This is a genomic window from Pseudomonas sp. NFACC04-2, assembly GCF_900119265.1.
In the GTDB taxonomy this organism is placed as follows: Bacteria; Pseudomonadota; Gammaproteobacteria; order Pseudomonadales; family Pseudomonadaceae; genus Aquipseudomonas; species Aquipseudomonas fluorescens_AA.
In genome coordinates this window covers 1-57,671 of the sequence record NZ_FPJC01000013.1, presented here as the reverse complement: position 1 = coordinate 57,671, position 57,671 = coordinate 1, and the positions used below count along the sequence as shown (strand labels likewise).

Sequence of the window (57,671 nt, the reverse complement as noted above, 5' to 3'; positions counted from 1 at the left end):
TCTCACGGAGCGTGTAAGAGATGACTTACATAGGCCGTCGATCGAAGTAACCAAGTTGTCATGGCAATTTAGCGAAACGGTCGCCTATTTGGATCCATCTTATAAAGGACAGGAGATAACGCACCATTACTATCCCCTACAAGGCCAAGGCTGCGCCCCTATAACGTGCTCACCCGAGCACACAAGCTTCTGATTTTGTGGGCTTTTGCCAGGGATCAGAGGTGAGAGATTTTTGCACGAGCGTTCTTGATTCACAGGGACTGGCTGCATAACAGGGCAGGTCATAACAACTAGGCCGCTTTGCGCACAACTTGAGTGCACTTATTTAGACACTCGGAACTTAAGTATGCCTGCACACGGCACTGTGGCGCCTGCATTCCACACTTCCGAGTGCTCGATGACCGCTGAACACTATTAACTCCGGCCATTTAATGGCGTGAAAACAGAGGTAAATGCGATGCGCATTAGCATATTTGGTTTGGGTTACGTCGGTGCAGTATGTGCCGGTTGCCTGTCTGCACGGGGCCATGATGTAGTTGGCGTGGATGTCGCCAAAGACAAAATCGACATGATCAACGCCGGTAAATCGCCGATCGTTGAACCTGGTCTTGGTGAGCTATTGGCGCAAGGCATTCAAACTGGCCGACTGCGCGGCACGACCAACTTCGCCGAGGCGATTCGCGATACTGACCTGTCGATGATCTGCGTCGGTACCCCGAGCAAAAAGAACGGCGACCTTGAACTGAACTACATCGAAGCGGTGTGCCGCGAGATTGGTTTTGTCCTGCGTGACAAGACCACCCGCCACACTATCGTAGTTCGCAGCACCGTATTGCCAGGCACCGTGGCAAACGTTGTGATCCCGATCCTGGAAGACTGCTCCGGCAAGAAAGCCGGCGTCGATTTCGGTGTCGCGGTCAACCCTGAGTTCCTGCGCGAAAGCACCGCGATCAAAGACTACGACCAGCCGCCGATGACCGTTATCGGTGAGTTCGACACCGCCTCCGGTGACGTCCTGCAGTCGCTGTATGAAGAACTCGATGCGCCGATCATCCGCAAGGACATCGCCGTCGCCGAGATGATCAAGTACACCTGCAACGTGTGGCACGCCACCAAGGTGACCTTCGCCAACGAGATCGGCAACATCGCCAAGGCCGTCGGCGTCGATGGTCGTGAAGTGATGGACGTGGTCTGCCAGGACAAGACCCTGAACCTGTCCCAGTACTACATGCGCCCAGGCTTCGCCTTCGGCGGCTCCTGCCTGCCCAAGGATGTTCGCGCCCTGACCTACCGCGCCGGTGCCCTGGACGTGGAAGCGCCGCTGCTCAACTCGCTGATGCGCAGCAACGAGTCCCAGGTGCAGAACGCCTTCGACATCGTTTCCAGCCACGACAAGCGCAAAGTCGCCCTGTTGGGCCTGAGCTTCAAGGCCGGCACCGACGACCTGCGTGAAAGCCCGCTGGTGGAATTGGCGGAAATGCTGATCGGCAAGGGTTTCGACCTGAAGATCTACGACAGCAACGTCGAATACGCCCGCGTCCACGGTGCGAACAAGGATTACATCGAGTCGAAGATTCCTCACGTCTCGTCCTTGCTCAACGCCGACTTCGACTCGGTGATCGACAGCTCCGACATCATCATCCTGGGTAACCGCGACGAGAAGTTCCGCGCGCTGACCGAAAACGTACCGGAAGGCAAGCAGGTCATCGACCTGGTCGGCTTCATGTCCAAGGCCACCAACCCGAGTGGCCGGACCGAAGGCATCTGCTGGTAAGTCTGTTTGCCGGCCGGGGCATGCCTCGGCCGGCCTTTCGCCTGCCTTAACCCATCGGGCCGCCCACAAGGCCCGCCCGAGATAGAGACGGATGCAGATTATGCACAGGCTAAAGAACGGCCTGCTTCAGGCCGCCGGTTGGCTGTTTTACTTGAGTTTATTGATGGGCATCGCCATGGCGCTGCCCACGTCCACGTTCGACTCCGAATCCAAGGATTTCATCTTCCTGATCGGCGCCGTGGGCATCTGGCGTTACTCCATGGGAGCAACGCATTTCGTGCGCGGCATGATCTTCCTGTACATCGTCTACCCACACCTGCGCCGCAAGGTCCGCAAGCTGGGCAAGGCGGCGGATCCGTCCCACGTGTACCTGATGGTCACCAGCTTCCGGATCGACGCGCTGACCACTGCTCAGGTGTATGGCTCGGTGATCCGCGAAGCCATCGACTGCGGGCTGCCCACCACCGTGGTCTGCTCCATCGTGGAAATGTCCGACGAATTGCTGGTCAAGAGTCTCTGGAGCCGTATGAACCCGCCTGAGCGGGTCAAGCTGGACTTCGTGCGTATCCCTGGCACCGGCAAGCGTGACGGCCTGGCCTACGGCTTCCGCGCTATCTCCCGCCACTTGCCGGACGACCGCGCCGTGGTCGCCGTGATCGATGGCGACACCGTGCTCGCCGAAGGCGTCGTGCGCAAGACCGTGCCGTGGTTCCAGCTGTTCGGCAACGTCGGCGGCCTGACCACCAACGAGTTCTGCGAAGTACGCGGCGGCTACATCATGAGCGAGTGGCACAAACTGCGCTTCGCCCAGCGGCACATCAACATGTGCTCCATGGCCTTGTCCAAGCGTGTGCTGACCATGACCGGGCGCATGTCGGTGTTCCGCGCCACCGTGGTCACCAACCCGGACTTCATCGCCGACGTGGAAAGCGACTCGCTGCAACACTGGCGCCTGGGCCGCTTCAAGTTCCTGACCGGTGACGACAAGTCGAGCTGGTTCAGCCTGATGCGCCTGGGCTACGACACGTTCTACGTGCCCGATGCGGCGATCAACACCGTCGAGCATCCGCCGGAGAAGAGCTTCATCAAGGCCAGCCGCAAGCTGATGTTTCGCTGGTACGGCAACAACCTGCGGCAGAACTCCCGGGCACTGGGTCTGGGCATGCGCCGTCTGGGCCTGTTCACCTCGGTGGTGCTGTTCGACCAGCGGGTATCGATGTGGACCTCGCTGCTGGGCCTGACCGTGGCACTGATCGCCAGCTTCAAGTACGGCACCGCGTTCATTCTGGTGTACCTGCTGTGGATCGGCATCACCCGGTTGCTGCTGACCCTGTTGCTGTCGTGCTCGGGACACAAGATCGGCCCTGCCTACCCGGCGATTCTCTATTACAACCAGATCGTCGGTGCCTTGGTGAAGATCTACGTGTTCTTCCGCCTCGACCAGCAGTCCTGGACCCGCCAGCCCACCTCACTGACCCGTGATCTCGCCAGCTTTCAACGTTGGTTCAACACTTGGTCGTCTCGGACCATGACCTTCTCCGCCGGCAGCATTTTTGTCGCCGTGCTGCTGACGATGGTCTGACCGGACTTGAATGAATTAACTAGGAAATCGCCCCTATGAACACCGCCGTGAATGTCAACGTAGTGCATGAATCCGAAGCCCAGCGCCAACATGCCCGGGTCAAAATCCCGGCCAAGCTGCGCTTCTTCGGCCCCGACCGTACGCCCATGGAAGTCAAGGTCCTGGACCTGTCCGCCGGTGGGCTGTGCTTCAACGCCGGCCAACTGCCGCTCAAGGTTGGCGAGACCTACAAGGCTCGCCTGCAGTTTGTGATCGACAACCTTGGCCTGGCCATGGACGTGGAATTGCAGATCCGTTCCTACGACCGCCAGACCGGCCGCACCGGTTGCCAGTTCCAGAACCTGGAGCCACGGGACATCTCGACACTGCGTCACATCATCACCTCGCACCTGGCCGGCGACATCGTCGGTGTCGGTGACGTGCTGGCGACCCTGCAGCGCGACAACTTCACCAAGGCCCGCAAGCAGAAAGACGAAAACGGTGGCATGAGTGCCATGGGTCGCCTGCGCGCCGTGACCTTCAGCCTGGGGGTCTTCGTCGTTGGCCTGGCGGCGTTCGGCTTCATCTTCAAGTCGGTGTACGGCATGTACTTCGTCAGCCACGCCCAGGCCGGCCTGGTGAACGTACCGGGCATGGCCATCACCATGCCGCGCGACGGCACCGTGCAGAGCCTGGTCAAGGCCGACGGCGTGGCCGCCAAGGGCGCCCCGCTGGCGACCTTCAGCACCAGCATGCTCGACGTGCTCAAGGGTCACCTGGACGACAACCAGTTGCAGCCGGCCAAGGTCGAGGAGCTGTTTGGCAAGCAAATGACTGGCACCCTGACCTCCCCGTGCGACTGCATCGTGGCCCAGCAACTGGTCGCCAACGGCCAGTACGCCAGCAAGGGCGACGTGATCTTCCAACTGGTCCCACGGGGCACCGAAGCCAACGTCGAAGCGCGCTTCTCCTATCGCCAGTTCGGCGACGTGCGCCCAGGTACCCCGGTCAGCTTCCAGGTCGCCGGCGAAGACACCACCCGTACCGGCAAGATCGTCAGCAGCACCAGCCTGAAAAGTGCCGACCTGTCCTCCGATATCCGTGTGCTGATCCAACCTGACGAACCCCTGGACAGCGCGCTGGCCGGCCGTCCGGTAGAAGTCACCAGCGACCGTGGTCCGAACCTGAACTGGCTGATCGACAAAGCCATGGCCGTCGGTATTTAAGTCGAGGATATGCCCGTGACCATTATAAAAATCCTGAACAGCCCACAGACCCTGTGGGAGCGAGCTTGCTCGCGAAAGGATCCACGCGGTCAGGATGGTATGCCGCAAGCTCGTTCACCCATGGGAACACTGTGTGCCCTGGCCTTGGCCGTCAGCCTGGCCGGTTGCGCCGGCCTGCCCGACCAGCGCCTGGCCAATGAAGCGCTCAAGCGCGGCGATACGGCGCTGGCGCAGCAGAACTATCAGCAACTGGCCGACCTGGGTTACAGCGAGGCCCAGGTGGGCCTGGCCGACATCCAGGTGGACAGCCGCGACCCCGAGCAGATGAAAAAAGCCGAGGCGACTTACCGCGCCGCGGCCGATATCTCGCCACGGGCCCAGGCTCGCCTGGGTCGCCTGCTGGTGGCCAAGCCCGGTTCCACCGAAGCGGAAAAACACGAAGCCGAAGGCCTGTTGAAGAAAGCCTTCGCCAACGGAGAAGGTAACACCCTGATTCCGCTGGCGATGCTGTACCTGCAATATCCCCACAGCTTCCCGAACGTCAACGCCCAACAGCAGATCAGCCAATGGCGCAGCGCCGGCTACCCGGAAGCGGGCCTGGCGCAGATTCTGCTCTACCGTACCCAGGGCACCTACGACCAGCATCTGGATGAAGTCGAGAAGGTCTGCAAGGCCGCGCTGGCGACCACGGACATCTGCTACGTCGAACTGGCCACGGTCTATCAGAAACGCGGCCAGCCGGAACAGCAGGCCGCATTGCTCAAGCAGATGCAGGACGGTCACGCCCGTGGCGTCGTATCCGCCCAGCGCGTGGACAGCGTCGCCCGTGTCCTGGCCGATGCGAGCCTGGGCAAGACCGACGAAAAGACCGCCCAGTCGTTGCTCGAAGGCATCGCCCCAGGCTACCCCGCAGCCTGGGTCAGCCTGGCGCAACTGCTCTACGACTTCCCGGAACTGGGGGACGTCGACAAGATGATGCAGTACCTGGAAAACGGCCGCGCCGCCGACCAGCCTCGCGCCGAGCTGTTGTTGGGCAAGCTGTACTACGAAGGCAAGTGGGTCCCGGCCGATGCCAAGGCCGCCGAGGCGCATTTCCAGAAAGCCGTTGGCCGCGAAGTGGCTGCCGATTACTACCTCGGCCAGATCTATCGCCGCGGTTACCTGGGCCAGGTGTACTCGCAAAAAGCCCTGGACCACCTGCTCAAGGCCGCCCGCAACGGCCAGAACAGCGCCGACTTCGCCATTGCCCAGCTGTTCTCCCAGGGCAAGGGCACCAAGCCCAACCCGGTCAACGCTTATGTGTTCAGCCAGTTGGCCAAGGTGCAGAACACCCCGCAAGCCACCGAGCTTGCCCAAACCCTCGAAGCACAATTACCGCCGGAACAACTTGCACAAGCGCAACGCCTGCTACAACAAGAGCAGGCCATTCGCGGCGCAATGAGCCCCGATACGCTGGAACTGCAAGCCCTAAAAGAAGATGACGGCGAGGAACCTCTATGAAGCTTTTGAAGCTCAATCCTTTTGTGCAGGCTGGTATTGGCCTGTCGTTTGCCCTGCTGTGGTCCTGCCCGACCCTGGCGGCACTGACCGATAGCAAGAATTTCGGCCTGGAAGTGAAGATTACCGGCCAGTCCGAAGACGACCGTGACCTCGGCACCCAGAGCGGTGGCGACGTCAACGGTGTCGGCCTGGACCTGCGTCCCTGGGTCTACGGTGAAAGCGAAAGCGGTGCCTGGAGCGCCTACGCCATGGCCCAGGCCGTGACGTCCTCCGACATCATCGAGACCGACACCCTGCAGCAGTCCGATGGCAGCACCCAGCAAACCGACAGCGGCGATCGCGAAGCCAAGAAAAGCTACCTGGCCATGCGCGAGTTCTGGATCGGCTACCGCGGCCTGACCCCCTACCCGGGCGAGCAGTTGAAGTTCGGCCGCCAACGCCTGCGCAATGACGACGGCCAATGGCGCGACACCAACATCGAAGCCCTGAACTGGACCTTCGACACCACCTTGCTGCGGGCCAACCTCGGCATTGCCGAGCGATTCAGCGAATACCGCACCGACCTCAAGGAATTGTCCCCCAAGGACAAGGATCGTATGCACGTCTATGGCGACGTGGGTTACCAGTGGATGCCAGGCCAGTGGGCCGGTATCCGGGCCCACCACTCCCATGACAACGGCAGCCTCGACTACCCGACCCCGGGCGAGCCCACCGACACCCTGGACAAGACCCAGAACGGCGACTTGACCTGGCTCGGCCTGGAAGCCAACAGCGACGCCTACAACTGGCGCAACACCAACACCGTCAACTACTGGGCCAGCATCACCGGCATGAGCGGCGAGCGCGACACTGTCAACCCGCTCAACGCCGACGGCACGCGCCCGACAGAAGCCAAGCACAGCGACGATGTGGACGGCTGGGCCACTGACCTGGGTATCCGCTTGCGTCTCGACCCGCAATGGCAAGTGGGTGCGGCCTATGCCCGCGCCAGCGATGAGTACCAACAGAACGGCCTGCAAAGCAACCGCTCGAACTTCACCGGCACCCGCTCGCGGGTCCACCGTTTCGGCGAAGCGTTCCGGGGCGAAATGGCCAACACCCAGAGTGCCAGCCTGTTCGGTTCCTGGCAGCTGCGTGACGAATACGACGCCAGCCTGGTGTACCACAAATTCTGGCGCGTGGACGGCAACAAGCCGGTGGGCAGCAACGGCATCAACGCCGTGGAAAACAACACCGATGACGTGACCGGCGCCATCCTGTCCACCTCGACCCTGCCGCTGCGTGACGGCGACAAGGACCTGGGCCAGGAAGTCGACCTGGTCGTCACCAAGTACTTCAAGCAAGGCCTGCTGCCGGCCGCGCTGAGTCAGTCCATTGATGAGCCGTCGGCGCTGGTGCGCTTTCGTGGCGGCGTGTTCAAGCCAGGCGACGCCTACGGCAAAGAGGTCGATTCGTACATGCATCGCGCCTTTGTCGACGTGATCTGGCGCTTCTGATGCGAATGGCCATGGGAGTGCCCGATATGAACCGCTACCTCAGGAACAGCCAGGCGATGAAAGGTTCGATCAGCCTGTTGGTCGCAGCGACGCTGCTGGCCGGCTCGCCGGCGTTCGCCAACGTTGAACCGGTGGTCAAGCCGGGCAACGTGGTCAAGGAACTGCAACAAGCCAAGACCTACACCGTCAGCAGCGCGCCGACCGCACCGCTGGAGCTGGCCAAGCCGACCTTGCCCGACCTCACAGGCTATACGGCCGAAGCGGTCGCGGCCAAGATCGTGCGCGGCAAGCCCGGCAAAGTCAGCGTGCGCCGGATGATGCAGGAAAACGCCTTGAAGGACTTCATCGGCGGCGACAACAAGATGGCCGAGTGGGTGGTGCGTCAGCGCGGCATCCCTCAGGCCGTCTTCCTTGACGACGGCTACATGAACCTCAAGGACCTGGCCAAGAAGGTTCCCAAGTACATCATCGAAACTTCGCCAGGTGTGTACCTGGCGAAGATTCCGATCGTGGTCGGCCAGAAAGGCATCCTGGAAATCGACAAACAGACGCAGGAACTGCGCCTGTCCCAGGAGGGTGGCTCGTTCCTGGTCAACGATGGCCGGATGTTCATCCGCGACACCAAGGTCACCGGCTGGCGCGAAAAGGACAACGGCCCCGCCACGTTCCGCTCGCCCAAGGAATTCCGTCCGTTCCTGCTGGCCTGGGGTGGTACCGAGACCTACATCGTCAACACCAAGATGGCGAGTTTCGGCTACGCGAACAGTAAGTCGTACGGGGTGAGTATTTCCCAGTACACGCCGAACATGGCCAAGGTTCTCAAGCGTCCGGAACCGACCGGCTGGATTATCGGTTCCGAGTTCTCGGACATGTGGTACGGCTTCTACTGCTACGAAACCAACGATTTCGTGGTCAAGGGCAATACCTACAAAGACAACATCGTCTATGGCATCGACCCCCATGACCGTTCCCATCGGCTGATCATTGCCGACAACACCGTCTACGGGACCAAGAAGAAACACGGGATCATCATTTCCCGTGAGGTCAACGACAGCTTCATTTTCAACAACCGCAGCTACGACAACAAACTCTCGGGCCTGGTGATCGACCGTAATAGCGTGAACAACCTGATCGCCTACAACGAGATCTACAAGAACCACACCGACGGCATCACGCTTTACGAGAGTGGTGACAACCTGCTGTGGGGCAACAAAGTGATCAGCAACCGCCGCCACGGCATCCGGATTCGTAACAGCGTGAACATCCGCCTTTACGAAAACGTGTCCATGGCCAACGGCCTGACCGGTCTCTACGGTCACATCAAGGACCTGTCCGACACCGACCGGGACATCAAGCTCGACCCGTTCGACGCCCAGGTCTCGCTGATCGTGGTCGGTGGCGAACTGGCCGCCAACGGCAGTGGCCCGCTGTCCATCGACTCGCCCTTGAGCGTTGAGCTGTACCGCGTGTCCATGCTTGCGCCGACCAAATCCAGCGGCATCAGCTTCACGGGGATCCTTGGCGAACGCCAGGATGAAATTCTCGACCTGCTGGTGCGCCAGCAGAAAGCCGTGCTGATCGACCCTGTCGAACGCCAGACCGAAATGCGGGACTGAGGATGACCTTTATGAACCCACAAATGATCAAACTCCTGGGCCTGTCCGCCCTGACTGCCGGCATTCTCGCCGCTGCAAGCGGCGCGCGCGCCGATGAAATCAAGGCACCGAGCTTCACCGCCGAACCGTGCTGCAACCTGTGCCCCGCGGCCCATGACGCGAAGAACTACACCACGCGCTACCAGCAGAACTTCACCACACTGGTGCAGGCCCAGGGCGACTGGCTGTTCCGGACCCAGGAAGACCTGCGCACCGAGTTCAACACCACCCCCGCCGGCTACAAGCGCATGCAGCAGTTGCACGATGCGTTCAAGGCAAAAGGCGTCGAGTTGGTGATCGTCTACCAGCCGACCCGGGGCCTGGTGAACCGCAACAAGCTCAATCCGCAGGAAAAGGCTAGCTTCGACTATGAGAAGGCCCTGACCAACTACAAGACCATGCTCGGCCGTTTCGCCCAGATGGGTTATGTGGTGCCGGACCTGTCGCCGCTGACCAACGAGAACCTGCCCGAGACCCTGCCGGCCCACGATTTCTACTTCCGTGGCGACCAGCACTGGACACCGTATGGCGCCCAGCGCACGGCCAAGATCGTCGCCGAGAAGGTCAAGCAGATCCCAGCCTTCGCCGACATCCCCAAGCGTGAGTTCGAGACCAAGAAGTCCGGCCGCATGGGCAAGACCGGTACCCTGCACAACATGGCCGGGCAGCTGTGCGGCACCAGCTATGCGATCCAGTACATGGACCAGTTCACCACCGAACCCAAGGGCGAGGCTGGTGACGGCGACCTGTTCAGCGATTCCGGCAACCCGCAGATCACCCTCGTGGGCACCAGTCACAGCGGCAAGAACTACAACTTTGCCGGTTTCCTGGAAGAAGCCATCGGCGCCGACATCCTCAACGTCGCCTTCCCTGGCGGCGGTCTGGAAGGCGCGATGATCCAGTACTTGGGCAGCGAAGAGTTCCAGAAGAGCCCGCCGAAAATCCTCATCTGGGAATTCTCACCGCTGTATCGCCTGGACCAGGAAACCATCTACCGCCAGATGATGGCGCTGCTGGACAACAACGGTTGCGAAGGCAAGCCGGCACTCATGAGCAGCAAGACCGCGCTCAAGCCAGGCAAGAACGAACTGATGGTCAATAGCAAGAACATGGATCTGCGTAACAGCAGCCACCAGGTCGACATCCGCTTCGCCGACACCTCGGTGAAAACCTTGCAAGCCACCCTCTGGTACATGAATGGGCGCCACGAGGATATCAAGATCGAAAAACCGGATACCTCCGACACCGACGGACGTTTCGCCTTCCAATTGCGCACCGACGAGGACTGGGCTTCGCAGAACCTGCTAGCCGTTGAAGTCCAGGGCCCTGAAGCCGGTAAAGAACCACTGCAAATCGAAGCGAAAATCTGCAAACGCAACGCATCTCCGCAAGCCGGGCAACAAACGGCTCAAATCGGACAATGAGGTCTCGTCTCATGACCAGTACCACGCGCACCCGAACGTTGAAAACGCTGCTGGCGCCCTCCCTGCTGACCCTGGCGCTGTTCGCCGGGGCCACGCAGGCCGCGGCCCCGCTGCGCCCGCCACAGGGTTACTTCGCACCGATCGAAAAGGTCAAGGCCGGCGACGCTGCCAAAGGTTGCGACGCCACGCCGACGCCCTACACCGGTTCCCTGCAATTTCGCAGCAAATACGAGGGCTCCGACAAGGCCCGCTCGACGTTGAACGTGCAATCGGAAAAAGCCTTCCGCGACAGCACCGCCGACATCACCAAGATCGAGCGTGGCGTCAGCAAGCAAGTCATGCAGTTCATGCGTGACGGCCGTCCCGAGCAGCTGGAATGCACGCTGAACTGGCTGACCGCCTGGGCCCAGGCCGATGCGCTGATGTCCAAGGACTTCAACCACACCGGCAAGTCCATGCGCAAATGGGCGCTGGGCAGCATGGCTTCGGCCTATGTGCGCCTGAAATTCTCCGAGTCGCGCCCACTGGCCAACCACCAGGAGCAGGCGCAACTGATCGAAGGCTGGTTCAGCCGGATGGCCGATCAGGTGGTCAGCGACTGGGACAACCTGCCGCTGGACAAGACCAACAACCATTCCTACTGGGCCGCCTGGTCGGTGATGGCCACCTCCGTGGCAACCAACCGCCGTGACCTGTTCGACTGGGCTGTCAAGGAATACAAGGTCGGCGTCAACCAGGTCGATGCCGACGGTTTCCTGCCCAACGAACTCAAGCGCAAGCAACGGGCCCTGTCCTACCACAACTATGCCCTGCCGCCGTTGGCGATGATCGCCAGCTTCGCCCAGGTCAACGGTGTGGACCTGCGTCAGGAAAACAACGGCGCCCTCAAGCGACTGGGTGACCGAGTGCTGGCCGGGGTGAAAGACCCGGACATCTTCGAAGAGAAGAACGGCGAAGAGCAGGACATGAAAGACCTGAAGGTCGATTCGAAATTCGCCTGGCTCGAACCGTTCTGCAGCCTCTACACCTGCACCGAGGATGTGCTGGAGCGCAAGCATGAAATGCAACCGTTCAAGACCTTCCGCCTCGGCGGGGACTTGACCAAGGTGTACGACCCTTCGCGGGATAAAGGTGAGAAAGGAAGCTGACACCCTACTCTCTGCCTGGCAGGGAAACCCTGTGGGAGCGAGCTTGCTCGCGATAGCGGTCTGACATTCGCCATGGATGTCGACTGAAACACCGTCATCGCGAGCAAGCTCGCTCCCACAGGGAATGTGGTCTGTTTCGAATGCAATAGCCTCCCGGTTTTCATGGGGGGGTTTGGGGGGGCTCTGGCCCTTGACTGTTGATTCAACATGGAGAGATCGGGATGGTATTTTCATCCAACGTGTTCCTGTTCCTGTTCCTGCCGATCTTTCTCGGCTTGTACTACTTGAGCGGGCAACGCTATCGCAACCTGCTGCTGCTGATCGCCAGCTACGTGTTCTATGCCTGGTGGCGGGTGGACTTCCTCGCGCTGTTCGCCGGCGTGACCCTGTGGAACTACTGGATCGGCCTGAAAGTCGGTGCCGCCGGTGTGCGCACCAAACCGGCCCAGCGCTGGCTGTTGCTCGGCGTGGGCGTGGACTTGGCCATCCTGGGCTATTTCAAGTACGCCAACTTCGGCGTGGACAGCCTCAACGCCATCATCACCGGCTTCGGTCTCAACCCGTTCATCCTGACCCACGTGCTGTTGCCGATCGGGATCTCGTTCTACATCTTCGAGTCCATCAGCTACATCATCGACGTCTATCGCGGTGACACGCCGGCGACCCGCAACCTGATCGACTTCGCAGCGTTCGTGGCGATTTTCCCGCACCTGATCGCCGGCCCCGTGTTGCGTTTCCGCGACCTGGCCGACCAGTTCAACAACCGCACCCACACGCTGGACAAGTTCTCCGAAGGCTGCACCCGCTTCATGCAGGGCTTCATCAAGAAAGTGTTCATCGCCGACACCCTGGCGGTGGTGGCCGACCATTGCTTCGCCTTGCAGAACCCGACCACGGGCGATGCCTGGCTCGGCGCACTGGCCTACACCGCGCAGCTGTACTTCGACTTCTCCGGCTACAGCGACATGGCCATCGGCCTGGGCCTGATGATGGGTTTCCGTTTCATGGAAAACTTCAAGCAGCCCTACATCAGCCAGTCGATCACCGAGTTCTGGCGCCGCTGGCACATCAGCCTGTCGACCTGGCTGCGTGACTACCTCTACATCACCCTGGGCGGTAATCGCAAAGGCACGCTGATGACCTATCGCAACCTGTTCCTGACCATGCTGCTCGGTGGTCTGTGGCACGGTGCGAACATCACCTACGTGATCTGGGGTGCCTGGCACGGCATGTGGCTGGCCATCGAGAAAGCGGTGGGCATCAACACCACGCCACGCAGCATCAACCCGATCCGCTGGGCGCTGACCTTCCTGCTGGTGGTAATGGGCTGGGTGATCTTCCGGGCCGAGAACCTGCACGTGGCCGGTCGCATGTACGGCGCCATGTTCAGCTTCGGCGACTGGTCGCTGTCGGAACTGACCCGCGCCAACCTCACCGGCCTGCAGATCGCCACACTGGTGGTGGCCTACGTCACCCTCGCCTTCTTCGGCCTGCGGGACTTCTACACCAACCGTCCGCCGGTCAAGGCCAAGCCTGAGGTCACCACCGAGGCCGACGGCCCGGCCACTGCGCAACCGGGGATGATCAAGGCGGTACCGGGCGACAACCCGGCGTCGATCCACGAACCCGGCTACACCGTGGGTGTCGAAGCCCAGGTGCAACCGGCCTATTGGACCGTGGACTGGTCACGCTACGTGATGCGCACCCTGGTGTTGCTGCTGTTCATCGCTTCGATTCTCAAACTTTCGGCGCAAAGCTTCTCGCCGTTCCTTTACTTCCAGTTCTGAGGGATCTGAACATGACCCGCTCATTACGCATCTTTTACATCGCACTGTTCATGTCGATCCTGACAGCGCTGGGCCTGTGGTCGATGCGCAGCTTCTTCGGCTTCAGCACCAACCCCGACGCGACCGTGCTCAACGGGCGCTGGGCCAAGGCCGTGGAAACGCACTACGACGACGAGTTCCCGATCAAGCGCCTGGGCACCAACATCTGGGCCGCGCTGGACTACAAGCTGTTCAACGAAGGCCGCAAAGGCGTGGTCCTGGGCCGCGACCAGTGGCTGTACAGCGACGAAGAGTTCAACCCGATCGTCAACGAAGAGCTGAACCTGCAAGGCAACTACGCGCTGGTCGAAGGCGTGCGCCAGAAGCTCAAGGAACAAGGCATCACCCTGGTCATGGCGATCGTGCCGGCCAAGGCGCGGCTGTATCCGGAGCACCTGGGTGAAGTGAAGCCGTCCAGCATTCACACCAACCTCTACCAGGACTTCCACGCTCGCGTCGCGGCCGACAAGATCCTCGCCCCTGACCTGCTTGGCCCGCTGCAACAGGCCAAGCAGAACGGCCAGCAAGTGTTCCTGCGCACCGACACCCACTGGACCCCGGAAGGCGCCCAGGTCGCTGCCGAGAACCTGGCCAAGGCCATTGCCGAACGCGCGCCGCTCAACGGCGAGCCGCAGCGCTTCGTCACCGAGCCTGCAGAAAAAATCACCCACAAGGGCGACCTGCGCCAGTTCCTGCCGTTGGACCCGCTGTTCGAAAACCTGATGCCAGCCCAGGAGCCGCTGGTCAAGCGCAACACCCGCGAAGCCGACGACCAGCCGGCCGGCGACGACGCGCTGTTCGCCGATGCCCAGGTGCCCGTGGCCCTGATCGGCACCAGCTACAGCGCCAACCCTAACTGGAACTTCGTCGGTGCACTCAAGCAAGCCCTGCACAGCGACGTCGTGAACTACGCCGAAGACGGCCACGGCCCGATTCTGCCAATGCTCAGCTACCTCAAGAGCGATGCCTTCAAGAACAGCCCGCCACAGGTGCTGATCTGGGAGTTCCCTGAACGTTATCTGCCTGTAAACAACGAAATCGGCGACGCCGACCCACAGTGGGTCGCAGAGCTCAAGCAAGCCGGCGCTCGCCAACAGAACGTAGCCGCCAACACCCCATCCGAGACGCCCGAACGGGCGCAAAACTGAAAGAGAGGTCCACCATGACTTTCAACACTACTCCTCGCCGTCTCGCAGCTCGCTCCTTCAAGGCTGTTGCCCTCGTCGCCAGCATGAGCGCCCTCTCACTGTCCGCCTTTGCCGGTGACTCGGCCCTGTACGGCCCGGTCGCGCCAAAAGGCTCGAGCTTCGTGCGGGTCTATAACGCCGCCAACGCCGAAGTCAGCGCCACCGTCGGCAGCACCAACATCAGCGACGTAGCCCCCCTCGCCAGCAGCGACTTCAGCTTCATGCCCGGTGGCGACTACAGCGCCAAGGTTGGCAGCCAGACCGTGCCGGTGAAACTGGCCTCCGATCACTATTACACCCTGGTCAACAACGCCACTGGCCAGCCGCAACTGATCGAAGAACCGCCATTCAAGAACAAGCAGAAGTCCCTGGTCCGCGTACAGAACCTCAGCGACAAGGCACTGACCCTCAAGACCGCCGACGGCAAGACCGAAGTGGTGCCGAACGTGGCCGCCAAGGGCCGTGGCGAACGTGAGATCAACCCGGTGAAAGTGTCCCTGGCCCTGTTCGAAGGCGACAAGAAAGTCGGCGACCTCAAGCCCGTGGCCCTGGAGCGCGGCGAAGCGGCCGTGCTGTACGTCACTGGTTCGGGCAGCAGCCTGTCGCCAGTGTGGGTGAAACGCCCTGTGTCGACCCGCTGATGAATTCACCTGATTGACGTTGTACCCCTGTGGGAGCGGGCTTGCTCGCGAATACGGTCTCACATTCAACATTGATGTTGGCTGAACCACCACTTTCGCGAGCAAGCCCGCTCCCACCCTGAATCGGGGTGTCATTCGGGTACGGAACAACAACAAGAGAGTGAAACGACAGAACGCAGTAGCTCTAACAACCATTTCGCTTCAAGGAGTAACAAACATGATTCCGGTGATCTTGTCAGGTGGTAGTGGCTCACGTCTTTGGCCGCTTTCGCGCAAGCAATTCCCTAAACAGTTCCTGGCCCTGACCGGCGAACACACCCTGTTCCAGCAGACCCTCGAGCGCCTGGTGTTCGAAGGCATGGACACGCCGATCGTGGTCTGCAACAAAGACCACCGTTTCATCGTCAACGAACAGTTGGCCAACCGCAAACTCGAAGCCCAGCGCATCCTGATGGAACCGTTCGGGCGCAACACCGCACCGGCCGTGGCGCTGACGGCAATGATGCTGGTCAACGAAGGCCGCGACGAGTTGATGCTGGTGCTGCCGGCCGACCACGTGCTGGAAGACCAGAAAGCCCTGCAACGCGCCCTGGCCCTGGCCACCGTGGCCGCCGAACGTGGCGAGATGGTGCTGTTCGGCGTACCGGCCACCAAACCGGAAACCGGCTATGGCTACATCAAGTCGACCAACGATGCGCTGCTGCCCGAAGGCGTGAGCCGCGTCTCGCACTTCGTCGAAAAACCCGACGTCAAGCGTGCCACCGAGTTCGTCGAGGCCGGCGGTTACTTCTGGAACAGCGGCATGTTCCTGTTCCGCGCCAGCCGCTTCCTCGAAGAGCTGAAAAAGCACGATCCGGACATCTACGACACCTGCCTGCTGACCCTGGAGCGCAGTGAGCAGACGGCCGACACCATTACCCTCGACGAAGCCACCTTCGCCTGCTGCCCGGACAACTCCATCGACTACGCGGTGATGGAAAAGACCCAGCGCGCCTGTGTGGTCCCACTGTCGGCCGGTTGGAGCGATGTCGGCTGCTGGTCGTCGCTGTGGGAAGTCAATGCCAAGGACGCCAACGGCAACGTCACCAAGGGCGACGTGGTCGTCCAGGACAGCCGCAACTGCATGATCCACGGCAACGGCAAGCTGGTGTCGGTGATCGGCCTGGACAACATCGTGGTGGTCGAAACCAAGGACGCCATGATGATCGCCCACAAGGACAAGGTCCAAGGCGTCAAGCAGATGGTCAACACCCTCAACGCACAGGGCCGCACCGAAACCCAAAACCACTGCGAGGTCTATCGTCCGTGGGGTTCCTATGACTCGGTGGACATGGGCGGTCGTTTCCAGGTCAAGCACATCTCGGTCAAGCCGGGCGCGTGCCTGTCGCTGCAGATGCACCACCATCGCGCTGAACACTGGATCGTGGTCAGCGGCACCGCCGAAGTGACCTGCGACGAGAACGTGTTCCTGCTCTGCGAAAACCAGTCGACCTACATCCCGATCGCGTCGGTCCACCGTCTGCGCAACCCGGGCAAGATCCCGCTGGAAATCATCGAAGTGCAGTCCGGCAGCTACCTGGGCGAAGATGACATCGAGCGTTTCGAAGACATCTACGGTCGCTCCACCCCGATCGAACGCGGCGTCTCGGTGAAAACCATCGCCCAGTAATGATCGGCAACGTTCAGTAAAGATCAGCGGTACAAGAAGCCCCCGTCCAGCCCACTGCGCCCCCTATCCGCAGTGGGTTGGGTGGGGGCTTTTTTTTGGCCAGTGATGGCCTGGCATCATTGCTTCAACATTGCCCGCGCCCTTCGGTAGGATGTGCCTACGGTAACGGAGGCTTCCACCATGCTTATCGGCGTTTTGCTGGTCATCACCTGGCTCATCCTGCTCTTGCGCTACCCGGCCAAGGCCTTGCCGGTCTCCCTGGCAGCCTTCATCGGGCTGGGACTGGTCGCCGCGTGGGTGCTCTGGCAGGAAAGCCGCGAAACCCGACAACTGGAGCGCTTGGAACTGCGCCTGCGCTATGCCCCCGAACAATGCCCCGCCGACCGGCCGCTGTCGCTGATCCTGAAAAACAACAACGACGTGCCGCTGATCGAGCTGCGCTGGCGGGTCGCGGCCTATGCGCCCGGGGACACCATCAACCTGGCCGATAGCCCCTACAATGCACCGCGCTACCGTGGTCCAGGCGAATTGCAAGCCGGCGCCGATTGGCAAGACTGCCTGCCGCTGCCGCCCCTGCGCCCGGGTTATCGCCCGCAGACCCTGGAGTTTCGCGCCGAGCGATTGCACGGTAGCTTTTCCAACTGATTGCCCCCCAACTTTTTGCACAAGGAACGCGCCATGCCTGTTGCGTTGATTACCGGATGTTCCAGCGGCATTGGCCGCGCCCTCGCCGATGCCTTCAAGGCCGCGGGTTATCAGGTCTGGGCCACGGCGCGCAAGGCTGAAGACGTGGCGACACTCGCCACGGCCGGGTTCACCGCCGTGCCACTGGACGTCAACGATGGCCAGGCCCTGGAACAACTGGGTGAGCGGATCAACCAGCAATGTGGCGGCCTGGATGTGCTGGTCAACAATGCCGGCTACGGCGCCATGGGCCCGCTGCTGGACGGCGGCGTGCCGGCCATGCAGCGTCAGTTCGAAACCAACGTGTTCGCCATCGTCGGGGTCACCCGGGCGCTGTTCCCGGTGTTACGTCGGGCCAGGGGGCTGGTGGTAAACATCGGCAGCGTTTCCGGGGTGCTGGTCACGCCGTTCGCTGGCGCCTATTGCGCTTCGAAGGCGGCGGTGCATGCCTTGAGCGATGCCTTGCGCATGGAACTGGCACCGTTTGGTATCCGTGTGATGGAAGTCCAGCCTGGCGCCATTGCTTCGAGTTTCGCCAAGAATGCCGGCCATGAAGCCGAACAGTTGATCAGCGAACGATCGCCCTGGTGGCCCCTGCGCGATGGCATCCGCGCCCGGGCCAAGGCTTCCCAGGACAACCCGACCCCCGCCCACGAATTCGCCGCGGCGCTGCTCAAGGCGGTTCAACAACCCAAGCCACCCCGCTTGCTGCGTCTGGGCAACGGCAGCCGGGCGCTGCCGTTGATGGCGGGTGTGTTGCCCAAAGGGTTGCTGGAGAAGGGGTTGATGAAACGGTTCGGGTTGGGAAAATCGCTGTAAGTACCGGAGAAGTAACAGGCATTACTTCTGTGGCGAGGGAGTCGGAAGCGAATACAAAACGCATCTTTAGCGAAGATCCAATGTGGGAGCGGGCTTGCTCGCGAAGACGCCGGCACAGTCGATATCAGTGCAAGCTGAACCGCCGCTTTCGCGAGCAAGCCCGCTCCCACAGAGGATTTATGGTGTGCGAAAAATTTTACTCTCGACCACAAGTAGCCAGTGATCTCAGCGTTTGTCGTTAGGCTCGACCACCACCGTGCAGGTCATCCCCGCCGCCAGCAGCACGCCGTCCGGCACTTCATCCAGATGGATGCGCACCGGCACTCGCTGGGCCAGGCGAACCCAGTTGAACGTGGGGTTCACATCGGCGATCAGTTCGCGGCTTTCGGGGTTGTCGCGGTCGTAAATGCCTCGGGAAATACTTTCCACATGGCCCTTGAGCATCTCACCGCTCATCAACTGCAACTGCGCCGAATCGCCGACCCGCACCTTGGGCAATTTGGTCTCTTCGAAGAAGCCGTAGACCCAGAACGAATGCATGTCCACCACGGCCATTTTCGCCTCGCCGATGCGCGCATAGTCGCCGCGGTGCACGTTGAGGTTGGTGACGTAGCCATCCACCGCCGCGCGAACGTCGGTGCGCGACAGGTTCAGCTCCGCGGCTTCCAATTGGGCCTGGGCCTGTTGGTAATCGGCCAGGGCCGAGTCGGCGATGTTGCTGGCGTCGTCGCGGTTTTCCCGGGAGATCACCAGGCTGTCCAAGTCGGCACGTCGATGGGCGTTGACCTTGCGCATCTCCCAGGTGGCCTTGCGCGACGCCACCAGGGAGCGCGCCTGCTTCACGGCGATGCGGTAATGCTCAGGGTCGATACGCATCAACAAGTCGCCCTTTTTCACCAACTGGTTGTCGCGCACCGGCACCTCGACCACCTCGCCGCTGACATCGGCGGCCACATTGATGATGTCGGCCCGCACCCGGCCATCGCGGGTCCAGGGCGTGTTCATGTAATGGACCCACAGCGTACGGCCGATCCACAAGGCCAGGGCCAGAACCAACAGCGTCGCCAGCAGGCTGAAAAACTTTTTCATCGCATCGATCTCAACGGTAGACCGTCAGCGCCAGCGCGCCGAACAGACAGGTAAACAGACTCAGGCGCAACAACGCCGGGTGCCAGAAGAAACGGTACAGGTCCAACCCCGATAGGAAGCGGTCCAAGGCCCAGGCCAGGCCGGCGGCGATGAAAAACATCAGGGTCATGGTGGGCATGTACACGCCATGGAAGGCGATCTCACGGGGCATGTTCAGGTTCCTGGGGAAGCGATGCGGCATGCGGCCTGGCATAGCCGGCCAATGGCGATTGCGGGTCCAGCAGCGAAGTGCGGATGAAATGCAGGTAGCTTTTCACCCGACGCAGGGCCGAGGTGTCGAAATGCGGGGCGAAGGGTTCGTCGGTGGCCTGCACGCGGCCGATGGCATGATCCACCGCCACCAACGCACGTTCCAGATTGCTCTGGCTCGGCTGGCGGAATAGCCGCACCAGCGCCCGCCCCATCCCCCGAATCGCCTGGCGCCATGGCTGGCTTTCGGCATATGCCGGGTGCACCGGCAAGGTTGCCTGCTCCTTGCGCAACTCAATAATCGCGTGACCGACTTCCAGCACCACGAACATCCAGCGCAGCAAGTCCCGTTGCACTTGGGGTTGCCCAGCCGCCAGACCGTAGGCCTGGTGCAGCAGGTCGCGGGTGCGGCTTTCAAAACTCGAGGCCAGCCCCTTCAGACGACCGCTAATGGCGAACACCACTTGCTCACGCAGGTCCTGCTCCAATCGACGCCACAACCAGCGGCTGTTGGGCGGCAGGATGATCGCTCCGGCAGCGGCGCACACCAACATGCCAAGGATCATCGCAATGTAGTCGTTGATGAAGGCGTAGGGGTTGTAGACCGTCAGGTTGTCCGGCACCGAGCTGGTACAGAAAAAGATCAGCAGCCCCAGTCCGACCCCGGCGTATTGCGGCCTGGAACCGAGGAACGAACCGAACATGATGACGGGGGCGAGCATCACGCAGAGCAACGGAAAACCATCGATCAGCGGGAAAATGAAAAACATCTCGACGAAGCCGACCAGCGCCCCCAATAACGTACCGCAGGCCATCTGGAAAGCCATGCGCTTGGGGTTCGGGGTGGCGGCCGAGAGACCCACGGTGGCTGCGGCGATCATGGTCATGGTCGCGCCGCTCGGCCAGGCCGTGGCGACCCAATAGCTGCCCAGGACCAGCAGGATGAAAGCGGCGCGAAACCCCGATGCCGTGGCGGCCAGCCAGTTGGTCTGGGGCACGAACGGTTCGTCCCAGCGCTCGCGCTCGTGGCGATGCTCGGCCAGGGAGGCATGGGTCAGGGCGTAGCCGTGCAAGTCGTCGACAAAGCGATAAAGCAGCTCATAAGCGGTATGAAAGTCCAACTGCTCGCCATCGCTTGGCGCAGTGTCCTGGAACGCTGCCCGCAAGCGCCGTACCTGGGCCGGCAGGTCAGCCTTATAGTCCGCCAGCGCCGCCGCCAACCGCGCTGCGTCGGCGTCGGTCAAGGCCCGTGCGCTAAAGCCGTCCAGCAGCTCGGCAAGGTTTTGCAAACCAGGCTTGATGGCGTTCACCACATGATCCGCCGCCCCGCCGCGCAAGCGTTCGAGCAATTGGTGCAAGGCATTGAAACGGGTGGTGACACCCATGAATTCACTGTTCAAGCGGCTGAGCCGACCATTGCGCCGACGCATGTGCGGGTCTTCGAACACCGTCACGCTGCGCAGGCTCTCCAGGCCGACGGCTTCGGCGATGAAGCGCACGTTACCGGCCTCGAAGGCCTCCCGCTTGCTTCGTCCGCGCAAGCCGTCGGTGACAAACAGGGCGAACACGCCAAAGCGCTGGTACAAGGCGTTGCGCATGGAGGCGCTGGCGGTTTGCGGCAGGATCGCGGCACTGAACAGGGTCGAGCAGAGAATCCCCAGGGAAATCTCCAGCACCCGCCAGACCGCCGCCATGAACGCCCCTTCGGGGTGGGCCAACGCTGGCAAGCCGATCATCGCCGCAGTGTAGCCAGCCAGCACGAAACCATAGGCGCGGAAGTTACGATACCGCGCCGCCCCTGCCGAACAGATGCCGACCCAAATCGCCAGGCAGCCAAGGAACAGCTCGGTGTTCTGGGCGAACAGGGCGATCAGCGCCACCATCACCGCAGAACCCGCCAGGGTGCCGAGGAAACGGTAGAAGCTCTTGGCGAACACCTGCCCGCTCTGGGGCTGCATGACGATGAACACGGTGATCATGGCCGTACGCGGTTGTGGCAATTCCAGGCGCATCGCCAGCCACAAGGTCAGGAACGCGGCGAACAGGACCTTGAAGATATAGACCCAGGTCACCCCGTCGCTGCGGGCCCAGTCGAAGAAACCACGGCGCCATTCGAGGCGATACAGCCGGCGTGCGGGGGCAAGTAAGGACATCATTGGATGCTGCTTGCGCATCGTGGCGAGGGCGTTTGCTCCCGCTTGGGTTGTGCCTTGTCGGAGCTGTGGAGGCGCTGTGTAGGAGCTGCCGAAGGCTGCGATCTGTTGATCTTTTGATCTTTCGCTTGAGCTTCAAGTGTCTGGGGAAAGATCGCAGCCTCGTTGCACTCGTCAGCTCCTACAGAGTCCAGTCCGCCGCCCAACGCCGTCACCAGATCGGCATGGGCTGTCAGGCGAGCCGCCTCCACCCGCTGTTGCACCTGTTGCTGCTTGAACAACAGGCTTTGGGCGTTGAGCACGTTGAGGTAGTCGGTGAGGCCGCGCTGGAAGGCCACCATCGCGATGTCGTAGGTACGCTGGGCCTTCGCCACCGACTCGGCGGCGAAGGCCCGCTGCTTGTCCATGGATTCGCGACGGATCAATTGATCGGAAATGCTCTTGAGCGCGTTTACCAGTGTCTGGTTGTAGTGCGCCACGGCGATGTCATACCCGGCGGCCGCCTCGCCCAACTGCGAACGCAGGCGCCCGCCATCGAAGATCGGCAACGTGATCGCCGGCCCGACGTTGTAGGTGAGTTTCTTGCCGGTCAAAAACTCCAGCGCCCCGCCACCGGTGGCCATGTAACCGAGGCTTCCCACCAGGTCGACGTTGGGATAGAAGCCGGCCCGGGCCACATCGATGCCCCGGGCCTGGGCCGCCACCTGCCAACGCCCGGCCACCACATCCGGACGCTGGCCAAGCAGCTCGGCAGGCAAGGCCGACGGCAGATTCAAGGGCGCGCCGAGGACCAGGGTCGGACGTTGCAACGGCGCACCCGCTCCCGGTCCCTTGCCCGCCAAGGCCGCCAATTGATTGCGGCTCAAGGCGATGGCCTCATCCAGGGCGTCGAGTTGGCGATGGGTCTCGGGCAGGGGCGCCTGGGCCTGGCTGACTTCGAAATGGGTGCCGATGCCTCCGTCCAGACGCTTCTGCGCCAGGTCGAGAATCTGCTCTTGTTGGCGCAGGGTCGCGACGACAATATCGCGCTGGGCGTAGTGCAACGAAAACTGGATGTAGGCGCGCACGATGTTGTTCTGCAATTCCAGTTGCGCCTGTCGTGCCTCAGCGACGCTGACGTGGGCCAAGTCAACCGCCCGTTCGCTGGCATTGCGCTCACGGCCCCACAGGTCCAGGGCATAACTCAAGCCCAGGGAAGCATTGTTGTCCCAGGTCGTGGTGTCGGCCAACTCGCCCGGGCCGTAGAACTGATCGGAGGGCCAGTTATGGCGCTTGAGGGTCGACTCGCCATTGATCTGCAACGACTCGGCGGCCTCGGCAATGCCGGCCATGGCCTTGGCCTGGCGTACTCGTGCCGCGGCCATGGCCAGGCTCGGGCTGCCTTGCACGGCCAGGTCGATCCAGCGATCCAGTTGCCGATCGCCATAAGCTTGCCACCACTGGCGGGTGGGCCAGTGGGCGTCGCGGGCGGCCTCGCGGATGGCGGCATCGGTCGCCAGTTGATTGGCCGGCAACACCTGGCCTTGCGGCGCAATACCACCTGTGCCGATGCAACCGCTGATGGCTAATGTCAAAACCCAAACACTGAGAGTCTTCAGCTCTCTGCTGATGCAACGCGGCACTTGCGCAAAATTCCTAAGAGAGAGTCGAGAACCTGTAGGAGCACCCTGTGGGAGCGGGCTTGCCCGCGAAGGCGGTTACCCTGGCAACATCACCGCCAACTGACCCACCGCTTTCGCGAGCAAGCCCGCTCCCACAGGTACTGCACCAGACAGCAGGGCCAGACCAGCGCCACAGTGCCGGCAATTCTAGGCACCCCGCCGAACGGCGATAAGCCGACCTTTCTGCGAATCTTTGTTACCGTTAACGCGATAATCCATTAGTCGGGTCCCGCATCTCTGTAACTTCATGTCACAATTTGCCACCTCCCAAGAGAGCCCTCCATGGACACCTTGCAAAACATGCGCGCGTTCAGCTGTGTGGCCGAAGCCGGCAGTTTCACCGCCGCCGCCGTGCAGCTGGATACCACCACAGCCAACGTCTCGCGCGCGGTTTCCAACCTGGAAGCCCACCTGCAAACCCGCCTGCTCAACCGCACCACACGGCGCATTGCCCTGACCGAGGCGGGTAAACGCTACTTACTGCGTTGCGAGCAGATCCTGGCTTACGTCGAAGAAGCGGAAGCCGAGGCCAGCGACGCCCATGCGCGACCGGCCGGGCAGTTGAAGGTCCATACCATGACCGGCATCGGCCAGCATTTCGTGATCGACGCCATCGCCCGCTACCGCAAGACGCATCCGGACGTGACCTTCGACCTGACCCTGGCCAACCGGGTACCGGACATCCTCGACGAGGGCTACGACGTCTCCATCGTGCTCGCCAGCGAACTGCCGGATTCGGGCTTCGTCTCCCAGCGCCTGGGGATCACCTACAGCATTGTTTGCGCCTCGCCCGCCTACGTGAAAGCCAGCGGCTGCCCGCAAAAACCCAGCGACCTGCTCAACCACGCCTGCCTGCGCCTGGTCAGCCCGGTCATCCCGCTGGAAAAATGGGTGTTCGACGGCCCGGAAGGCCAAGAGATGGTCACCATCAACAGCTCACCGTTCCTGGTGAACTCCGCCGATGCGATGAAAACCGCGATCACCAGCGGCATGGGCGTGGGGGTATTGCCGGTGTATGCGGCCATCGAAGGCTTGCGCAACGGCACGCTGGTGCGGGTCATGCCCAACTACCGCTCCCAGGAACTGAACCTCTATGCCATCTACCCGTCGCGCCAATACCTGGATGCGAAGATCAAGACCTGGGTCGAGTACCTGCGCGGCTCGTTGCCGGAAATCCTCGCGGCGCACCAGGCTGAACTGACGGCTTACGAATTGAGTGGCAGCCTGGCAGGCGCACGGGTCACGAGCTGAGGTCGTCCCCGTGCTTGAAGGTGCAATTCAGCGCTTGCCCATGGAACGCCGCGTGCCGGGAGGCGCCGCGCCCGGGGTCTTGGTATGGCCATTCTTCGCGCCGTTCTTGTACCACGGCTGTTGCCCGGCGCCCTTGGCCGCCGCCAGCTCACCGGGTTTGAACGGGAATTTGAAAGCAGGGATCGCCGCCTTGATGTCCTCGCTGCTGGAAACATCGCTGACGGGCAAATCGGCCTGTTCGCCGCCGGGGAGATCGTCCGCGGGCGAAGGTATCGGGGAAGTCATGTAAGGCTCCGGGTCATGCATGCAAGTCGGGCCCGAAGGGCGAGCCGCGAAAGGCGGCAGTATACCTGCCCGATATCACCGCGCGCTGGCAGTTTCATCCGGTATATGCATTCATCCGACAGCAAGCCGGGACAAAGCTGACAAGCCCGTCAGTTAGCCGTCACCTTCCTGACCGGCTCGCAACGCTATATAAGAAAGCTCCAACTCTTGCGTCTCGAACCGGCCCTTCATATCCATGCGCATCCAGAAGAAAACTGTCCTGATTGTCGTGCTGTTGATCGCCCTGGCGGCCCTCGCCCTCTGGTTTTTGCTCAAGCCTGTGACCGCCAGACCCGGCGCTCCCGCCGCCGTTCCGGTACGGGCCGTCAGCGTGATGCAAAAGGATGTGCCGCGCTTTGCCAGCGGCATCGGCACGGTGCTGTCGCTGCACAGCGTGGTGATCCGCCCGCAGATCGACGGCATCCTCACCCGGCTGCTGGTCAAGGAAGGGCAACGGGTCAAGAAGGGTGACCTGCTGGCGACCATCGACGATCGCTCGATCCGCGCCAGCCTCGACCAGGCCCGGGCCCAGCTCGGCGAAAGCCAGGCACAGCTGGCGGTGGCCCAGGTCAATCTCAAGCGCTACAAATTGCTGAGCGTCGATGACGGCGTCTCGAAGCAGACCTACGACCAGCAACAGGCGCTGGTCAACCAGCTCAAGGCGACCGCCCAGGGCAACCAGGCGGCTATCGACTCGGCACAGGTGCAACTGTCCTACACCCAGATCCGCTCCCCGGTGAGCGGTCGCGTAGGCATTCGCAATGTGGACGAAGGCAACTTCCTGCGCACCAGCGACGCCGAAGGCCTGTTCACGGTGACCCAGATCGACCCCATCGCCGTGGAGTTCTCCCTGCCCCAGCAAATGCTCCCCACCTTGCAACGATTGATCGCCGCCCCCGAGCAAGCCTTGGTCAAGGCCTATATTGGCGCCGATGGCGCCACCGGGGAACTGCTCGGCGAGGGACGCCTGAGCCTCATCGACAACCAGATCAACGCCAACACCGGAACCCTGCGGGCCAAGGCTGAATTCAACAACGCCGCACAACGGCTGTGGCCGGGGCAACTGGTGACACTGAAAATCCAGACCGCCATCGACAAGGACGCCCTGGTGGTACCGCCTACCGTGGTCCAGCGCGGCCTGGAGCAACACTTCGTGTACCGCATAAAGGGCGACAAGGTCGAGAGCGTGCCGGTGGAGATGGTTTACCAGGACAGCGACCTGCACATCATCAAGGGGGTGAACGCCGGCGACCAACTGGTGAGCGACGGCCAGTCACGGCTCAAGCCGGGCAGCCACATCCAGGTGCTCAGCGACCCACCCGCCCTGGCCAGGACCGCGGAGCCGCAGCCATGAAGGGTCGCGGCTCGGTTTCGGCGTGGTGCATCGACCACCCCATCGCCACGGTACTGCTGACGTTCGCCCTGGTGCTGCTGGGGGTGATCGCGTTTCCTCGCCTGCCCGTCGCGCCCTTGCCGGAGGCGGAATTCCCGACTATCCAGGTCAACGCCCAGTTGCCTGGGGCCAGCCCCGAAACCATGGCGTCGTCGGTGGCGACGCCACTGGAAGTGCAATTCAGTGCCATTCCCGGCATTACCCAGATGACCTCCAGCAGCGCCCTGGGCTCGACCAACCTGATCCTGCAATTCAGCCTCGATAAAAGCATCGACACCGCCGCCCAGGAAGTGCAGGCGGCGATCAACACCGCCGCCGGCAAACTGCCCAACGACATGCCGAACCTGCCGACTTGGCGCAAGGTCAACCCCGCCGACAGCCCGGTACTGATCCTCAGCATCAGTTCCACGCTGATGCCCGGCACCGAACTGAGCGACTACGTCGAAACCCTGCTCTCCCGTCAGATCAGCCAGATCGATGGCGTAGGACAAATCTACATCACCGGCCAGCAACGTCCGGCGATCAGGGTCCAGGCCTCGGCCGACCGGCTCGCCGCCATCGGCCTGACCCTGGCGGACATTCGCCTGGCGCTCCAACAGGCCAGCCTCAACCTGGCCAAGGGCGCCTTGTACGGTGAGTCGAGCATTTCCACTCTGTCCACCAACGACCAGTTGTTCAAGCCCGCGGAGTACGGAGAGCTGATCGTGTCCTACCGGGACGGGGCACCGGTTCACCTCAAGGACATCGCCAAGGTGGTCAACGGCTCGGAAAACGCCTACGTCCAGGCCTGGGCCGACAACGAGCCCGGGGTCAACCTGGTGATTTTCCGGCAACCAGGGGCCAATATCGTCGAGACCGTCGACCGCATCCAGGCGGCCCTGCCCACCCTGCAAGCCATGTTGCCCGCCGCGGTGCAGGTCAAGGTGCTGATCGACCGCACCCAGACCATCCGCGCCTCGCTGCACGAAGTGGAAATCACCTTGCTGATCGCGGTGCTGCTGGTGGTGGCGGTGATGGCGTTGTTCCTGCGCCAGCTCTCGGCGACCCTGATCGTCTCGGCGGTGTTGGGGGTGTCGCTGACCGCCAGTTTCGCCCTGATGTACGTAATGGGTTTCAGCCTGAACAACCTGACCCTGGTGGCGATCGTCATCTCGGTAGGGTTCGTGGTGGACGATGCGATTGTGGTGGTGGAGAACATCCACCGACACCTGGAGGCCGGCGACGGCATGCGCGAGGCGGCGATCAAGGGGGCCGGCGAAATCGGCTTTACCGTGGTCTCCATCAGTTTCTCGCTGATCGCCGCGTTCATTCCGCTGCTGTTCATGGGCGGCGTGGTCGGGCGCCTGTTCAAGGAGTTCGCCCTGACCGCCACCTCGACCATCCTGATCTCGGTGGTGGTGTCCCTCACGTTGGCGCCGACCCTGGCCGCGTTGTTCATGCGCGCCCCGGTCCATCACGCCCATGGCAAGGCGGGGTTCGGCGAACGCCTGCTGGGCGGGTATGAGCGGGGCCTGCGCAAGGCCCTGGCCCATCAGAAGCTGATGATCGGCGTGTTCGGCCTGACCCTGGCACTGGCGGTGGTGGGCTATGTGTTCATTCCCAAGGGCTTCTTCCCGGTGCAGGACACCGGCCTGGTGCTGGGCACCAGCGAAGCCGCCGCCGATGTGTCGTTCCCGGACATGGTGGCCAAGCACAAGGCCCTGGCCGATATCGTCGCCGCCGACCCGGCGGTGCAGACCTTCTCCCACTCCGTCGGCGTCTCTGGCAACAACCAGACCATCGCCAACGGCCGTTTCTGGATCGCCCTCAAACCCCGGGGCGAGCGTGACGTGTCGGCCAGCGGCTTCATCGACCGGATCCGCCCGCAATTGCTGAAAATCCCCGGCGTGGTGCTGTACCTCAGGGCCGGACAGGACATCAACCTCAGCTCCGGTCCTAGCCGCGCCCAGTATCAGTATGTGCTCAAAAGCAACGACGGGCCGAGCCTCAACGCCTGGACGCAAAAACTCACCGACAAGCTGCGCGGCAACCCGGCGTTCCGGGACATTTCCAACGACCTGCAACTGGGCGGCAGCATCACCCACATCAACATCGACCGCAGCGCGGCGGCGCGCTTCGGCCTCACTGCCACCGATGTCGACCAGGCCCTGTACGACGCCTTCGGCCAGCGGCAGATCAATGAATTCCAGACCGAGACCAACCAGTACAACGTGATCCTGGAGCTCGATACCGCGCAGCGGGGCAAGGCCGAAAGCCTGGCGTATTTCTACCTGCGTTCGCCCCTGAGTGGGGAAATGGTGCCGCTCTCGGCCCTGGCCCGCTTCGATGCGCCGAGCAACGGCCCGCTGTCGATTGCTCACGACGGCATGTTCCCGGCCGCCAACCTGTCGTTCAACCTGGCGCCTGGCGTGGCCCTGGGAGACGCGGTGCGCCTGCTCGACCAGGCGAAGAACGAAATCGGCATGCCGGCCGCCATCACCGGTAATTTCCAGGGCGCGGCCCAGGCCTTCCAAAGCTCGCTGGCAAGCCAGCCGTGGCTGATCCTCGCCGCGCTGGTGGCCGTGTACATCATTCTCGGCGTGCTCTACGAGAGTTTCGTGCACCCGTTGACGATCATCTCCACTTTACCCTCGGCCGGCCTCGGCGCGCTGATCATGCTCTGGCTGCTGGGCCAGGACTTTTCGATCATGGCCCTGATCGGGCTGGTGCTGCTGATCGGGATCGTCAAGAAGAACGGCATCCTGATGATCGACTTCGCCCTCGACGCCCAGCGCAACAAAGGGCTGGCCCCCCAGGAGGCGATTTTCCAGGCGTGCCTGACACGCTTCCGCCCGATCATGATGACCACCCTGGCGGCCCTGCTCGGTGCCCTGCCGCTGATGCTCGGTTATGGCCCCGGCGCGGAACTGCGCCAACCCCTGGGCATCGCCGTGGTGGGCGGCCTGTTGGTGAGCCAGGCGCTGACGCTGTTCACGACACCGGTCATATACTTGTGGCTCGAGCGAGTGTTCCATCGGCCCTCCCAGCAGCCAGGGTCGGCGCCGACGGCGGCGCTGGCGAGCACAGACCACTGAGGCGGGGCCATGCGCGTTCTGATCATCGAAGACGAAGAAAAAACCGCGGATTACCTGCACCGCGGCCTGACCGAACAAGGCTACACCGTGGACGTGGCACCGGACGGCATCGAAGGGCTGCACCTGGCCCTGGAAACCGACTATGCGGTGATCGTGCTCGACGTGATGCTGCCGGGCCTGGACGGCTTCGGCGTCTTGCGGGCCCTGCGCGCCCGCAAGCAGACACCGGTGATCATGCTCACCGCCCGGGAACGGGTCGAGGACCGCATCAAGGGCTTGCGCGACGGTGCCGATGACTACCTGGGCAAGCCCTTCTCGTTCCTCGAGCTGGTGGCCCGCCTGCAAGCCCTGACCCGCCGCAGCGGTGGCCATGAACCGGTGCAAGTGAGCATCGCCGACCTGTGGATCGACCTGATCAGCCGCAAGGCCACCCGCGCCGGCCAGCGCCTGGACCTGACCGCCAAGGAGTTCTCCCTGCTCAGCGTCCTGGCTCGCCGCCAGGGCGAAATCCTTTCGAAAACCGCCATTGCCGAAATGGTCTGGGACATCAACTTCGACAGTGACGCCAACGTGGTGGAAGTGGCGATCAAACGCTTGCGGGCCAAGCTCGACGGGCCATTCGAACAGAAGTTGCTGCACACCATTCGCGGCATGGGTTATGTGCTGGAGAGTCGCAGCGATGAGCGTCCCTGACAGCATCGCCCTGCGCTTGAGCGCCATGTTCACACTGGTGGCGGCGCTGGTGTTCCTGTTGATCGGGGGCGGTTTGTACCAACAGGTCGGCAAGGGCCTGGGCCTGTTGCCCGAAGCCGAGCTCGACGCCCGCTACAGCGTCCTGGAGTCCACCGTCGGCCGCTACGGCACGCCTGAACACTGGGTGAAGATCAACAACAAGCTGCGATTGCTTGGCGAAGAAGACAAGCGCATCCATTTTTGGATCGTCAGCAACGATCCGCGCTTTGAATACGGCGATCCCGATGCGCAGATCCGCACCTTTGCCCAAGGCCCGCTGGGTAAACGCGACCTGACGTTGCCCCATCGGCATTACCCGATGAAAGTGCTGGTGAGCCAATTCCCAGCCAAGGACCGACGCCCGCCGCTGCGCTTCATGATCGGCATCGACACCGAAACCTTCTACCAGACCCAGCATCGCCTGTTGGTGGCGCTGGTGAGCCTGGCGATTGTCGGCGTGCTCCTGGCCTCGTTGCTGGGCTACTGGGTCGCACGCATCGGTCTCAAACCGCTGATCAAGCTCTCCGAGGAAGCCCGGCGCCTGGCCCCACCCCGCCTGTCCGGGCGCTTGCAACTGTCGCCCTTGCCGCCGGAGCTGAGCCAGTTCGTCAGTTCATTCAACGCCACCCTGGACCGGGTCGAACAGGCTTACTCGCGGCTGGAGTCGTTCAACGCCGACGTCGCCCATGAATTACGCTCGCCCCTGACCAACCTGATCGGCCAGACCCAGGTGGCGCTGACCCGGGGGCGTTCGGCTGAACATTACTTCGAAGTATTGCAATCGAATCTCGAGGAGTTGGAGCGGCTACGCTCGATCATCAACGACATGCTGTTCCTGGCCAGCGCCGACCAGGGCAGCAAGGCCACCAAGTTGACCAGCGCATCCCTGGCCGGCGAAGTAGCGACCACCCTCGATTACCTGGACTTCATTCTGGAAGATGCCCAGGTCCAAGTCCGGGTCAGCGGCGACGCCCAGGCCAACATCGAGATCGCTCACCTGCGGCGGGCGCTGATCAACCTGTTGAGCAACGCCGTGCAGCACACCGCACCCGGGCAGGTGATCGACGTGCGCATCGAAGCCCTGGGCGACCAGATCAGCCTCGCCGTCACCAACCCCGGCGAACCGATTGCCGGCGAGCACCTGCCACGCCTGTTCGAACGGTTCTATCGCGTCGATGCCTCGCGCAGCAACAGTGGCGCCAACCATGGGCTGGGGCTGGCCATCGTCAAGGCCATTGCACTGATGCACGGTGGCGATGTGTTTGTGCACAGCGACCAGGGTGCCAATACGTTCGGAATCCGTTTGCCAGCCTGACGCCCCTCCCCATTGGGCTCGTACGCATCATCAGATCTTTCCAGGCCAATGAATGCTGGGCGAAAGCCAACTGTAGCAAAATTGGAATACCGTCCGAACGCGCCCCCAGCTTTCATTAATTACCGGGTAATTGCGCAAACACTGATTGCCCGCTCTCATTGATCCAAGCACAATCAGCAAAAGGCCAGCATCTGGTTCATTGCCGGTTTGCAATCCTTTGGGACGGATCCCAGCCACATGACAATGCAGACATCGGAACCATGAGCGCGCGCAGTGCGACACCCGGCAACACCCCGCTTTCGAGACGTTCGGAACGGGTACTCGTACTGGCCAGCTCGCTGGTTGTCATTGCCATCCTGAGCATCGTGACGTTTCTGTTGATCCGCGAACATGCCGCCGCACAACAGGCTGCGACCCGTGCGGCGACCAATATCGTGCAATTGATTGACGCCGATGTGCTGCGTAACGTGGAACTCTACGATCTGTCGCTGCAAGGCTTGGTCGCCGCCGCCAAACGCGACGACCTGAAAGACGTTTCGCCGACGATTCGCCATCTGGCGCTGTTCGACCGCGCCACCGCCGCCCCCTACAAAGGCGATATCCTGCTGCTCGACAAGCATGGCGATGTCATCGCCGACTCCGCTTCGGTCGAACCACGCAAAGGCAATTACGCCGACCGGGAATATTTCCAGTCCCATGTCCAGGACCCGAGCCTGGGCATGATGATCAGTCGCCCGTTCCGTTCCAGGAGTCACGCGCAAGATTGGCGCATCAGCTTCAGCTATCGACTGAGCGATGACCGGGGTGAGTTCATGGGCGTGGCCGAGGCCGCGATGCGCCTGAACTACTTCAGCCAGTTGTTCAAAAGCCTGAACATCGGCCACGGGACGGTCAACCTGGTCAGCCGCGATGGGATTCTGTTGGCCCAGGAACCGCCCCTGGCCGACGACATGATCGGCAAGGACTTCAGCAACCGACCGAACTTCGTACGCATCCTGCGTGAAGGTAACGGCAGTTTTACCGGCATTTCCAGTGTTGATCAGACACAGCGGCTGTACACCTTCTCCCAAGTAGGCAACCTGCCATTGATCGTCGTGGTAGCCCTCTCCTCCCGAGAGGTCTTCGCTTCATGGCAACGCACGGCGTTGTTGGTCAGCGGCGCCACCGGCGCGCTGTGCATCGGCTTGCTCTGGCTCACCTGGCTGCTGCGCCGCGAATTGCGCCGCCGTTACAGAGCTGAACGGGAATTGGCCCAACTGGCGTCCATCGATCCCCTCACGGGCCTGGCCAACCGACGAACACTGGACGAGACGTTGCAACGGGAATGGCTGCGCGCCCAACGCTCGGGCCAACCGTTGTCTGTGCTGATGATCGATGCCGATCATTTCAAGGCGTTCAACGATCGCCATGGTCATCAACAGGGTGACGAGGCCCTGCGCACCTTGGCGCAATTGATCGGCCAGCATGTCCGACGCCCCGCCGACCTGGCGGCGCGCTATGGCGGTGAGGAGTTCTCGGTGGTGCTGCCGGAAACCACCACCGCTGGCGCCTTCACCATGGCCCAGCATATTCGCGACGCGGTGGAACAACTGCCACCGGTGTCCGAGGGGGAAGCGCCCATGACGGTCAGTATCGGCATCGCCACTTGGGCACAAGGGCCATATGGCGAACTCGAACAACTCCTGTTCGCCGCCGACAAGGCGCTTTACCAGGCCAAGGCCACCGGACGCAATCGTGTGGTCTGCGCGATGTAACACCGGTGCATCCAAAGACTATGGACATGGCTCTCTGTGGCGAGGGAGCTTGCTCCCGTTGGGGCGCGCAGCGGCCCTGAAATCTGGCGCCGCGGTGTATCAAACTCATTAGCCAGGGCCGTTTGGGGCTGCTGCGCAGCCCAGCGGGAGCAAGCTCCCTCGCCACAGGTTTCCCCCCTCGCTCTCGACGAAAACCCGGCCATAAAAAAAGGCCACCCGAAGGCAGCCCTTAAAAAACTAGAGAGGTTTTTTGCTTACACCGCCGCGACAGGGCGCATGTAAGAGATTGGTGCGGTGCTGGCGTCTTCGAACGTCACGACTTCCCAAGCATCTTTCTGCTCAATCAACTTGCGCAGCAACTGGTTGTTCAGTGCGTGGCCGGACTTGAAGCCCTTGAACTCACCAATCAGGCTATTGCCCAGCAGGTAGAGGTCGCCGATTGCATCGAGGATCTTGTGCTTGACGAATTCGTCTTCATAACGAAGGCCGTCTTCGTTCAACACACCATCGGAATCGACCACGATCGCGTTTTCAACACTGCCGCCGAGTGCGAGGTTGTGCTTGCGCAGGTACTCGATATCACTCATGAAACCAAACGTACGGGCGCGGCTGACTTCTTTTACGAACGAAGTGCTGGAAAAATCCACGCTTGCACTCTGGGTGCGGTCACGGAAAACCGGATGATCGAAATCGATCTCGAAGCTCACCTTGAAACCTTCGAAAGGGACGAAAGTGGCGCGCTTGTCGCCGTCTTCCACTGTCACTTCCCGCAGGATGCGGATGAACTTCTTGGCTGCGTCCTGCTCTTCCAGGCCAGCCGATTGAATCAGGAATACAAAGGGTCCGGCACTGCCATCCATGATCGGGACTTCGGACGCGGAGAGCTCGACGTAGGCGTTATCGATGCCCAGGCCAGCCATGGCCGAGAGCAAATGCTCCACCGTATCCACTTTGGTGTCACCGTTGACCAGTGTGGTCGACATAGTGGTTTCACCAACGTTTTCCGCGCGAGCAGGAATCTGCACCACAGGGTCGAGGTCGGCACGACAAAACACAATGCCGGTGTCGATAGGCGCGGGCTTGAGGGTCAGGTAGACCTTCTCGCCGGAGTGCAAGCCGACACCTGTGGCACGGATAATATTCTTCAGGGTGCGTTGTTTAATCATGGCATGGGCCGCTTCAGCGCAAATTGCGAACTGGTATCAACAAAGGCTGGCGATGATAGCAGACCAGACCTTTGCTGAACACCAATCACCCGTATCCCCCTGATACATTTCATCAATCGGCCTGACGACGCAGGAAAGCCGGGATGTCCAGGTAATCCAAATCGTCTTGCGGATTCATCTTCGCGGCAGTCGCAGTACCGGCCTGGGCCTGGTTGCGCATGACGGTCGGACGGTCCAGGTCACGGTAGTTCACCGCAGGCGCTTCCTGACGCGCAGCCACTTGTTGTTGCGGTTGCGAAGCCATGGAGGTGTGAACGGTGTTGTCGATGACCTTCACAGGCTTCTCGATTTTCGCGCCCAGACCGGTGGCAACCACGGTCACGTGCAACTCGTCGCGCATGTCCGGATCGATAACGGTACCGACCTTGACCATCGCGTGCTCGGAAGCGAAGGCTTCGATGATGCTACCCACGTCGGAGTACTCGCCCAGGGACAGGTCAGGACCGGCGGTGATGTTCACCAGGATGCCGCGTGCACCTTGCAGGTTCACGTCTTCGAGCAACGGGTTGCGGATGGCCGCTTCGGTGGCCTCGCGAGCACGGTTCGGACCGCTGGCGCAGCCAGTGCCCATCATTGCCATGCCCATTTCGCTCATGACAGTCCGTACGTCGGCAAAGTCGACGTTGATCATGCCTGGACGCTTGATGATGTCGGAGATACCGCGAACGGCACCGGCCAGTACGTCGTCAGCCTTGGCGAAAGCCGACAGCAGGCTTGCGTCCTTGCCCAGGATGGTCAGCAGCTTCTCGTTGGGAATGGTGATCAACGAGTCGACGCTTTCAGACAGCAGACGGATACCTTCGTCGGCGATCTGCATACGCTTGCGGCCTTCGAAAGGGAACGGACGGGTCACCACCGCAACGGTGAGGATCCCCATTTCCTTGGCCACTTCGGCGATGATTGGCGCCGCACCCGTACCGGTGCCGCCGCCCATGCCGGTGGTGATGAACACCATGTTGGTGCCTTGCAGGACTTCAGCGATGCGCTCACGGTCTTCGAGAGCGGCCTGACGACCGACCTCAGGGTTGGCGCCGGCACCCAGGCCTTTGGTCACGCCAGTGCCCAGTTGCAGGATGGTCCGCGCGCCGATGGATTTCAGCGCCTGGGCATCAGTGTTGGCGCAGATGAATTCAACGCCTTCAATGTTGCTCTTGACCATGTGGTTGACAGCGTTGCCGCCGCCACCGCCGACACCGATTACTTTGATAACCGGGCTAGCGGGGATGTTGTCTACGAGTTCGAACATTTTCCCTCTCCTTTCATTCTCTAGTTTTTTTCGCCTACTGCGTTTGCTGCGTCTTCCAGCGCCAAGCCTGAAACCTGCCGCGTGAAGCTTTGAAACTGTTTAAAAGTTGCCCTTGACCCAAGCCTGGAGCCGCTCGAACAGCGGTGCCTTCGGCTCGTCGCTGCTGTAGCTGTCGCGGCTGCCAATCCCTGAAAACGAGATCCCATCGGACTGTTTCTGCAGGCCGTACATCAACAGGCCCACGCCGGTGGAATAGATCGGGTTGCGGACCACGTCATCCAGGCCCTTGACGCCATGAGGCACGCCCAGGCGCACCGGCATGTGGAAAATCTCTTCGGCCAGCTCGACCGCGCCTTCCATCTTCGACGTACCGCCGGTCAGCACGATGCCGGCCGGGATCAGGTCTTCGTAGCCGCTGCGACGCAGTTCGGCCTGGATCAGCGTGAACAGCTCGTCGTAGCGCGGCTCGACCACTTCGGCCAGGGCCTGGCGCGACAGTTCGCGCGGTGGACGGTCGCCGACACTCGGCACCTTGATGGTTTCACCGGCACCGGCCAGCTTCGCCAGGGCGCAGGCGTAACGGATCTTGATTTCCTCGGCGTACTGGGTCGGGGTGCGCAACGCCATGGCGATGTCGTTGGTCACCTGGTCGCCGGCAATCGGGATCACGGCCGTGTGGCGGATCGCGCCTTCGGTGAAGATCGCGATGTCGGTGGTGCCGCCGCCGATGTCCACCAGGCATACGCCCAGTTCTTTCTCGTCGTCGGTGAGCACCGAATAGGCCGAGGCCAGTTGCTCGAGGATGATGTCGTCGATTTCCAGGCCGCAGCGACGCACGCATTTCTCGATGTTCTGCGCGGCGTTCACCGCACAGGTCACCACGTGGACCTTGGCTTCCAGGCGCACGCCGGACATGCCCAGGGGTTCACGCACGCCTTCCTGGTTATCGATCACGTAATCCTGCGGCAGGGTGTGCAGCACACGCTGGTCGGCCGGGATCGCCACGGCCTGGGCCGCGTCAAGTACGCGCTCAAGGTCGGCGGAGCTGACTTCCCGATCACGAATCGCCACGATGCCGTGGGAGTTCAGGCTGCGGATGTGATTGCCCGCCACGCCGACGAACGCCGAGTGGATCCGGCAACCGGCCATCAGCTGCGCCTCTTCGATGGCGCGCTGGATCGATTGCACAGTGGACTCGATGTTCACCACCACGCCTTTTTTCAAGCCGCGGGACGGGTGTGTACCGATCCCGACGATGACCAGCGTGCCGTCGTCCGCGACTTCGCCTACCAGCGCCACCACCTTGGAAGTGCCGATATCGAGACCGACGATCATTTTCCCGCTTTGCACGTTTGCCATGGGTCCTGCCTCTTCTTAATTCTTCGCGACGGCGGGTTCGGCCGTCGTCGGCGCTACAGGTTCCCGCCAGCCAACGGCCAGGCCGTTGGCGTAGCGCAGATCGATGCGCGCAATGTTCGTAATCTGTTCTTTGAGCGTCTTGTCATAGATGGCGATGAAGCGGCGCATCTTTTCCACCAGGTTGCCGCGCCCGAGCAACAGCTCGATGCCCGGCCCCGAGCTGCCCGCGCCAGTGGTCAGGAACCAACTGCCGCGCTCACGCAACTCCAGGCGCGCGATGGAGAAGCCCAACGGCCGCAACATCTGGCTCAACACCTGGTATTGCTGCATCACTTGCTGCTGGGCCCGCTGTGGACCGAACAGTTGTGGCAAATGTTCATAGTTGGCCAGTTCTCGCGGCGTAAACGCCTGGCCCTGGTTGTTCAACAGCGACTCGTCGCCCCAACGGGCCACCGGCAGTTGCTCTTCCAGGCGAATCGACACCTGGTCGGGCCACACCCGCCGGACTTCGGCGTGAGCGATCCAGGGCATCTGCTCCAGCTCCGTGCGCATGCCCGCCAGGTCGATGGTGAAGAAGCTCGACGCGACGAACGGGGCGATCCGCTGCTGCACGGCCTGCTGGCTGATGTAGCTCAGGTCGCCCTGGACGTTGATCCGGGCGATCGGTCGGTCGGCATAAGGCAGCAACCGTTGCGCGCCTTCATAGGTGCCGAACCCCAACGCCACCAGCAGCACCGGCCAGAACAGGCTCTTGAGAAAACCAAAATTGGCTTTCGGCAAGCGCGCCGACATCGGCTCTTTGGCCACCATTCGGCTGGCACCCCGCGGCACCGGCTTGCGACCGGGTGCGGATGGCTGATGACGAAGCGATGCGCCTTGCATGGCTTAACCTCTTGGCTCTTGAGTGCCGACACTGGCCGCCAGGATCGACAGCACCAGTTGCTGGAAATCCAGACCGGCGGCACGGGCCGCCATCGGTACCAGGCTGTGATCGGTCATGCCGGGCGCAGTGTTGACTTCCAGGAACCAGAACTGCCCATCGGCGTCCTGCATCACGTCTGCCCGGCCCCAACCGGCGATGCCCAGCGCCTCACAGGCCTTGGCCGTGAGGTCCATCAGTTCTTTTTCCTTGGCAGCATCCAGCCCGCAGGGAATGCGGTACTGGGTATCGTTGGCGATGTACTTGGCGTCGTAGTCGTAGAACGTGTGGGGCGTGCCCAGCGCAATCGGGGGCAACACCTGGTCACGCAGGGTGGCGATGGTGAACTCGGGACCGGTGATCCATTGCTCGACCAACACTTGCGAATCGTAGGAACTGGCGTCCTTCCATGCCGCGGTCAACTCAGGCAGCGAATTCACTTTCGCCATGCCGATACTTGAACCTTCATGGGCCGGTTTGACGATCAAAGGGAAGCCCAGTTCCGTGGCCGCCGAAATACAATCGGCCTCGGACGCCAGCACAGCGTGACGCGGCGTCGGAATACCGAGGCTGTGCCAGACCTGCTTGGTGCGCAGTTTATCCATCGCCAGGGCGGATGCCAGGATGCCGCTGCCGGTGTAGGGGATCCCCAGGCATTCGAGCAGGCCTTGCATGCTGCCGTCTTCGCCGCCGCGACCATGGAGGATGATGAACGCGCGATCGATCTTTTCGCTCAGCAGGCGCTGCAGGAAATCGTCGCCCACGTCGATGCCGAAGGCGTCGACGCCGGCGCTTTGCAAGGCTTGCAGCACGGCGTTGCCGGACTTGAGGGACACCTCGCGCTCGGCGCTCTTGCCACCGAACAGCACGGCCACGCGGCCGAAGGCTTTCGGATCGAGGGTCGAGACCAGGTTGGCGTAGGCAGCAGTCATTTCAATTTCCCCTCGCTGGAGGCCACGATTGCTCCGGCGAATAACGGACTTTTCAACAGTTTCGGGGCCAGGCCACCGATGTCGCCGGCACCCTGGCACAGCAGGATGTCGCCGGCGCGCAGCAACGGCTTGACCAGCGGCGCCAGGTCTACGCCACGTTCGATGTAGATAGGGTCCAACTGGCCGCGTTGACGAATGCTGTGGCACAACTGGCGGCTGTCGGCCCCAGGGATCGGTTCTTCACCGGCCGGGTAGACTTCCATCAACAGCAGCACGTTGGCGTCGGCCAGCACCTGGACGAAATCGTCATACAGGTCGCGGGTGCGGCTATAGCGGTGCGGCTGGTAGACCATCACCAGGCGCCGCTCCGGCCAGCCACCGCGCACGGCCTTGATCACCGCCGCGACTTCGGTCGGGTGGTGGCCATAGTCGTCCACCAGCATCACGTTGCCGCCGTCCACCGGCAGTTCGCCATAGACCTGGAAGCGTCGGCCTACGCCCTGGAACCCGGACAGGCCCTGGACGATGGCTTCATCGCTGACGCCTTCGTCGGTGGCGATGCAGATGGTGGCCAAGGAGTTGAGCACGTTGTGGTTGCCAGGCATGTTCACCGACACATCCAACGGCTCGCGATCAGGGCGCAAGACGGTGAAGAACGTCTGCATGCCTTGCTGGCGCACATTGATGGCGCGTACGTCGGCGTCTTCGCCAAAACCGTAGGTCACGGTCGGGCGCTTGATCAGCGGCAGGATCTCACGCACCACCGGGTCGTCCAGGCACACCACCGCCAGGCCGTAGAACGGCAGGTTGTGCAGGAACTCGACGAAGGTCTTCTTCAGCTTGTTGAAGTCACCGTCGTAGGTCGCCATGTGGTCGGCGTCGATGTTGGTCACCACGGCCACCAGCGGTTGCAGGTGCAGGAAGCTCGCATCGCTCTCGTCGGCTTCGGCGATCAGGTAGCGGCTGGTGCCCAACTGGGCATTGGTGCCCGCGGCATTCAGACGACCACCGATCACGAACGTCGGGTCCAGGCCACCGGCCGCGAACACCGAGGCGATCAGGCTGGTGGTGGTGGTTTTGCCGTGGGTACCGGCGACGGCGATGCCATGGCGATAGCGCATCAGCTCGGCGAGCATCTCAGCCCGTGGCACCACGGGAATGCGGCGCTCCAGGGCGGTGGCGACTTCCGGGTTGGAGGTGTTCACGGCGCTGGAAACCACCAATACGTCAGCATCGGCGGCGTTCTCGGCACGGTGACCGATAAAGATCTGCGCACCGAAGGACTCCAGGCGCTCGGTGACCGGGGAAGCTTTCAGGTCGGAGCCCGAGACCTGGTAACCCAGGTTCAGCAATACCTCGGCGATCCCGCACATGCCCACGCCGCCGATACCGACGAAGTGGATGCGGCGGATACGGCGCATTTCCGGTTGCGGCATGGCTTTGCGATTCTCAACCATGGGCCACCTCCAGGCAGGTATCGACCACTTGGGCCGTAGCATCGGGTTTGGCCAGGCGGCGGGCGGCGCGGGCCATGTCTTCAAGTCGTTGCGGCTGCATCAAAACCTCTGTCAGGCGGGCGGCAAGATCCGCGGCGCCAGTCGTTCTTTGCGGCATCAGGAAGGCAGCGCCTTCACGGGCCAAATAATCGGCGTTACGGGTCTGGTGATCGTCGATGGCGTGGGGCAAAGGCACCAGCATCGAGGGCAGACCGGCGGCAGCCAGTTCACTGATGGTCAGCGCACCTGCGCGGCAGACCACCAGGTCGGCCCAGCCATAGGCTTGGGCCATGTCTTTGATGAAAGGCTGCACTTGCGCCTCGACGCCGGCGGCGCGATAGCGCTCGGCGGTCACTTCATCATGGTTTTTGCCAGCCTGGTGAAACACTTCCGGCCGCAGGTCGGGAGCGACCAGCGACAAGGCTTCGGGCAGCAATTTGTTCAACGGTTCCGCCCCCAGGCTTCCGCCCAGGATCAGCAAACGCGCCTTGCGTCCAGTCAGGGCTGGACGCGGTGTATCGAGGAACAGCTCGGTACGCACCGGATTACCGGTGGTACGGCGGCTGCCCGACAGGGTAAAGGTGTCGGGAAAGGCTTCACAGACCCGGGCGGCCAACGGCACCAGTAACCGATTGGCGGTACCGGCCACGGCGTTCTGCTCGTGAACGATCACCGGCACACCGGCCAGTTTTGCCGCAACCCCACCAGGACCGGTCACATAACCACCGAACCCGACCACGCACACTGGGCGCAACCGACGAATGATCGCTCGCGCCTGCCAGATTGACTTGAGCAGCATCAGCGGCGCCTTGAGCAACGACAACTTGCCCTTGCCCCGCAGGCCGCTGGCGTCGATCCGGTGCAGTTCGAGGCCGGCGCCAGGCACCAGTTCGTTCTCGATCCCTCGCGGCGTACCCAGCCAGTGCACGGTGAAGCCCCGCGCCTGGAACTCCCGGGCACAGGCCAGCGCCGGGAACACGTGCCCGCCGGTACCGCCCGCCATGATCAGCACGTTAGCGCCCATGAGTCGGCTCCTCGGCGAAGTCGCTCTCCTGGAATTCCATCTCTTCGCTGCCCAAGTGGGTTCGGCTCTCCCATTCGATGCGCAGCAACAGGCCGAGACAGGCACAGCAGATCACCAGGGAACTGCCGCCATAACTGAGGAACGGCAGCGTCAGACCTTTGGTCGGCAACAGCCCGACGTTCACGCCGATGTTGATCAGGAACTGGCCGATCCACAGGAACGACAAGCCATACGCCACGTAAGCGGCGAAAAACTGCTTGGCCTTCTCGGCCCACAAGCCGATGTACATGCCGCGTACACAGACGAAGACGAACAGGGCGACGGTGCACAGGGAGCCGACGACGCCCAGCTCCTCGGCCAGGACCGAGAACACGAAGTCGGTGTGGGCTTCCGGCAGGTAGAACTGCTTCTGCACGCTGTTGCCCAGGCCCACGCCCAACCATTCGCCGCGACCGAAGGCAATCAGGGCCTGGGTCAATTGATAGCCGGAACCGAACTGGTCGGCCCAGGGGTCGGTAAAGGTGATCAGGCGTGCCATCCGATACGGTTGCGCCTGCACCAGCACCGTCACCGCCGCCACCGCCAGCACGACCATCAAGGTGAAACGGAACAGCCCGACGCCACCCAGGAATAGCATCGCCGCCGCCGCGCCCATCATCACCACCGTGGCGCCGAAGTCCGGCTCCATCAGCAGCAGGCCCGCCATGGGCAGCAACACGATGAATGGCTTGAAGAAACCCATCCAGCTCTCGCGCACTTCCTTCTGGCGACGCACCAGGTAACCGGCGAGGTAGATCACCACGAAGACCTTGGCGATCTCCGAAGGCTGAACGTTGAAGAAACTGAAGCCGATCCAACGCATGGAACCGTTGACCTCGCGGCCAATGCCCGGCAACAGCACCATCACCAACAGGCCGAAGGCCCCGAGCAGCATCATCCAGCCCAGGCGCTGCCAGGTCGCGATCGGCACCATCATGGTGACGATGCACGCGCCCAGACCGATCACCAGGTAAATGAGGTGGCGGATCATGTGATAAAGGGTGTTGCCCGACTGCACGGCCGCCACTTCCGACGAAGCGGAGGTGATCATCACCAGGCCCAGGCCCAGCAAGGCCAGGCAACCAGCGAGCATCGGGAAATCCAGGTCGATGCCGCGCCCGGTGATCAACGGCGACGGGTACGGCTTGATGATATTCATCAGGCTCATGCCAAGTCCTCCGCAGCCCGGGCGAACAGCTGCCCGCGTTCTTCGTAGTTCTTGAACATGTCAAAACTGGCGCAGGCCGGTGACAGCAGCACCGCGTCGCCCGGTTGCGCGAGAGCGCGGCATTGCTGCACCGCCTCGTCCAGCGAACCGACGCGAACCAGCGGCACGGCAACGCCCAGGGCCTGGGCGATCAATTCGCGGTCGCGGCCCATCAACACCACGGCACGGCAGTTGGCTGCCACGGGGTCACGCAGGTCCTTGAAGTCGGCGCCCTTGCCATCGCCGCCGGCGATCAGCACGAGCTTGCCTTCGATGTCCGTCCCCAGCCCTTCGATGGCCGCCAGCGCGGCACCGACGTTGGTGGCCTTGGAGTCGTTGTACCAGGCCACGCCATCGAGGTCGCGCACCCACTGGCAGCGGTGCTCGAGACCGGCAAACGTGCGCAGGGCCGACAGCATGGCGTCGAACGGCAGGCCGACCGCATGTCCCAGGGCCAACGCGGCCAGGGCATTGGCCTGGTTATGGGCGCCACGAATCTTCAGTTCGCGCACCGGCATCAGGTTCTGGAATTCGAAGGCCAGGTATTTCTCGCCATTCTCTTCACGCAAGCCGAAGCCTTTGAAATCCGGAACGCCCAGGCCGAAGGACCAGCACGGCATGCCCTCGCCCAGCAACGGACGGGTCAAGGCATCCTGGCGGTTGAACACCACTTGCCGGGCCCCGCGGAAGATCCGGTGCTTGGCCAGGTGATACGCCGGCAGGCCGCTGTAGCGGTCCATGTGGTCTTCGCTGACGTTGAGCACGGTGGCCACTTCGGCGCCCAGGTGATCGGTGGTTTCCAGCTGGAAGCTCGACAGCTCCATCACGTACAGCTCGACGTCGTCGCTGAGCAGGTCCAGGGCCGGTGTACCGAGGTTGCCCCCAACGGCGACCCGCTTGCCGGCCGCAGCGGCCATCTCGCCCACCAGAGTGGTGACGGTGCTCTTGGCGTTCGAACCGCTGATGGCAATGATCGGCGCCTTGGCGTTACGCGCGAATAACTCGATATCGCCGGACAATTTCACACCACGGGCAGCCGCCGCCTGCAGGGCCGGAGTCGCCAGGGCCAGGCCAGGGCTCACGTAGAGCTCATCGGCGCGGCACAGGAACTCGACGTCCAGCTCGCCACAACGCACGTCCACCTGGGGATAGTCACGGCGCAGCGTGGCCAGCTCAGGCGGATTTTCCCGCGTGTCGGCCACGGCAAACGACACGCCCCGGTTCGCCAGGAAGCGAACCAGGGACATGCCGCTCTTGCCGAGGCCGACAACGATGCGGAAGTGGTCAGAAGCGATCAGGGACACTCGTTCTACCTCAGCTTCAGGGTGGCAAGGCCGATCAGCACCAAGATCACGGTGATGATCCAGAAACGGACGATCACACGCGGCTCGGGCCAGCCTTTGAGTTCAAAGTGGTGGTGAATCGGCGCCATGCGGAATACGCGGCGGCCGGTCAATTTAAAGGAAGCAACCTGAATGACGACTGACAGGGTCTCCATCACGAACACGCCGCCCATGATGAACAGGACGATTTCCTGGCGAACGATGACAGCGATGGTGCCCAGGGCCGCGCCCAGCGCCAGCGCGCCGACGTCGCCCATGAAGACTTGCGCCGGGTAGGTGTTGAACCACAAAAAGCCCAGGCCGGCACCGATCAGCGCTCCGCAGAACACGATCAGCTCGCCCGCCCCCGGCACATAAGGGATCAGCAGATATTCAGCGAATTTCACGTTACCCGACAGGTAGCAGAAGATCCCCAGCGCGCCGCCGACCATGACTGTCGGCATGATCGCCAGGCCGTCGAGGCCGTCGGTGAGGTTGACCGCGTTGCTCGAACCGACGATGACCAGGTAGGTCAGCACGATGAAACCGGCGCCCAGCGGAATGCTGTAGTCCTTGAGCATCGGCAGGATCAGCGTGGTTTCCACCGGCGAGGCGGCGGTCATGTAAAGAAAGATCGCCGCGCCGAGGCCGAACACCGACTGCCAGAAATATTTCCAGCGGCTTGGCAGCCCGCGAGAGTTCTTCTCGATCACCTTGCGGTAGTCGTCGACCCAGCCGATGGCACCGAAGAGCAAAGTCACCAACAACACGACCCAGACGTAGCGGTTCGCCAGGTCGGCCCAGAGCAAGGTGCTGATGCCGATGGACGACAGGATCAACGCGCCACCCATGGTCGGGGTGCCGGATTTGGACAGGTGCGATTGCGGACCGTCGTTACGGACCGACTGACCGATCTGCAGGTTCTGCAGGGTGCGGATCATCCACGGGCCCAGGAACAGCGACAACGACAACGCAGTCAGCACACCCAGGATCCCGCGCAGGGTCAGATACTGGAAGACCGCGAAGCCTTTGTGGAACTGTTGCAGGTACTCCGCTAGCAGCAGCAGCATTAATGTTTCTCCGTGGAGGCGCCGCACAGTGCCGCGACGATGTTTTCCATCGCTGCGCTGCGTGAGCCCTTGATCAATAAGGTGGTGTTCGGGTCCTGCTCGGCACCCAGGGCCTGGATCAGTTCGGCTTGAGTGGTGAAATGCCGCGCGTGTTCACCGAACGCGGCGACCGCATGGGCCATCATCGGACCGACCGCATACAGCGCATCGACCTTGCCGCGTGCATAGGCACCAACGTCGTGATGGCCCTGTTGCGCCCATTCGCCCAGTTCACCGATATCCCCCAGCACCAGCACGGTGCGGCCGGAGAAACCGGCGAGGATGTCCACGGCCGCGCACATGGACGACGGATTGGCGTTGTAGGTGTCGTCGATGACGCGCATGCCGTTGCTGGCCAGTTGCGCGACGGAGCGCCCCTTGACCGGCTGCACGGCGTTCAGCCCGGCGACGATGCCCGGCAGCGACACGCCCAGGGCATAGGCGGCAGCCGCCGCGGCCAGGGCGTTGGCAACGTTATGGGTGCCCAGCAGGTTCAATTGGACCCGCTCGGCGCCGTCGGGGCTGTGCAGGTTGAAGGCTGGGCAACCGCGGGCATCACGGTCCAGGTCACTGGCGTAGAAATTCGCGGCGAGGTTGCTCAGGGCAAAGGTCAGCACCTTGCGCTCGCCCGCCCGGGTCTTCCAGATTTCAAAAGCCTTGTCATCGAGATTCAGCACGGCGACGCCATCGGCATCCAGCCCCTCGATGATCTCGCCCTTGGCCTCGACGATTTTTTCCGGGCCGCCGAACTCGCCTACGTGGGCAGTACCGGCGTTGTTGAGCACCGCCACGTGAGGCTTGGTCATGGCTACGGTGTAGGCAATCTCGCCGAGCCGCGAAGCCCCCAGTTCGATGACGGCGGCGCTGTGTTCCGGCGCCAGTTCCAGCAGGGTCAGCGGCACGCCGAGGTCGTTGTTCAGGTTACCCCGGGTCGCCAGCACCGGACCGCGGGTGCGCAGGATGCTGGCGAGCATTTCCTTGACCGTGGTCTTGCCGCTGGAGCCGGTGATAGCGGCGACCGGGTTGCCATACGCCGCACGGTTCAGCGCACCGAGCTGGCCCAGGGCCTGGCGAGTGTCGTTGACGAGCAATTGCGGCAACGTGCTGTTGCTCACTTCCCGCTCGACCAGGGCCGCGACCGCACCTTTGCCCGCGACCTCGTTCAAGTAATCGTGGCCATCGAAACGCGGCCCGGCCAGGGCGACGAACAATTGTCCCGGTGCGATCACCCGGCTGTCGATGCTGACGCCGTCGAAACTGGCGTCCGCGGCGATGAGGCGCCCATTCAGGGCGTTGGTCAGCTCGCTGAGTTTCAGGGCCTTAAGCATGGGCCACCTCCCACGCGGTCAGGGCGTGATCGGCTTCCACCAGATCGGAGAACGCATGGCGTTCGCCGTTGATTTCCTGATAGTCCTCGTGGCCCTTGCCGGCCAGGACGATGACATCGTCCGCCGAGGCGCTGGCGATCAACTGGGCGATGGCCTGGCCGCGACCGGCGACGAAGGTGACGTTATCCACAGCGGTAAAACCGGCGCGGATGTCGTCGAAAATCCGCAGCGGGTCTTCGCTGCGCGGGTTGTCGTCGGTGACCAGCACACCGTCTGCCAGCCGCTCCACGACTTCGGCCATCAACGGGCGCTTGCCGCGATCGCGATCGCCACCGCAGCCGAACAGGCACAGCAACTTGCCCTTGGCGTGAGGACGCAGGGCCGTGAGGACTTTTTCCAACGCGTCGGGGGTATGGGCGTAATCGACCACCACCAACGGTTGCGCCCCACCACCCAGGCGCTGCATGCGCCCGGCTGGCCCTTCCAGCTTTGGCAACACCTTGAGAATTTCGTCCAGGGCGTAGTCCAGGCCGAGCAAGGCGCCGATGGCCGCCAATACGTTGCTCAGGTTGAAACGGCCGAGCAGGGTGCTGCGCAAGTGGTGCTCGCCCTGGGGCGTGACCAGCGTGGCGCGCACGCCTTCGTCATTGAACTGCGCCTGACGTATATAAAGGTAGGCGCTGGTATCTTCCAGGCTATAGGTGATCAACCGGGACTCGCGCTTGTCGGCGGCCAGTTGCCGACCGAACTCGTCATCGAGGTTGATGACCCGGCATTTCAAATCATTCCAGGCAAACAGCTTGGCCTTGGCTTCACCGTAGGCCTGCATGGTGCCGTGGTAATCCAGGTGGTCCCGGGACAGGTTGGTCAACACCGCCACATCGAATGCCAGCGCCGTCACTCGCCCCTGATCCAGGCCATGGGACGAGACTTCCATCGCAACAGCCTTGGCACCGGCCTTCTTCAGGTCCGCCAGGGTCGCTTGCACGGCAATCGGGTTCGGCGTGGTGTGCAGGCCGCTTTCCAGCGCGCCGTGAAAACCATTGCCCAAGGTGCCGACAATGCCGCAATGCTGCCCTAGCAGGTCCAACGCCTGGGCCACCAGCTGGGTCACGCTGGTCTTGCCGTTGGTACCCGTCACGCCCACCAGGTTCAGATGACGGCTCGGGTCGCCATAAAAACGCCCGGCGATGTCCGACAGCTGCGCCGCCAGATCCTTGACCGGAATCAATGGCACGTCGGTGATTGGCAGCACGGTGGCGCCTCGCACTTCATAAGCCACGGCAGCCGCGCCACGCTTCAGGGCGTCGGCGATATGGTCGCGTCCATCGACACGGGCGCCCGGCACCGCCAGGAACAAGTCCCCGGCACGTACATTGCGGCTGTCCAGGGCCAATTCACGAATCAGCAGATCGTGACCGGCGTGGGCGAAAATCTTGTTCAGGCTCAGGGACATCAGCCACGCCCTCCTTCGGCTTTCAAGGGAACGACCGGTGCGGTATTGGCCTGCTGGGTCGGCGGCAGGTTATCCGGGGTAATGTTCATCAGGCGCAGGGTGCCGGACATCACTTTGCTGAACACCGGCGCCGAGACCAGGCCACCGAAATACCCCGCCTTGCTCGGTTCGTCGATGACCACGACGATGGCGTAGCGCGGATCGCTCATCGGGCCGAAGCCGGCGAACAGCGAGCGGTAGGAATTCTCGGCGTAGCCTTTGGTGCCCACGGAGGTTTTACGGGCCGTACCCGATTTGCCCGCCACGTGGTAGGCCGGCACTTGGGCGCGATAGACACCGCGCGGGGCCTCGATCACTTGCTGCAACATGCCCTGCATGGTCTTGGCAACGTTTTCCGGGATCACCTGGGTGGTCTGCGGCGCCTTGTCGGTCTTGATCAGGGTCAGCGGTGCCATGCGGCCGTTGTTGGCCAGCGCGGAAAACGCGTGGACCAACTGGATCGCGGTCACGGAAACACCGTAGCCGTAGGACAACGTCGCGGTTTCAGCCTTGCGCCAGTCACGGTAGTTCGGCAGGTTGCCGACACGCTCGCCCGGGAAGCCCAGGCCGGTGTCCTGGCCGAGGCCGATTTTCTGGGCCAGGCGATAGATCGTTTCGCCGCCGATATCGAAGGCGATCTTGCTCATGCCGACGTTACTGGAGTTGATCAGGATGCCGGTCAGGTCGAGCACCGGACCTTCGGTCTTGGACACGTCGCGGATGGTGTACTTGCCGATCTGCAGGGTGCCCGGGTACACCTCGACGGTGTCGCTCGGCTTCCAGCGCCCGGTTTCCAGGGCGGCGGCCATGGACACGGCCTTCATGGTCGAACCCGGCTCGAACACGTCGATCATCGCACGGTTGCGCATCATCGCCGGCTGCAGGTTGCGACGGTTGTTCGGGTTGTAGGTCGGCTGGTTGACCATCGCCAGGATCTCGCCGGTCTTCACGTCCATGATCACCAGGCTGCCAGCCTTGGCACCGTTCTCGACGATGGCATTGCGCAGCTCGCGGTTGGCCAGGTATTGCAGGCGCAGGTCAATGGACAACGCCAAGGGCTTGCCGGCCTTGGCGTTTTTGGTGACTTGGACATCCTTGATCAGCCTGCCGCGCCGGTCCTTGATGACCTGTCGCTTGCCAGCGACCCCGGCGAGCCATTCGTCATAGGCCAGTTCGACGCCCTCCCGGCCCCGGTCATCGATGTCGGTAAACCCGACCATGTGGGCCGTGACTTCACCGGCCGGGTAGAAACGCCGGAATTCTTCGATGCCATAGACACCGGGCACTTTCAAATCGAGCACGCTCTGGCCCTGCTCGGGCGTCAAGCCGCGCACCAGATAAATGAATTCCTTGTTGGCCTGGGCTTCGAGGCGCTCGGCCAGGGCCTTGGGGTCCTGACCGAGGGCGGCGGCCAAGGCCGGCCATTTTTCCTTGGCCAACTGCATTTCCTTGGCGTTGGCCCACAAGGTGGTCACCGGGGTACTCACGGCCAGGGGTTCGCCATTGCGGTCGGTGATCAGGCCACGGTGAGCCGGGATCGGAATATGCCGCACACTGCGGGCATCGCCCTGCCCCTTGAGGAAGTCACGGTCGACGACCTGCAGGTCGATGATGCGCCACGAAATCGCCGCCACCATGATCCCGAGCAAGCCCAGGACCAGACGAAACCGCCACGGGAACAGCGCCCCTTCGAGTTTCATCATGGCGCCACCATCTGCACTTCGGCGGCGCCGGGAATGCGCATTTTCAACTGTTCGGTGGCCAAGACTTCGATACGGCTGTGGGCGGTCCAGGTGCTCTGTTCCAGGATCAACCGCCCCCACTCGGCCTGCGCCTTGTCGCGCACGCTGAGTTCGTTATAAAGGGTATTGAGCAACTGCCGGTTCCAGTGCGCGCTATAGGACACAGCGATGGCAGACACGAGCACGCCGATAAACAACAGCAGCATGAAAAAGCTGCCGCCGGGCAGGGGCTTGGCGAAGAGCTTGCTCACCGCAACTTCTCCGCGACGCGCATGACGGCGCTACGGGCACGTGGGTTGGCCTTGAGTTCGGCTTCGGAAGCGAACTGCGCTTTGCCATGGATCTTGATTTTCGGCACGAAGGCTTCGAAACGCACCGGCAGGTTGCGCGGCAGGTTATCGGCTTCACCCTTGGTGAGCTTGCGCATGAACAGCTTGACGATGCGGTCTTCCAGGGAATGGAAGCTGATCACCACCAGGCGACCGCCGATCTCCAGCGCCTCAAGCGCCGCTTCGAGACCCACTTCCAGATCGCCCAGTTCGTTATTGACGTGAATGCGCAAGCCCTGGAAGGCCCGGGTCGCCGGGTTCTTGCCCTTTTCCCAGGCCGGGTTGGCCACTTTCAACACCTCGGCCAGGTCGCCGGTGCGCTCGAAGGGCTTGATGTCACGGCGCTCGACCACAGCGCGGGCCATGCGGCCGGAGAAGCGCTCTTCACCGTATTCCTTGAAGACACGGGCGATTTCTTCCACCGGGGCGGTGTTGACGAATTCCGCGGCGCTGATCCCACGGGACGGGTCCATGCGCATGTCCAGCGGACCGTCATTGAGGAAACTGAAGCCGCGCTCCGGGTCGTCCAGTTGTGGCGACGACACACCCAGATCGAGCAGCACGCCACTGACCTTCCCGGCCAGGCCACGCTCGGCAACTTCCGCGCCCAGCTCGGCAAAGCTGCGCTGCACAACGACAAAGCGGCCGTCTTCGGCCGCCAGCGCTTGCCCGGTGGCAATCGCTTGAGGATCCTTGTCGAACCCCAGCAACCGGCCGTCCGGACCCAGCTGGCTGAGAATCAGCCGGCTGTGTCCGCCACGCCCGAACGTGCCGTCCAGATAGCAGCCATCAGGACGTACGGCGAGAGCCTCGACGGCTTCGTCAAGCAGTACGGTGATGTGGTTAAAGCCGCTATCAATAGTCACAGGATCAAATCACGCAGTTCATCAGGCATGGCGCCCGGTTGTTGAATAGCAGCGAGGTCGGCGGCAGAAACCGCATTCCAGGCATCTTCGTCCCACAGTTGGAACTTGTTCAGTTGGCCCACCAGCATCGCGCGTTTGTCCAGCTTGGCGTACTCGCGCAGGCGCGGTGGCACCAAGAAACGACCGCTGCCATCGAGCTCGAGGTCGACGGCGTTACCGATCAGCAAGCGTTGCAGACGGCGGTTTTCTTCACGCAGCGAAGGCAGTGCGCGCAGTTTGGTTTCGATGATTTCCCACTCATCCAGAGGGTAAACACACAAACATGGATCAACGGCGTCGATCGTGACGATTAACTGCCCCGAACTTCGCGAAACGAGCTCGTCACGATACCGGCTGGGCATGGCGAGCCGGCCTTTTGCATCGAGACTGATAGCGTTAGCTCCGCGAAACACGTCAGCGTTTCTCCACTTTTTGGCGTTTTACCTTCAAAAAAACCCACTTCATGCCACTTTCCGCCACTTGCGCACACTATAGGAATGCGCCCACCGCACCGTCAAGGCGCGTAATGAAGGAAAAGCCTTATAGATCGGAGATTTAGGAGCGTTTCAGGAGGGGTAACAAGAATCTGACGTAGGAAAATTCGCCCCAACCTGAGGCAGCACAGGGAACTGCGCGCACAAGTTAAAGTGATTTGTTAAGAGTAAGATTTTTTTGGTATTAGTAACTGCGTCTGCCAGTGATTTCGGCAGGAGGGGAAAAGGTGGAGAGTCGATCTGTAAGCCGGGTTCTGTCTTGAACAGTCATTCGTCTACGATGGCCATCACTGGACATCTTTAGCAACCTACCCGGTCCCAGCGCGGGCCACGCCTTGGGACCCTATTTGGTCTTGCTCCAAGTGGGGTTTACCTAGCCACGAACTGTTGCCAGCCGTGCGGTGCGCTCTTACCGCACCTTTTCACCCTTACCGGCGCCGAAACGCTTAGGCGGTTATTTTCTGTGGCACTTTCCGTAGGCTCACGCCTCCCAGGCATTACCTGGCACTTCGCCCTATGGAGCCCGGACTTTCCTCCCCCCCCTAATTCTCATAGAGGGCAGCGACTGTCCGATCGACTCTCCGCCGCGAAGGTTAACGGTAGAGCGCTTGAAGAACAAGCGCTAAAAGCCCCAGGCCAGCACCGTGTCCCGGTTTCACTGGTCTTTCTGTTTTTCCAGTGCGACCTGATACAGCACATTCTTGCGCTCGCCAGTGATCTGCGCCGCAAGGGCCGCGGCGCGCTTGAGGGGCATTTCCTCGAGCAACAGGTTCAGGACGCGCATCGCTTCGCTGCTGACGGCGTCCTCGCTTTGCGGCGGCGTCCAGCCTGCCACCAGCACGACGCACTCGCCGCGTTGCTGGTTGCTGTCGCTTTCGACAAAGGCGCGCAACTCGCTCAACGGCAGTCCCTTGAGGGTTTCAAAGGTCTTGGTCAACTCCCGGGCCAGCAGCGCCTGGCGTTCGGCACCAAACACCAGCTCCATGTCCTGCAGGCATTCCAGGATGCGGTGCGGCGCCTCATAGAAGATCAGCGTGCGCGGCTCTTCCTTTATAGCTTCCAGGCGCGCCCGCCGTCCCACCGCCTTGGCCGGCAGGAAACCTTCGAAGATGAAACGGTCGGACGGCAAGCCTGCTGCCGACAGCGCTGCTATCAACGCACAAGCCCCCGGCACCGGCACCACGCTGATACCCGTCGCCCGGGCCTGGCGCACCAGATGATAGCCAGGGTCGGAAATCAACGGCGTACCCGCATCGGAAATCAGCGCGACGTTATCGCCCGCCAACAGCCGGGTAATGAAACGACTGCCTTCGTCCCGCTCATTGTGTTCATGACAGGCCGCCAACGGCGTGGAGATGCCGAAATGTTGCAGCAGGCGCTGGGAGTGACGGGTGTCTTCAGCCGCGATCAGCGCAACCTCCCGCAGGATTTTCAGCGCCCGGGCACTGATATCGTCCAGGTTGCCGATGGGCGTCGCCACCACATAAAGCGAGCCGGCAGCGGAATTCAAAGCACCTGGAGCAGTCAAAACGCGCACCTCATGATCGTAAAAACCGCCATTGTAGCGTGTGCCAGCCATCTCAGCTGTTCGCATCAGCCATTGTGGCGAGGGGATTTATCCCCGCTGGTCTGCGCAGCAGACCCAAAAAGACTGGAAACCATTCAGCCTGACACACCGAGGCGGAAGGTCTTGGGGCTGCTGCGCGGCCCAGCGGGGATAAATCCCCTCGCCACAGGTTTAGTGCCGCCGCCTGAGTGAGTTGCGTCTTTTGTGGCATGCCGCACCCTTTGAAATACCTAAATTGATCGATTCACACCAGTAACATCGCGCCCCGGCCAGTGCTTGGGTACAATTCGACGCTAATTTGATCTCGTATCGGGAACACTTACATGATCGCTTGCCTGCGGCTGCTCTCCGCCCTCTGCCTCGCTGCCCTCCTGGCGGCCTGCGCCAGCTCGCCCTCGTCCAGCCTTGGCGAACTTCCACGGACCCCGGATGCCAGTATCGAGCAGTTGCTCGAACAGGCCACCCAAAGTAAAACCCCGGAAAAAGCCGCCCTGCTGCGCCTGAGCGCCGCAGACCTGGCCTACCGCCAGGGCAATGCCGGCCAGTCCGCACAGATCCTGCAACAAGTGCCGATGGAACAACTCAAGCCCGGCCAGCAGATTTTCGCCAACACGCTGTCGGCGGAACTGGCGATGACCCGCAACCAGCCCAAGGCCGCGCTCACCGCCCTGAGCCACCCAAGCCTGCAACACCTGAGCGAAATGCCCGTGGAACAGCAGGTCCGTACCGGAACCGTCCGCGCCCGCGCCCTCGAAGCCGACGGCCAGACCCTGGCCGCCGCCAAGGAGCGCATCTTCATCGCACCCTTGCTGAAGGACGACGCGGCGGCGAAAAACCACGAAGCCATCTGGTCGCTGATCGCCTCACTGCCCACCGACCAGTTGCAGCCCGCCTCCAACGACGACCTCGGCGGCTGGTTGAGCCTGGCCCAGGCCGTCAAGACCGCCGGCACCCTGGAACAGCAGCAGGCGGCCATCGACCACTGGCGCGAACAGAACCCGAAGCACCCCGCCGCCCTGCAACTGCCGACGCCCCTGGTCAAGCTCAAGGAACTGGCCAGCCAGCCACTGAGCAAGATCGCCCTGCTGCTGCCACAAAGTGGCCAGCTGGCAGCGGTTGCCAAGGCCTTGCGCGAGGGCTTCATGGCCGCGCACTACCAGGCCCAGCAGGCCGGGCAGACGCCGCCCAGCATCCAGTTCTATGACAGCGCCAGCCTGACCTCCATGGACGAGTTCTACCGCAAGGCCCAGGCCGACGGCGTGCAACTGGTCATCGGCCCGCTGGAAAAACCCCTGGTCAAGCAGATCAGCACCCGCCCGCAATTGCCAATCACTACCCTGGCGCTGAACTACAGCGAAGGCGAGCAAGGGCCACCGCAACTGTTCCAGTTCGGTCTGGCCCCCGAGGATGAAGCTCGCGAAGTGTCCCGTCGCGCCCGCGCCGATGGCCTGCACCGCGCCGCCGCCATGGTACCGAAGGGCGAATGGGGCGATCGCGTACTGAAAGCCTTCAGCCAGGACTGGCAGGCCAATGGCGGCACCATCGTCGCGATTGAACGGGTCGACCAGCCGGTCCAACTGGCCCAGCAGATCGCCGACATGTTCCAGTTGCGCCAGAGCGAAGGTCGCGCCAAGAGTCTGCAAAGCACGGTTGGCACCACGGTCGCGGCCCAGCCGTCCCGTCGCCAGGACATCGAGTTCATCTTCCTGGCCTCGACACCGCAGCAGGCCCAGCAGATCAAACCCACCCTGAACTTCCAATACGCCGGCGACGTGCCGGTCTACGCGACGTCTTCGGTGTTCAGCGCCAGCGGCGACCAGAACCAGTACAACGACATGAGCGGCATCCGCTTCTGCGAAACCCCGTGGCTGCTCGACGCCAATGACCCGCTGCGCAAGCAGGTCACCGCGCAGTGGCCCCAGGCGGGTGGCAGCCTGGGTCGGTTGTACGCGATGGGCGCGGATGCCTATCGCCTGGCACCGCGCCTGGGCCAGCTCAAGACACTGCCGGACAGCCGCCTCGAAGGTTTGTCGGGCAGCCTGGCCGTGTCGCCCACCCAGCGCGTACAGCGTCAATTGCCTTGGGCCGAGTTCGTCAACGGCCAGGTGCAGCGCCTGCCGGACACCCAGCGCTGATGCCTGACCGATCACGCCAGCAAAGCGGACGGGATGCCGAGGGCCAGGCCCTCGCGCATCTCCAGCAACACGGCCTGCGACTGGTGGCGCAGAACTGGTTGTGCAAACGCGGCGAGCTTGATCTGGTCATGCTTGACGGCGATACAGTAGTATTCGTCGAAGTCCGCTACAGAAAAAATACCCAATGGGGTGGCGCGCTCGACAGCATTGACGAGCGCAAGCGCCAGAAGCTGGTATTCGCCGCGCAGTATTTCCTGCAACGCGAATCGCGCTGGGCCGATTATCCCTGCCGCTTCGACGTGGTTGCCATCGACAGCAACGCCGCCCAGTTGAACTGGCTGCAGAACGCCTTCGACAGTTGAGCGCCCATGCCGAGCCGGACACCTTCACCTAACTTTTTTGCTCTTTGCTTTGCGCGCCGCACATGTTTGTGCCCATAAGCCGCGCTACTTAAGGTCACACAGATGGACATGCAATCGCGAATTCGCCAGCTTTTTCAGGCCAGTATCGACACCAAGCAACAGGCGATGGACGTACTTGCACCGCACATCGAGCAAGCCAGCCAAGTGATGGTCAACGCCTTGCTCAACGAGGGCAAAATGCTTTCGTGCGGCAATGGCGGCTCGGCCGGCGACGCCCAGCATTTCTCGTCGGAGCTGCTCAACCGCTTCGAGCGCGAACGCCCGAGCCTGCCGGCGATCGCCCTGACCACCGACAGTTCGACGATCACCTCGATCGCCAACGACTACAGCTACAACGAAGTCTTCTCCAAACAGATCCGCGCCCTGGGCCAACCCGGCGATGTGCTGCTGGCGATTTCCACCAGCGGCAACTCGGCCAATATTATTCAAGCGATCCAGGCCGCACATGATCGCGAAATGATTGTCGTAGCATTGACCGGTCGTGACGGCGGTGGCATGGCCTCACTGCTATTGCCTGAAGACGTCGAGATCCGCGTACCGGCCAATGTCACCGCACGTATCCAGGAAGTCCACCTGCTGGCGATCCACTGCCTCTGCGACTTGATCGACAGCCAACTGTTCGGGAGTGAAGAATGACCCCTAATCGCCTAGGCCTTCTGGCCTTGACCCTGTGCCTCGGCATCAGCGGCTGCACATCGGTGGTTAACGCCAGCCGGGAAAAGCCGATCGAAGACGACCGCGGCACCCGCACCTTCGGCAGCAAGATCGACGACTCCCTGATTGAAACCAAGGTCGGCGTGAACATTGCCAAGGCCGACCCGGACCTGGACAACAACTCGCACATCGTCGTCACCAGCTTCAACGGTGTCGTACTGCTGGCCGGCCAGACCCCACGTGCCGACCTCAAGGCCAAGGCCGAGCAGGAAGCCAGCGCCGTACAGCGGGTCAAGACCGTGCATAACGAACTGCAGGTCCTGCAACCCTCCTCGCTGCTGGCGCGCCAGAACGATGCGTGGCTGACCACCAAGATCAAGACCCAGATGCTCACCGACGCCAGCATTCCTGGCTCGCGTATCAAGGTTGTGACCGAGAATGGCATCGTCTATCTGTTGGGCCTGCTGACCAAGCAGGAAGCCGCCCAGGCGACCAACCTGGTGCAGGGGGTTTCCGGGGTGCAGAAAATCGTCAAGTTGTTTGAATATATTGACTGAGGCGACTCACGGCTCTTGAGGCTGCATGTGGCTGGAAAAAACGGTGCTCACTCATACAGAGGAGCGCCGTTTTTTTATTTGGTCGGGGGTGCCCAGATCAAGATCAAAAACAAAGCGAGGCGGCCTTATAGCCGGCCTGTCTCCTCTGGCTGCCCCCCCCCAATCAACTGTGGGAGCGGGTACAGCCGGAGGAGACAGGCCGGCTATAAGGCCGCCTTGCTTTTGCTTTTGATCTGGGCGCCCCATTAACCACGCTGGCCAAACGCAGGCATTGCGCAGTGGGCACCTCGGCATGGATGCCGAGGTAGCCGCGCTGGGCCATGGATGGCCCTTCGCGGCGGCCCACGGAGCAATGCCGGAGTGAGGGCACACCGAGCCTAGGCGAGGTGCCGAGTGGTGGGGCATAAAGCGTTTTGGTTACTTTTGCGCTTTTCAAAAGTGACCCGCTGTAAGAGCGGAACCGCCAGCAGCCATTACCGCAGAAACGGATATACACACCAATCCCCCAGTGAATGCAGCCAAAAAAATGCCCGCATCTCACGACACAGGCATTTTCCTC

46 protein-coding genes and 1 other RNA gene are annotated in these 57,671 nt (G+C 62.2%); 24 read left to right on the top strand and 23 right to left on the bottom strand.

The window, feature by feature from the left end:
• Window positions 1-457 precede the first annotated feature (457 nt).
• The 14 genes from BT125_RS18005 (at window position 458) to BT125_RS17935 (ending at window position 18,610) form a co-directional block, all read left to right on the top strand.
• Entirely contained in the window at window positions 458-1,774 is a 1,317-nt protein-coding gene (locus BT125_RS18005) for a nucleotide sugar dehydrogenase (RefSeq protein WP_053124910.1), read from the top strand.
• A 100-nt stretch (window positions 1,775-1,874) separates the two neighbouring features.
• A complete protein-coding gene (gene alg8 / locus BT125_RS18000) occupies window positions 1,875-3,356 on the top strand; it encodes a mannuronan synthase (RefSeq protein ID WP_371857816.1) in 1,482 nt (493 codons plus the stop codon).
• A gap of 35 nt (window positions 3,357-3,391) precedes the next feature.
• The gene (locus BT125_RS17990; RefSeq protein WP_072408919.1) at window positions 3,392-4,561 is read left to right on the top strand and encodes an alginate biosynthesis protein Alg44; all 1,170 of its coding nucleotides are present in this window, start codon (window positions 3,392-3,394) and stop codon (window positions 4,559-4,561) included.
• 15 nt (window positions 4,562-4,576) lie between these two features.
• A complete protein-coding gene (algK, locus tag BT125_RS17985; protein WP_072409072.1) occupies window positions 4,577-6,061 on the top strand; it encodes an alginate biosynthesis TPR repeat lipoprotein AlgK in 1,485 nt (494 codons plus the stop codon).
• Between the two features lie 5 nt (window positions 6,062-6,066).
• Window positions 6,067-7,557, top strand: coding sequence for an alginate export family protein (locus BT125_RS17980; RefSeq protein WP_072409070.1), 1,491 nt, complete (start codon window positions 6,067-6,069; stop codon window positions 7,555-7,557).
• Between the two features lie 26 nt (window positions 7,558-7,583).
• Window positions 7,584-9,173, top strand: coding sequence for a mannuronan 5-epimerase AlgG (algG, locus tag BT125_RS17975; RefSeq protein ID WP_072408917.1), 1,590 nt, complete (start codon window positions 7,584-7,586; stop codon window positions 9,171-9,173).
• 11 nt (window positions 9,174-9,184) lie between these two features.
• Window positions 9,185-10,636: an alginate O-acetyltransferase gene (locus BT125_RS17970; RefSeq protein ID WP_072408915.1), complete on the top strand. Its 1,452-nt coding sequence runs from the start codon at window positions 9,185-9,187 to the stop codon at window positions 10,634-10,636.
• 11 nt (window positions 10,637-10,647) lie between these two features.
• Window positions 10,648-11,784: a mannuronate-specific alginate lyase gene (locus BT125_RS17965; RefSeq protein WP_072408913.1), complete on the top strand. Its 1,137-nt coding sequence runs from the start codon at window positions 10,648-10,650 to the stop codon at window positions 11,782-11,784.
• A 221-nt stretch (window positions 11,785-12,005) separates the two neighbouring features.
• Window positions 12,006-13,571, top strand: coding sequence for an MBOAT family O-acyltransferase (locus tag BT125_RS17960; protein WP_072408911.1), 1,566 nt, complete (start codon window positions 12,006-12,008; stop codon window positions 13,569-13,571).
• An 11-nt stretch (window positions 13,572-13,582) separates the two neighbouring features.
• Window positions 13,583-14,758: an alginate O-acetyltransferase gene (locus tag BT125_RS17955; RefSeq protein ID WP_072408909.1), complete on the top strand. Its 1,176-nt coding sequence runs from the start codon at window positions 13,583-13,585 to the stop codon at window positions 14,756-14,758.
• A gap of 14 nt (window positions 14,759-14,772) precedes the next feature.
• Window positions 14,773-15,438: an alginate O-acetyltransferase AlgF gene (locus tag BT125_RS17950; RefSeq protein ID WP_060740772.1), complete on the top strand. Its 666-nt coding sequence runs from the start codon at window positions 14,773-14,775 to the stop codon at window positions 15,436-15,438.
• 217 nt (window positions 15,439-15,655) lie between these two features.
• Window positions 15,656-17,107: a mannose-1-phosphate guanylyltransferase/mannose-6-phosphate isomerase gene (locus BT125_RS17945; RefSeq protein WP_060740771.1), complete on the top strand. Its 1,452-nt coding sequence runs from the start codon at window positions 15,656-15,658 to the stop codon at window positions 17,105-17,107.
• Window positions 17,108-17,287: 180 nt separating this feature from the next.
• On the top strand, window positions 17,288-17,752 hold the full coding sequence (locus BT125_RS17940; RefSeq protein ID WP_072408907.1) for a multidrug transporter: 465 nt from the start codon (window positions 17,288-17,290) through the stop codon (window positions 17,750-17,752).
• Between the two features lie 33 nt (window positions 17,753-17,785).
• Window positions 17,786-18,610: an SDR family oxidoreductase gene (locus BT125_RS17935; protein WP_072408905.1), complete on the top strand. Its 825-nt coding sequence runs from the start codon at window positions 17,786-17,788 to the stop codon at window positions 18,608-18,610.
• Between the two features lie 225 nt (window positions 18,611-18,835).
• Here the strand turns inward: BT125_RS17935 and BT125_RS17930 are convergent, their stop codons facing one another.
• The 4 genes from BT125_RS17930 to BT125_RS17915 are packed head-to-tail and all read right to left on the bottom strand — an operon-like array spanning window position 18,836 to window position 23,723.
• Entirely contained in the window at window positions 18,836-19,699 is an 864-nt protein-coding gene (locus BT125_RS17930; RefSeq protein ID WP_072408902.1) for an efflux RND transporter periplasmic adaptor subunit, read from the bottom strand.
• A 10-nt stretch (window positions 19,700-19,709) separates the two neighbouring features.
• The gene (locus BT125_RS17925) at window positions 19,710-19,910 is read right to left on the bottom strand and encodes a DUF1656 domain-containing protein (RefSeq protein ID WP_003205331.1); all 201 of its coding nucleotides are present in this window, start codon (window positions 19,908-19,910) and stop codon (window positions 19,710-19,712) included.
• Complete coding sequence (locus BT125_RS17920; protein ID WP_072408900.1) at window positions 19,900-22,104, bottom strand: FUSC family protein; 2,205 nt, start codon at window positions 22,102-22,104, stop codon at window positions 19,900-19,902. Before BT125_RS17920 ends, BT125_RS17925 begins: the two co-directional genes overlap by 11 nt.
• On the bottom strand, window positions 22,101-23,723 hold the full coding sequence (locus BT125_RS17915; protein WP_256573787.1) for an efflux transporter outer membrane subunit: 1,623 nt from the start codon (window positions 23,721-23,723) through the stop codon (window positions 22,101-22,103). Before BT125_RS17915 ends, BT125_RS17920 begins: the two co-directional genes overlap by 4 nt.
• Window positions 23,724-24,044: 321 nt before the next feature.
• On the opposite strand from BT125_RS17915, the gene BT125_RS17910 reads away from it, so the two are divergent.
• The gene (locus tag BT125_RS17910) at window positions 24,045-25,013 is read left to right on the top strand and encodes a LysR family transcriptional regulator (RefSeq protein WP_060740766.1); all 969 of its coding nucleotides are present in this window, start codon (window positions 24,045-24,047) and stop codon (window positions 25,011-25,013) included.
• Between the two features lie 27 nt (window positions 25,014-25,040).
• Here BT125_RS17910 and BT125_RS17905 read toward each other — a convergent pair whose 3' ends face one another.
• Complete coding sequence (locus BT125_RS17905; RefSeq protein ID WP_072408898.1) at window positions 25,041-25,298, bottom strand: hypothetical protein; 258 nt, start codon at window positions 25,296-25,298, stop codon at window positions 25,041-25,043.
• 235 nt (window positions 25,299-25,533) lie between these two features.
• Between BT125_RS17905 and BT125_RS17900 the strand changes: the two genes are divergently transcribed.
• The 5 genes from BT125_RS17900 to BT125_RS17880 all read left to right on the top strand — a co-directional run bounded on the left by BT125_RS17900 (window position 25,534) and on the right by BT125_RS17880 (window position 33,605).
• The gene (locus tag BT125_RS17900; protein ID WP_072408896.1) at window positions 25,534-26,691 is read left to right on the top strand and encodes an efflux RND transporter periplasmic adaptor subunit; all 1,158 of its coding nucleotides are present in this window, start codon (window positions 25,534-25,536) and stop codon (window positions 26,689-26,691) included.
• The gene (locus BT125_RS17895; protein ID WP_072408894.1) at window positions 26,688-29,804 is read left to right on the top strand and encodes a multidrug efflux RND transporter permease subunit; all 3,117 of its coding nucleotides are present in this window, start codon (window positions 26,688-26,690) and stop codon (window positions 29,802-29,804) included. The genes BT125_RS17900 and BT125_RS17895 overlap by 4 nt, the downstream gene beginning before the upstream one ends.
• A gap of 9 nt (window positions 29,805-29,813) precedes the next feature.
• Window positions 29,814-30,497, top strand: a complete 684-nt coding sequence (locus BT125_RS17890; protein ID WP_060740762.1) for a heavy metal response regulator transcription factor — start codon at window positions 29,814-29,816, stop codon at window positions 30,495-30,497.
• The gene (locus tag BT125_RS17885; RefSeq protein WP_072408892.1) at window positions 30,484-31,851 is read left to right on the top strand and encodes a heavy metal sensor histidine kinase; all 1,368 of its coding nucleotides are present in this window, start codon (window positions 30,484-30,486) and stop codon (window positions 31,849-31,851) included. The genes BT125_RS17890 and BT125_RS17885 overlap by 14 nt, the downstream gene beginning before the upstream one ends.
• 260 nt (window positions 31,852-32,111) lie before the next feature.
• Window positions 32,112-33,605, top strand: a complete 1,494-nt coding sequence (locus BT125_RS17880) for a sensor domain-containing diguanylate cyclase (RefSeq protein WP_072408890.1) — start codon at window positions 32,112-32,114, stop codon at window positions 33,603-33,605.
• Window positions 33,606-33,859: 254 nt separating this feature from the next.
• Here BT125_RS17880 and lpxC read toward each other — a convergent pair whose 3' ends face one another.
• The 18 genes from lpxC to rsmI form a co-directional block, all read right to left on the bottom strand.
• Entirely contained in the window at window positions 33,860-34,771 is a 912-nt protein-coding gene (lpxC, locus tag BT125_RS17875) for a UDP-3-O-acyl-N-acetylglucosamine deacetylase (protein ID WP_003178240.1), read from the bottom strand.
• Between the two features lie 112 nt (window positions 34,772-34,883).
• Window positions 34,884-36,077 carry a cell division protein FtsZ gene (gene ftsZ, locus BT125_RS17870; RefSeq protein ID WP_072348503.1) on the bottom strand — a complete coding sequence of 398 codons (1,194 nt, stop codon included), beginning with the start codon at window positions 36,075-36,077 and terminating at the stop codon, window positions 34,884-34,886.
• A gap of 99 nt (window positions 36,078-36,176) precedes the next feature.
• On the bottom strand, window positions 36,177-37,436 hold the full coding sequence (ftsA, locus tag BT125_RS17865; protein WP_003205342.1) for a cell division protein FtsA: 1,260 nt from the start codon (window positions 37,434-37,436) through the stop codon (window positions 36,177-36,179).
• 15 nt (window positions 37,437-37,451) lie between these two features.
• Window positions 37,452-38,318 carry a cell division protein FtsQ/DivIB gene (locus tag BT125_RS17860; RefSeq protein ID WP_042729561.1) on the bottom strand — a complete coding sequence of 289 codons (867 nt, stop codon included), beginning with the start codon at window positions 38,316-38,318 and terminating at the stop codon, window positions 37,452-37,454.
• Between the two features lie 3 nt (window positions 38,319-38,321).
• Entirely contained in the window at window positions 38,322-39,287 is a 966-nt protein-coding gene (locus BT125_RS17855; RefSeq protein WP_072408888.1) for a D-alanine--D-alanine ligase, read from the bottom strand.
• Window positions 39,284-40,744, bottom strand: coding sequence for a UDP-N-acetylmuramate--L-alanine ligase (gene murC / locus BT125_RS17850; RefSeq protein ID WP_060740758.1), 1,461 nt, complete (start codon window positions 40,742-40,744; stop codon window positions 39,284-39,286). Before murC ends, BT125_RS17855 begins: the two co-directional genes overlap by 4 nt.
• Window positions 40,737-41,807 (bottom strand): undecaprenyldiphospho-muramoylpentapeptide beta-N-acetylglucosaminyltransferase, encoded by a 1,071-nt coding sequence (gene murG, locus BT125_RS17845; RefSeq protein ID WP_072408886.1) that lies wholly within the window; start codon window positions 41,805-41,807, stop codon window positions 40,737-40,739. The genes murC and murG overlap by 8 nt, the downstream gene beginning before the upstream one ends.
• A complete protein-coding gene (gene ftsW / locus BT125_RS17840; RefSeq protein ID WP_072408884.1) occupies window positions 41,797-43,014 on the bottom strand; it encodes a putative lipid II flippase FtsW in 1,218 nt (405 codons plus the stop codon). The genes murG and ftsW overlap by 11 nt, the downstream gene beginning before the upstream one ends.
• Window positions 43,011-44,357: a UDP-N-acetylmuramoyl-L-alanine--D-glutamate ligase gene (murD, locus tag BT125_RS17835; RefSeq protein ID WP_072408882.1), complete on the bottom strand. Its 1,347-nt coding sequence runs from the start codon at window positions 44,355-44,357 to the stop codon at window positions 43,011-43,013. Before murD ends, ftsW begins: the two co-directional genes overlap by 4 nt.
• 5 nt (window positions 44,358-44,362) lie before the next feature.
• A complete protein-coding gene (gene mraY / locus BT125_RS17830; RefSeq protein WP_003205349.1) occupies window positions 44,363-45,445 on the bottom strand; it encodes a phospho-N-acetylmuramoyl-pentapeptide-transferase in 1,083 nt (360 codons plus the stop codon).
• Window positions 45,445-46,812, bottom strand: a complete 1,368-nt coding sequence (murF, locus tag BT125_RS17825) for a UDP-N-acetylmuramoyl-tripeptide--D-alanyl-D-alanine ligase (RefSeq protein ID WP_072408880.1) — start codon at window positions 46,810-46,812, stop codon at window positions 45,445-45,447. Before murF ends, mraY begins: the two co-directional genes overlap by 1 nt.
• Complete coding sequence (locus tag BT125_RS17820; RefSeq protein WP_072408878.1) at window positions 46,805-48,268, bottom strand: UDP-N-acetylmuramoyl-L-alanyl-D-glutamate--2,6-diaminopimelate ligase; 1,464 nt, start codon at window positions 48,266-48,268, stop codon at window positions 46,805-46,807. The genes murF and BT125_RS17820 overlap by 8 nt, the downstream gene beginning before the upstream one ends.
• Complete coding sequence (locus tag BT125_RS17815; RefSeq protein WP_170842280.1) at window positions 48,268-50,007, bottom strand: peptidoglycan D,D-transpeptidase FtsI family protein; 1,740 nt, start codon at window positions 50,005-50,007, stop codon at window positions 48,268-48,270. Before BT125_RS17815 ends, BT125_RS17820 begins: the two co-directional genes overlap by 1 nt.
• On the bottom strand, window positions 50,007-50,300 hold the full coding sequence (gene ftsL / locus BT125_RS17810; protein WP_003178214.1) for a cell division protein FtsL: 294 nt from the start codon (window positions 50,298-50,300) through the stop codon (window positions 50,007-50,009). Before ftsL ends, BT125_RS17815 begins: the two co-directional genes overlap by 1 nt.
• Complete coding sequence (gene rsmH / locus BT125_RS17805) at window positions 50,297-51,244, bottom strand: 16S rRNA (cytosine(1402)-N(4))-methyltransferase RsmH (RefSeq protein ID WP_072408876.1); 948 nt, start codon at window positions 51,242-51,244, stop codon at window positions 50,297-50,299. The genes ftsL and rsmH overlap by 4 nt, the downstream gene beginning before the upstream one ends.
• Window positions 51,241-51,696, bottom strand: coding sequence for a division/cell wall cluster transcriptional repressor MraZ (gene mraZ / locus BT125_RS17800; RefSeq protein WP_003205355.1), 456 nt, complete (start codon window positions 51,694-51,696; stop codon window positions 51,241-51,243). Before mraZ ends, rsmH begins: the two co-directional genes overlap by 4 nt.
• 308 nt (window positions 51,697-52,004) lie before the next feature.
• An RNA gene (gene rnpB / locus BT125_RS17795) (RNase P RNA component class A) lies at window positions 52,005-52,358 on the bottom strand.
• A gap of 74 nt (window positions 52,359-52,432) precedes the next feature.
• Window positions 52,433-53,305, bottom strand: coding sequence for a 16S rRNA (cytidine(1402)-2'-O)-methyltransferase (rsmI, locus tag BT125_RS17790; protein WP_083564526.1), 873 nt, complete (start codon window positions 53,303-53,305; stop codon window positions 52,433-52,435).
• A gap of 362 nt (window positions 53,306-53,667) precedes the next feature.
• Here rsmI and BT125_RS17785 point away from each other — a divergent pair, with 362 nt between their 5' ends.
• From BT125_RS17785 to BT125_RS17770, 4 genes are all read left to right on the top strand, one after another.
• Window positions 53,668-55,479 (top strand): penicillin-binding protein activator, encoded by a 1,812-nt coding sequence (locus tag BT125_RS17785; protein ID WP_072408872.1) that lies wholly within the window; start codon window positions 53,668-53,670, stop codon window positions 55,477-55,479.
• Entirely contained in the window at window positions 55,479-55,841 is a 363-nt protein-coding gene (locus BT125_RS17780; RefSeq protein ID WP_060740748.1) for a YraN family protein, read from the top strand. Before BT125_RS17785 ends, BT125_RS17780 begins: the two co-directional genes overlap by 1 nt.
• A 102-nt stretch (window positions 55,842-55,943) precedes the next feature.
• Window positions 55,944-56,537 (top strand): phosphoheptose isomerase, encoded by a 594-nt coding sequence (locus tag BT125_RS17775; protein ID WP_007928463.1) that lies wholly within the window; start codon window positions 55,944-55,946, stop codon window positions 56,535-56,537.
• Window positions 56,534-57,112: a BON domain-containing protein gene (locus tag BT125_RS17770; RefSeq protein WP_030139689.1), complete on the top strand. Its 579-nt coding sequence runs from the start codon at window positions 56,534-56,536 to the stop codon at window positions 57,110-57,112. Before BT125_RS17775 ends, BT125_RS17770 begins: the two co-directional genes overlap by 4 nt.
• Window positions 57,113-57,671: the final 559 nt, after the last annotated feature.

What these genes read in the sequence shown, in the direction of transcription:
- mraY (WP_003205349.1), bottom strand. Translation starts at nt 45,445, where the DNA reads ATGCTGCTGCTGCTAGCGGAGTACCTGCAACAGTTCCACAAAGGCTTC.
- BT125_RS17945 (WP_060740771.1), top strand. Translation starts at nt 15,656, where the DNA reads ATGATTCCGGTGATCTTGTCAGGTGGTAGTGGCTCACGTCTTTGGCCG.
- BT125_RS17885 (WP_072408892.1), top strand. Translation starts at nt 30,484, where the DNA reads ATGAGCGTCCCTGACAGCATCGCCCTGCGCTTGAGCGCCATGTTCACA.
- BT125_RS17890 (WP_060740762.1), top strand. Translation starts at nt 29,814, where the DNA reads ATGCGCGTTCTGATCATCGAAGACGAAGAAAAAACCGCGGATTACCTG.
- BT125_RS17905 (WP_072408898.1), bottom strand. Translation starts at nt 25,298, where the DNA reads ATGACTTCCCCGATACCTTCGCCCGCGGACGATCTCCCCGGCGGCGAA.
- murC (WP_060740758.1), bottom strand. Translation starts at nt 40,744, where the DNA reads ATGGTTGAGAATCGCAAAGCCATGCCGCAACCGGAAATGCGCCGTATC.
- BT125_RS17925 (WP_003205331.1), bottom strand. Translation starts at nt 19,910, where the DNA reads ATGCCCCGTGAGATCGCCTTCCATGGCGTGTACATGCCCACCATGACC.
- BT125_RS17935 (WP_072408905.1), top strand. Translation starts at nt 17,786, where the DNA reads ATGCCTGTTGCGTTGATTACCGGATGTTCCAGCGGCATTGGCCGCGCC.
- BT125_RS17780 (WP_060740748.1), top strand. Translation starts at nt 55,479, where the DNA reads ATGCCTGACCGATCACGCCAGCAAAGCGGACGGGATGCCGAGGGCCAG.
- alg8 (WP_371857816.1), top strand. Translation starts at nt 1,875, where the DNA reads ATGCACAGGCTAAAGAACGGCCTGCTTCAGGCCGCCGGTTGGCTGTTT.
- BT125_RS17950 (WP_060740772.1), top strand. Translation starts at nt 14,773, where the DNA reads ATGACTTTCAACACTACTCCTCGCCGTCTCGCAGCTCGCTCCTTCAAG.
- BT125_RS17855 (WP_072408888.1), bottom strand. Translation starts at nt 39,287, where the DNA reads ATGACTGCTGCCTACGCCAACCTGGTCTCGACCCTCGATCCGAAAGCC.
- BT125_RS17785 (WP_072408872.1), top strand. Translation starts at nt 53,668, where the DNA reads ATGATCGCTTGCCTGCGGCTGCTCTCCGCCCTCTGCCTCGCTGCCCTC.
- algG (WP_072408917.1), top strand. Translation starts at nt 7,584, where the DNA reads ATGAACCGCTACCTCAGGAACAGCCAGGCGATGAAAGGTTCGATCAGC.
- BT125_RS17955 (WP_072408909.1), top strand. Translation starts at nt 13,583, where the DNA reads ATGACCCGCTCATTACGCATCTTTTACATCGCACTGTTCATGTCGATC.
- ftsZ (WP_072348503.1), bottom strand. Translation starts at nt 36,077, where the DNA reads ATGTTCGAACTCGTAGACAACATCCCCGCTAGCCCGGTTATCAAAGTA.
- BT125_RS18005 (WP_053124910.1), top strand. Translation starts at nt 458, where the DNA reads ATGCGCATTAGCATATTTGGTTTGGGTTACGTCGGTGCAGTATGTGCC.
- BT125_RS17990 (WP_072408919.1), top strand. Translation starts at nt 3,392, where the DNA reads ATGAACACCGCCGTGAATGTCAACGTAGTGCATGAATCCGAAGCCCAG.
- BT125_RS17895 (WP_072408894.1), top strand. Translation starts at nt 26,688, where the DNA reads ATGAAGGGTCGCGGCTCGGTTTCGGCGTGGTGCATCGACCACCCCATC.
- BT125_RS17860 (WP_042729561.1), bottom strand. Translation starts at nt 38,318, where the DNA reads ATGCAAGGCGCATCGCTTCGTCATCAGCCATCCGCACCCGGTCGCAAG.
- murF (WP_072408880.1), bottom strand. Translation starts at nt 46,812, where the DNA reads ATGCTTAAGGCCCTGAAACTCAGCGAGCTGACCAACGCCCTGAATGGG.
- BT125_RS17970 (WP_072408915.1), top strand. Translation starts at nt 9,185, where the DNA reads ATGAACCCACAAATGATCAAACTCCTGGGCCTGTCCGCCCTGACTGCC.
- lpxC (WP_003178240.1), bottom strand. Translation starts at nt 34,771, where the DNA reads ATGATTAAACAACGCACCCTGAAGAATATTATCCGTGCCACAGGTGTC.
- BT125_RS17770 (WP_030139689.1), top strand. Translation starts at nt 56,534, where the DNA reads ATGACCCCTAATCGCCTAGGCCTTCTGGCCTTGACCCTGTGCCTCGGC.
- BT125_RS17815 (WP_170842280.1), bottom strand. Translation starts at nt 50,007, where the DNA reads ATGAAACTCGAAGGGGCGCTGTTCCCGTGGCGGTTTCGTCTGGTCCTG.
- BT125_RS17910 (WP_060740766.1), top strand. Translation starts at nt 24,045, where the DNA reads ATGGACACCTTGCAAAACATGCGCGCGTTCAGCTGTGTGGCCGAAGCC.
- BT125_RS17900 (WP_072408896.1), top strand. Translation starts at nt 25,534, where the DNA reads ATGCGCATCCAGAAGAAAACTGTCCTGATTGTCGTGCTGTTGATCGCC.
- BT125_RS17775 (WP_007928463.1), top strand. Translation starts at nt 55,944, where the DNA reads ATGGACATGCAATCGCGAATTCGCCAGCTTTTTCAGGCCAGTATCGAC.
- ftsW (WP_072408884.1), bottom strand. Translation starts at nt 43,014, where the DNA reads ATGAGCCTGATGAATATCATCAAGCCGTACCCGTCGCCGTTGATCACC.
- BT125_RS17820 (WP_072408878.1), bottom strand. Translation starts at nt 48,268, where the DNA reads ATGTCCCTGAGCCTGAACAAGATTTTCGCCCACGCCGGTCACGATCTG.
- BT125_RS17960 (WP_072408911.1), top strand. Translation starts at nt 12,006, where the DNA reads ATGGTATTTTCATCCAACGTGTTCCTGTTCCTGTTCCTGCCGATCTTT.
- BT125_RS17930 (WP_072408902.1), bottom strand. Translation starts at nt 19,699, where the DNA reads ATGAAAAAGTTTTTCAGCCTGCTGGCGACGCTGTTGGTTCTGGCCCTG.
- BT125_RS17965 (WP_072408913.1), top strand. Translation starts at nt 10,648, where the DNA reads ATGACCAGTACCACGCGCACCCGAACGTTGAAAACGCTGCTGGCGCCC.
- ftsA (WP_003205342.1), bottom strand. Translation starts at nt 37,436, where the DNA reads ATGGCAAACGTGCAAAGCGGGAAAATGATCGTCGGTCTCGATATCGGC.
- murG (WP_072408886.1), bottom strand. Translation starts at nt 41,807, where the DNA reads ATGGGCGCTAACGTGCTGATCATGGCGGGCGGTACCGGCGGGCACGTG.
- BT125_RS17940 (WP_072408907.1), top strand. Translation starts at nt 17,288, where the DNA reads ATGCTTATCGGCGTTTTGCTGGTCATCACCTGGCTCATCCTGCTCTTG.
- BT125_RS17920 (WP_072408900.1), bottom strand. Translation starts at nt 22,104, where the DNA reads ATGATGTCCTTACTTGCCCCCGCACGCCGGCTGTATCGCCTCGAATGG.
- BT125_RS17880 (WP_072408890.1), top strand. Translation starts at nt 32,112, where the DNA reads ATGAGCGCGCGCAGTGCGACACCCGGCAACACCCCGCTTTCGAGACGT.